The sequence below is a fragment of the Solibacillus daqui genome, assembly GCF_028747805.1.
GTDB classification, from domain to species: domain Bacteria; phylum Bacillota; class Bacilli; order Bacillales_A; family Planococcaceae; genus Solibacillus; species Solibacillus daqui.
Window position 1 is genome coordinate 1,443,944 of the sequence record NZ_CP114887.1, and the last position, 57,671, is coordinate 1,501,614.

Consider the following 57,671-nt stretch of genomic DNA (forward strand, 5'->3'; position numbering starts at 1 on the left):
GGGGTTCGAATGATATTAAACGAAATCGTCCCGGCGTTTAAAGGGATTGCTGATAAGTTAGTTCCGGGCGCTAAACCAGCATTAGATGTACCAATAGTATTCCCATATGCCCCAACAGCTGTATTAATAGGATTTTTATTCAGCTTTGCAGGAGGATTAGTTTCAATGGCGGTCCTTGGTGGATTGTCAATGGCATTAATCATTCCTGGTTTAGTACCGCATTTCTTTACAGGTGCAGGTGCAGGAGTATTTGGAAATGCAACGGGTGGTCGTGTAGGTGCGGCAGTAGGTGGGTTTGTAAATGGTATTTTAATTAGTTTCATCCCAGCATTTTTACTACCAGTATTAGGGGATTTAGGCTTTGCAAATACAACTTTCGGTGATACGGATTTTGGTATTATAGGAATTATTATTGGGTATATAGCTAGCCTATTTGGCTAATAGCAAAAAATTAACCTTCTTCTGAATAAAGAGGAAGGTTATTTTTTAAAGGGGATGAATGTGATGATCTCGATTCAACAACTTGAAAACCACGCAGTTAGCATCCGTCGCAAAATTATAGAAACAGCGCATTATAAAAAACAGGGTCATGTTGGAGGCTCATTGTCTGCGGTGGATATTTTGACAGTTTTATATTTTGATCAGCTGAATTTGAATGGAAATGAAATGCGTGATCGCTTTGTATTATCAAAAGGGCATGTAGCACTTGGGTTATATTGTACGTTAGCTGAACGTGGCTTAATTGAAATGGAGGAACTTAAAACATTTGATAGCTTTGATTCGCGTTTGCAGGCTCATCCGGATATGACGAGGCTTGAAAGTTTAGATATGTCGACGGGCTCATTAGGACAAGGGCTATCAACAGCTGTTGGAATGGCGATGGGAGCAAAATATTTATCACAATCATTTCATGTATTTGTACTCCTTGGTGATGGTGAGTCACAGGAAGGGCAAGTGTGGGAAGCCGCTTCTATAGCAGCACGCTACAAGTTAAACAATTTAACGGTTATTGTTGACTGCAATGGATTACAGCAATTTGGATGGTATGAAGGGAATCAAGTATTTCCGCCCGATCAACATTTACCCGAGAAATTTAAAAGTTTTGGCTTCCTTGTACAAGAGGTCGATGGTCATAGTATTGCATCGCTACAAAAAGTGCTTGAACAAAGTAAGCAAAACCGTACGAATCAACCAATAGCTATTATTGCTAAAACGGTAAAAGGTAAAGGTGTATCCTTTATGGAAAACAACTATTTATGGCATTCCAAAGCCCCAAATGACGAGGAGCTAGACCAGGCACTTCTACAGCTTGAAGTAGGTGGTGAGTGTAGATGAAAGGTGAAAGTCTTCGCAATACATTTGGCCAAGTTTTATCGCAGCTTGTACAACAAGACTCTAGAGTGGTTGCGCTGGATGGGGATTTAGGAAATTCGACTAAATTAGATCATGTGCTGATGGTTAAAGAATCTGCATTTTTCCAAATGGGAATTGCAGAACAAAATATGGTAGGTGTTGCAGTAGGGCTTGCACATGTTGGTGTTAAGCCATGGGTATGCAGTTTTGCAACCTTTTTAACGAAGAGAGCATTCGATCAAATTGTAGTCAGTGTTGCACAAACCAATGCAAATGTAAAACTAATTGGTAGCTATAGTGGCTTATTAACTAGTAATACAGGAAAATCGCACCACTCGTTGGAGGATTTAACCATGTTTTCTACAATTCCAAATATGAGTGTCATTGCACCGGCTGATGCACAAGAGTTAGCTAGTGCAATGAAAATAATGTACGAAACAGATGGACCCATGTATTTGCGTGTATCTCGTGACGAGACCATTCCGCCTTTTTTAGGTGGAGAGCCGTTTCAGTTAGGGAAAGGAAGAGTTTTGGCAGATGGCGGTCCTATACTTGTAGTGTCTACAGGGACCATGACCTATCAAGTGAAGCTTGCCTTGGAGCAACTTCAAACGAACATGGTGACACATCTACATATGCCATCGATTAAGCCCTTTGACACGAAGCTATTATTAGAGCATGCAGCTTTGTGTACACAAGTAGTAACCGTGGAAGAACATTATATTCGTGGTGGCTTAGGTGGTATTGTAGCAGAAATTTTAAGTGAACAAAATCCAAAGTATGTAACACGCATAGGTGTGAAGGATGCGTTTTCAGGATGTGGCACAGATGCTGAACTTTTAGAGGCTAATGGTTTAAGTGCAAACTGTATAGCTGAAACAATAAAAAAATTATTAGCGAAATGAGGGATCAGTATAAATAAAACGTATACAATTCCATTTTCAGAAGGGCTACATGCTCGTCCGGCTTCGCAGTTTGTGCAGTTAGTGAAAGATTTTTCAGGAGATGTGCAAATTGACAAAGAAGGTAAACGTGTCAATGGCAAAAGCATGATTTATATCATGACGTTAGGTGCAAAAAAAGGCGATAAATTAACGATTACTTTAACTGGAGAGGAAACAGCAGAAGTTGAACTTTTTACAAAGTTAGATGATTTTTTTCACGCTTAGATATTCTTAATAAGCATTTGTTTTGAAAATAGCGGACAACGGCAATGACAGAAACCCTAAGAATCTGTCATTGCGCGACTGCTCTAATATTGCTTTAGCAAAATATCCCCAACCTCAAATCTCGCTACCTCTTTTCTTTACCTGCTACATTATTCTGAACTCTCCCGCTCGATAAAAGCGATATCCATACTTCGCGCATTGCTGTATATCCTTTGTTTCTCTTCTGTACCGAATTTCATGGTTTCATGAATCGTGATTTCGTCATTAGCAGTTTGGAAGATGTATTTACCATAGGGAAGCTCGTAATTGTACTCGTAAATGACGGCCTGTATGTCGGTCCACATAACAATTTGCTCATTATTATAGGATTTCAAAATAATTTGTTCGTTTTGAATCGCGTTATAATTCGTTAGCGTCCAGCCACAAAAGCCGATGATTGCAATGATCATGAGTGTCGCTAGACTGTACGTAAGTTTTGTATGCTTTAATGCCAGTAAGATCAGTGTAGCAACGATCAAAACAAGCGAAGTAAGTGAAATGATTAAGTTGTTTTTCGGTGTCAGTAAGACGATGTTGTCTTTACTAAAATGCAATGTCTCGGTCATAACAGTCGGTAAGAAAAAAGCGAAAATAATGCCTATGAATCCAACTGCAATTGCGATAATACCAATTTTGGCACGTGTTGATTTTTTATTTAACATCAAAACTCCCCCTTAAGTCATTTCCTTATATACGTATTAAAATGATGAAAGTTTCAAATATATGGAATATTATGAAAAATAGAAATCATTATCGAAACATGGGGTTCATGTGCGTTTCGGAGCATTTGCGTGCGCTTTAAGACCCGAGCCCGCGCGATTCGTGGTAAACTAAGGAAGAGAACAGTACAAATGAAAATGGTGATGAAATGAACGAACAAATTACAAAATGTGAGACACTCGTAAAAGAAATTTATGAAAAAATGGACGCAAGCCATGATTTTCAGCACATCGAACGCGTATATGAAAATGCGTTAACAATTTTAAAAGCAGAGCCGCAAGCAAACGAAAAAATCGTGCGTTTAGCGGTGTTATTACATGATGTGAGCGATTCGAAATACGCAGAGACAAAAGAGGATGAAAATCGTATTTTACAGGCGCTTAACTTAACAGACAAAGAAATCCAGCACATTCAAACGGTCATTGCTGAAGTATCGTTTAACGGTGGCAATGAGCTGCCAGCAACAACCATCGAATCAAAAATTGTGCGTGATGCCGATCGATTGGATGCGATTGGTGCGGTGGGAATCGCACGTACATTCGCTTATGGCGGGGCAAAGGGACGTAAATTGTATGATGATGCGGAGGAAGCTCGTGAAGAAATGACGTTAGAAGAGTACCGTAAAAAATCAACGGCCAGCGTCACACATTTTTATGAAAAGCTCCTCTTATTAAAGGATTTAATGGTGACAGAAAGAGGGCGCGAAATGGCTGAAGGGCGTCATGCATTTATGGTACAATTTTTACAGCAGCTTAAAAAAGAAAGAGACGGGATTTCATGAGTCATTTAATCGTATCAAATTTAACAAAAACAGTTGGCGATAAAACGCTATTTCAAAATATTGAATTTACTATTTATGAAGGGGAGCGCGCAGGTCTAATCGGGATTAACGGCACAGGGAAATCGACACTATTATCCATTTTAGCTGGTATACAGGATGCGGATGCTATTGAGCTTGACCACCCAAATAAATACCGTATTGCTTATTTAGAGCAAGACCCACAGTTTGAAGCAAATGTAACGGTATTACAGGCAGTGTTCAGTGGGGATTCGCCAATTTTACAATTAAACCGTCAATATGAGGATATTGTAACGGCACTTGCGAATGATCCAACATCCGAAAAGCTACAAAATGAATTGTTCCGCCTACAGCAGCAAATGGACACGGACAATGCATGGGATGTAAACGCATTAGCAAAACAAGCGTTAACAAAGCTTGGCATTGATATGTTTGATAAGGAAGTAACTTCTTTATCTGGTGGTCAGCAAAAGCGTGTGGCCCTCGCAAAAGTATTAATTGAACCAGCAGATCTCTACTTATTAGACGAGCCTACCAACCATCTGGACGTCGCATCAACGGAGTGGCTACAAGAAATGGTATCGCGTTTAAAAGGCGCGGTGATTTTCATTACCCATGACCGATATTTTTTAGATGAAACGGCAACACATATATACGAATTAGCGGATCAAACATTATACCGCCATATTGGTTCATACGGAGATTACTTAGAAGCACGTGCGATTCGTGAGGAAATGCAAGCAGCAACACAAGCAAAATTACGCAATCGTTATCGTTCTGAATTACAGTGGATTCGCCGCGGTGCAAAGGCACGAACAACAAAACAAAAAGCTCGTATTCAGCGCTTTGAGGCATTGGATGATTCGATTGATCGTTCAGGTGAGCAAACAGATCTTGAAATGAACTTAGCTACATCACGTCTTGGCAAAAAGGTGTTGGAGTCAGATGGCATTACAAAAGCTTATGGCGACCGCACAATTATTAAAGATTTCAGCTTTTTACTACAGCAAGGGGACCGTTTTGGCATTATCGGTGCGAACGGTTACGGGAAGTCAACATTACTAAACATGCTTGCTGGCGAAATCGAGCCAGATCAAGGCGAAGTAGTTGTAGGTTCTACAGTTAAACGTTTACACTTTAAGCAGGCATTACCGGCGATGAACGAAAAAGCGCGTATGATTGACTATGTGCGTGAAGCATCGAATGATATTACCGATGCAAACGGTGAACGTTTTTCTGCATCACAAATGCTAGAACGCTTCTTATTCCCGTTAAATGTACATGGCACACCAATTAGTAAGCTTTCAGGTGGCGAGCGTAAACGTCTACATTTACTGCGCTTACTTATGGAGCAACCGAACGTGCTATTACTAGACGAGCCGACGAATGATTTAGATATCGAAACGCTAGGTGTATTAGAAGACTTTATCGAAAATTTCCCAGGCGTTGTTATTACAATTTCACATGACCGTTTCTTCTTAGATCGTATTGCGAAAAAGCTTTGGATTTTAGATGGGCAGGGCGGAGTGTCAGAAAGCCTGGATGTTTACACAGACTATCTAGCGAAAAAAGAAATTGAGCAGCAACAAGTCGCAAAAGAAGTGAAACAAGAAAAACCGAAAGCCGAAAAGCCAAAATCCGAAAAGAAAAAGCTATCATTCAAAGAGCAAAAGGAATGGGAGACAATTTCGGATGACATTGCCAAAATGGAAGAAAAAATCATGCAGACGGAAGAAGAAATTTCTACAGCTGGCTCAGATTTTACAAAGCTTCAGCAATTAACGGGAGATTTAGAAACTTACAATAGCGAATACGAGCAATTAATTGAGCGTTGGAGCTATTTGGACGAAATTGTAAATGGATAGGAGCGTTTACTATATGAAAATATTATCAATCGAACCAACACCAAGTCCAAATTCGATGAAGGTTATTATTGATCAAGACTTACCATTTGGCAAAAGTTTTAACTATACAAAAGACAATATTCACGAGGCTTCTTCTGAATTACAAGGGATTTTTGCAGTTGAAGGTGTGAAGGGTATTTATCACGTATCGAACTTTTTAGCAATTGAGCGTAATGCGAAATATGCATGGGAAAATATTTTAGCCGATATTCGTCGTGCCATTGGTGGCGAAGAGGCTGAAGGTAAGGAACAGCAAATTAACGAGCATTACGGAGAAGTAAATGTACACGTACAAATGTACAAGGCCATTCCACTGCAAATTAAAGCATTTGATGGTGAAGGAGAAATACGTATTAGCGCAGGCGACCGTTTTACGATTGCGTTTAAGCAGCTACAATTTAAAGTGGCAGAAGACAACTTCATTTTAGAGCGTAAATGGGTGGACTTCGGCGTGCGCTACGGTGAAAAAGAGCAAGTGGCACAGGAAGTATTAAAAGAAGTGGACGCGCTATACCCACAAGACCGTGTGGAATCGATTGTCGAAAACGTCAATACCGAAGTTGTAACAGCTGCACTAGAACGAAAAGAAGTAACGCTTGAAGCATACATGCAAGTAGAGGATTGGCAACAGCGCTTCCAACTGCTTGACCAACTACCTGACCCCGAAGTGAAGGATATTCCGCTATTAGAAAAAGCGTTAGAAGATGAGCAAATGTCAATTCGTCGTCTTGCTACGGTATATTTAGGAATGATTGAGGACGAGGCGGTCGTTCCAGCGTTGACGAAAGCACTGAATGATAAGAGTACGGCCGTGCGTCGAACAGCAGGGGATTGTATGAGTGATCTAGGTCTAGAAAGCTTTGAACCTGCAATGATTGCAGCACTAACGGATAAAAATAAGTTAGTGCGCTGGCGAGCGGCAATGTACTTATATGAAGTAGGAACAGAAGTAGCGGTAGAGGCTTTAAAAATTGCGAGTACCGATAAAGAGTTTGAAGTGAAATTGCAGGCGAAAATGGCGTTAGCGCGTATTGAGGGCGGCGAGGAAGCAAAAGGCTCTGTTTGGAAGCAAATGACGGAAAGCCGTAAATAATCTTTTGAAAATATTGAAACCTATTGAGCAGTTTAAATTTGCTTAATAGGTTTTTTGTGTTTGATAAAACTGAATTTAAAATGAGTTTTTAACCATAAAGCATAAGTAACGAAAGTGAATTATGTAGAAATTTGTCGAATGAATACTGTAGACTTCCCCGTGAAAAATATTCACTTATTGAGATATTTGTTATATATTTACAGAATGGACGTTAATGAAGGAGATGAAGGTTTAATGGAGTTGTTACAGAATGAGCGATTGTTGGAAAATCCAGTTAGTTTAGAAACTAAGCGGATGGAAAAGCTTTTATCACTTTTAGACTCTTTTAAAATGAATCATTCACAACTATTCACTAAAGAGGATGCTTGCTTAATTACATATGACATTTGGACATTGTTAGAACTTGGCGGAGATTACGAAGAGAAAATCAATAATGGAGATGTCAATAAAAAAAATTGGCGCTTATTTTTACTTAATTTTTTTGCAGCAAATGGATTGGACAAAGATTCCGTGTATACACAATATGATTGCACCGAGAAGCGATTTTTTACTGCGTTATTTATCGTAAAAAAGCTAATTTCAGGTCATTTATCTCAACTAGAGAAATTATGGAAAGTACAAGAGCACAGTGAAACTATTCAATTAATGAATAGTAATGATAGTAAATTGGAAATCCTGCAGCAAAGATTATTTACAGAAATACAAAATAAGTGGTATATTCATTTGTTCAAATACAAGACTGAATTCCAAAATATTCTTGTACAAGTTGAAAGGCAGCAAAACGCGGTTGAACAAATATTAGGTCCAGAAATTTGGAAAACAATTGATGAAAATCATTTTGCAATGCTTATGAAATCAATTGAATCGAACCACTTTGCAGAGCTTCACTTTTGGAAAGAAAAAATTGAGAAAACAGAATTTGTAACAAATCAATCCAACCAAAATTGTTCCTACATTCTTTGTGTGCAGCAAGATGTGTCTATGCGTGAATATATTAACATACAAACTGCAATTGTCCTCCAATTAATAAAATCAATCCAGAAAAACGAACAGAATTTCATATTTGTTCCCTTTGCTCAAACCATTGAACGCGAGATGGTTGCGTTAAAAGGGATGTTTAATATGGACCGTTATTATGATTTGAATCAGCAAATTCTAATTAAAAATGAGCCTATAAATTATAAAAATGCACTGAATTACGCGTTATTGATGTTGAAGCTGGAGTTATCGCAAAATGAGAATGGTAAAATCTATTTTTTATGCAATGAAATGATCTATAAGCATTTACCACAGGATGAAGAATGGAAAAATGCTGTTGAAAGCCATAAGAAAAATAATAGTATTCAAATTTGTGTGATTTATTTAGGTGGCAAAAATAACTTTAAACCTATTTGGTTTGCCGATGAAATACATTTGGCTGAACAATTTGTTGCGTCAGTAAAAGTATAATAAATAAACACAGAAGGGGGTGTCCGAGAAGTGATTCTGGGACACCCCCTTTGCGCCGAGGATGGAGGCTAGCACGAAGCTAGTCATGAATGCGTTGTCACAGGATGTGACGGTTTTAGCATTCGTTCTTTTATTCGACCACCGCAGAAGCACCGTCTGTAGCGGATAATTAACACACGAACGAAGCGCTGCGCGAAAAGTAAATACTTTTCGCGCAGCCTTTTCTGTGTTGGGTTAAGATTCAGGCTGTACTTTTTGAACTTTTTGGTCTGGATAAAACACGGTATATATAATACTCCCGAAAATGAGGACAATACCTAATATTTGTAGCAATGACGGTCTAAAGCTCAGTAAAATGGCATCAAGTAATATGGCTACAACCGGATCAACAAAAACGAGCACCGATACAATTACTGTTGGTAAATCGCGAATACTATCAAAAAATAAATAATAGACAAAGCCCGTATGGATGAAGCCTGTGCCAAGAATATACAGCCAATTTGTTGTAGTTAAGCCTTCAAATACCGTAAAATCACATAGGGGAAATAGCATGATAATTCCGACCATCGTTTGAATAAATGTTAAAGCATATGAAGATAGTCCGTGAATGGTTTTACTTGTAAACATAGTGAGCGCATAGCAAATTGCCGATAGTAACGCCCAAACAAAGCCCGAATTCATAAATTGAGAAATACTTGAAAAGCTATCAATACCAACGATTAAAATGCTACCTAAGAAGCACACAACTGTTGCTAAAATCGACCGTACCCCCATTTTTTCTGCTAGTAAAACCGAGCCAAGCATGAGGACGAAAATCGGTGCTAAATTGTAAATCGAAATTGCGATTGAAATAGACATCACTTCAAAAGCTTTAAATAAAAATACCCAATTCAGCACGATGAAAATCCCACAAATACACGTTTTAATCACTTCACGTTTGTCCCATTGTTCTGTTTTATGACCACCTGTCATCACCCATAATCCACCTAAAAACAACGTTGCGCAAATACAACGTACAAACACAAGCTCAATTGCAGGGAGTCCTGTATGAATTGTAAAAAATCCAATTGAACCAAAGATGGCCATAGAAAGGGTCAATTTAATCATGGAGCTGGTGTTCATTATTCAACCTACTTTCTGCCTGTTTAGTTGCGAATTTGGCCGTTACCAGTAATAAAAAATTTCGTTGATGTTAATGCAGGTAAGCCCATTGGTCCACGTGCATGTAGCTTTTGTGTAGAGATGCCAATTTCTGCACCGTAGCCAAATTCAAAGCCATCTGTAAAGCGTGTTGAAGCATTGTGATAGACCGCGGCAGCGTCAACTGAATTTAAAAATACCTCTGCATTTTGTACATCTTCTGTAATAATTGCTTCAGAATGATTTGTTCCAAATTTATTAATATGATGTACTGCTTCATAGACGTTTTCGACAACCTTAATGCTTAAAGTACATGCTAAAAATTCTTCCGCATAATGTTCATCTGTTGCTGGCAAGGCTGCATTCAATGCGCGGCATACTTGTTCGTCACCGTAAATTTTAATACCTAACTCCCCATGTAAATAATGTAGGAACGCTTTACCATGTAAATGGAAGAAGTCCTCGTGCATTAGTAAGCTTTCTGTTGTATTACATACGGAAAGACGCTGCGTTTTTGAATTTTTTATGATTGATTTAGCCATGTCAACATTAGCGAAATTGTCTAAATAGACATGGCAGTTACCTGCGCCGGTTTCAAGAACGGGTACTGTCGATTCACGTACTACTAAATCGATTAAGTTTTTTCCACCACGTGGAATAAGTACATCTAAATAGTCGGTCATTGTGAACAATGTTTTTGCTGTTTCACGGCTGGTGTCTTCGATTAATTGCACCGCATCAACTGGATAGTCTGCTTTTTCTAATGCGCGGTGAATCGAGGCAACAAGTGCCATATTCGAATTTTTTGCCGAAGAACTTCCACGCAAAATAACGGCATTACCTGTTTTTAACGAAAGGGTAGCAGCATCGACTGTTACATTTGGACGTGCCTCGTAAATCATGCCGACAACACCAAGTGGAACGCGCTTTTTCGTAATATGTAGGCCGTTTTCCTTTGTAATGTCTTCAAGTACTTCTCCAACTGGGTCTGGTAAATCAATCAGTTGTAAAATGGCGTCACTCATCGCTTGTACGCGTTCTTTATTTAATAATAGGCGGTCTAGTGTAGAGGCATCTAACTGGTTTTCTTGCCCTGCGATGATATCCAGTTCATTGGCAGCTAAAATTTCGTTTAAATCCATTAATAATTGAGAGGCGATGTGTTTTAATGCATCGTTTTTTTGTTGTGTTGAGCAAATATTTGTTTTATAGCTTGCGATTTTAGCGCGTTTTCCTTTTTCAATTACTTCGTTTGTCATTGCTGCTCCCCCTTAATTTTTCACCCAATGATTGCGGTGGATAACTTCGATTGGTGCGTTTGAAAGCTCATCAGTACGCTTGCCCATTGCCTGTTCGAGTTCTTTTGCTGAATATAAAACCTCCCCACGGCCAATACATGTATGACGGTCATATACTTCGACAACATCACCGCGATTGAATTGTCCTTCAAAGGCGTATATACCAGCAGGAAGTAGGCTTTTCCCCCCGTGTTGCAGGGCATTGACAGCACCTTCGTCGATAAATAGCTTGCCTGAAGCCTCTGTAAGTGTAACCCATTGTTTATTCGTGGGAATGGCTTTGTCACTTCGTTTGAAATACGTGCCATCACCATTGTTATCTAAAATTTCAATTAATTTAAGTGACCCGAAACCTGTTCCGATAAAGACGTCTACTCCGGCATTCATTGCAAATTTTGCGGCAGCAAGTTTTGACTGCATACCACCTGTACCAACTTTTGAACCAGAGCCTTTAGCATAGCCAAGCATTTCATCGGTAATTTCTTCAATGAGTGAAATACGTTGTGCGTCTGGGTTGGTTAGGGGATTGGCTGTGTAAAGTCCGTTGACATCCGTTAAAATAATGAGCTGGTCGGCATGGACTAAACCACTCACTAAAGCCGATAGCATATCATTATCGCCAAATGTTAATTCAGCTACAGATACTGTGTCATTTTCATTAATAATTGGAATGATTGAGCGCTCAAGTAGCTCAGATAATGTTTCGTATGCATTTTTATAACGCTTTTTATCGCTAAAGTCAGAGCGTGTCAATAAGATTTGCGCTGGGATATTGCCATAACGTGCGAATTCGTCTGAATAGGCTTGAATAAGTACGCTCTGTCCAACGGCGGCTGCTGCTTGCTTGCCCTTGATTGTTACGGGACGAGATGAGTAGCCTAATTTACGAAAGCCTGCAGCAACTGCTCCCGAAGAAACTAAGATGACTTCATGGCCAGCCCCTTTTAATTTTGCAAGCGCTGCGACGTGATCGGTGAATTTTTGTTCGTCAATTTCACCTTTTGTATTTGTTAATGAACTGCTACCAATTTTGACGACGACACGTTTTCGTTCCATAAAATTGCCTCCATTTCTATTCTTTACACATAAAAAAGCACTTTTCCTCCTAATGCATAGGACGAAAAGTGCTGTAACTTCCGTGGTACCACCTAAATTGAATGCTAAAAACATTCCACTTCATCTCATAACGCTGAGCCGGCGCCCAAATTTATTAGGAGCATGTCGAAGTAGGTTCGGTAGGTTTTGCTATGCCATTCTTTCAGCCGCTGGAATGTGCTCTCTTCTCTAGCCAATTGCTACGTACTATTCTTTGAGTAAGCTTTTTATTTTCTAATAGCATGCCCGATTGAATGGGATTTGTCAATATCATTTGAAAAATAGCAAAGTAAAGTAATTTTGCAATTTTCATGAAATATTGTCGTTTTGTCAATTTGGATGGGGAAAATTGTTCAAAATAGCGTTTTAATAGAAAATTTTACGAAAACTGCACTTTGTCAATGTAGCATGAAATTTTTATGGTGGAGTTACCTAGGAATAACAAGTTGTGCACAGCTCAAAGGAATGCAGCATAATGCAAGGAATCGATGAGCGCATTGGCGAGTTTGAGTATTTGATTTTACGTGTGATTGCGAAGTACAAACTATTTCAGGATAAAGAAAACTATATGCAGATAGGGCGGTTGGCCATTTGGAAGGCGGCCAAGGAGTTTGATGAAACAAAAGGAAATTTTGAAATGTATGCCTATATGCTGATTAAATTTGCGATTCTTCGCGAATTTAATGGCAATTTGAAGGTGACTGAACATGAAACAGCTACAGAGGATAACAAGTTGTCATATTTGTGCGATACAGCTTCAGACCAATTACCGTTTACTATGGAACGACCGGATTGGTATTATCACCTATTCCCAGATCATCAACATTTGATTGAGTTACTTTATTATGAAGGTTATTCAATACGTGATGCAGCAAAACTAGAAGGCATTTCGTACGAGGTGATGAAAAAACGTAGAAGTAAAATGCTGAAAAATGTTCGGACAATGATACAAAAAAAGGACGGGCAAGCACCCATCCTGTGAATTATTGATTAACGGTATTTAAAAATGCGCTTCGTTGTTCTTCCGTTTGTTGAATACCCGCTACTAGCATTGCACCTATACGATAATTAGCTTGGCCTTTCTCAACAACATATTGTAAATTCACGGATTGAACTTTGTCATTAACTTTGCAATCGCCTTTAAATTCAACGACGTGCTCCATCATTTTCGTTTGGAAATACTCCCATTTACTCTTTTCACAATAGTTTTTGAGGGCAACTTCAGTTGTGATGTTACTATTTTCGACAACTGGAGTCGCCTGTATGTATTGTACATATTCGTTATCTGTCACTGGCTTTTTTGGTCCAAAAAAGTAAATAAACACCCCTAAAATAGCAATTGGAATAATCCAAAAAATTGTACGTTTATATTTCCCCATATAAAAACTCCCCCTTTGTACATATGTAGTATAACATCTAGATGGTTATATTTTCTACATTAACATAATAAAGTTCTCGTTCGTGTTGAAAGTTAATAGATTTGTTGGTGGGTGTAGCGCCATACGTATGTTCGGTTTTTGTTTGCAAATTATGTGATTCAACTTATACTAAAGATAGATAAGGGGGAGGATTGCATGCCTAAAGCATTGCTCATTGCAGAGAAGCCTTCACTCATGCGAGATATTGAAAAAGTATATAAAAAAATGAATCTACCATACACGATGGATTTTGCGAGCTTTGTAGGACATGTCGTGGAGTTGAAAGAGCCTCATGAATATAAGCCGGAATGGAAGAAATGGGATTTAAATTTGCTACCGATGATGCCAGAGCGCTATGAATTCCGTGTAAAAAAAACAGCTGCGAGTGTTTACCGCAATATTGCTGACCAGTTAAAGCAAGGCCGATATGATTTCGTAATAAATGCGTGTGATGCAGGGATGGAAGGTGAAAATATCTTCTATTCATTTTACAAAAAAGCGAACTGCACTTTGCCAGTAAAGCGTTTTTGGACTTCGCAAACGACAGAGCCTGCGATTCGAGATGCACTTGAAAACTTAATTGATGAGCATGATGCCCTCATAAAAAATTTACGAAATGCAGCGATGTATCGCATGATTTTTGATTGGCTAGTTGGTTTGAATTTAACGCGTGCCGCCACAGTAAAAGGCGGACGTACAATTAAAGTGGGGCGTGTTATGACACCAACATTAGCCATTGTCGTTCAGCGTGAGTTAGAAATTCAAAATTTCATCCCGCAGCCATATTTTCAAATTGAACTTGATTTAGGGAACGTCAAGGCAACTTGGTTTGATCCGAAAACAAAGTCAAATAAAATCGCAACACTTGAACAGGCACAGGAGATTTTGCAGCGTTTGACAGCTGAGGCAGTGGTTGTAGACGTAAAGACCGAGCGAAAAACGATGTATGCGCCAAGCCTGCATTCGTTACTTGAGCTACAAAAAGAAGCCAATCGCTTATACGGTATGACATCTGCTGAAACGTTAAAGGCCGCACAAAGTTTATACGAAACGCGAAAGCTTGTGACGTACCCTCGTACCGAATCGCAGCATTTGCCTACAAATTTTGCGAAAACGATTGACCGTAATTTAACTGCGATTCAATCAATGCCTCCATATGCGGAGCTAACATCTTCTATATTAAATGACCGAGCGCGTATGCAAAAAGTCCAACATTCGAAAAAATATGTGGATGACAAGAAGTTAACGGATCACCATGCCATAACCGTTACTGAAGTCAAACTTGGTCAAAAGAAGCTAACGCCCCAAGAGGATAAAATTTATCAGCTCATCGTCAAACGTTTGCTTGCCATTTTTATGGACCCATATATAATTGATAAAACACAAGTGGTGTTCACTTGTGGTGGTGAGCATTTTAAAGCATCGGGTAATGTCATAGTTGATGAAGGTTACACAGTGTTATATAAAGCACATAAAAAGAAACAAACAGAAACACCATTACCAGCACTCCAAAGTGGAGAGCAACGAATGGTTAAGGATGCTAAAGTCCATTCTAAAGTAACTGAGCCGCCTGCACGTTATACCGATAGTACATTATTGGATGCGATGTTTCATGCGGGTCGCTTTGTAGAAGATAAGGCACTTCAAGAAATTTTAAAAGATGCAGAAGGAATTGGGACATCAGCTACGCGTGCTGAAATTTTAGAAAAGCTATTTGCGATTGGTATGCTAGTACGAGATGGGAAATCCATTGCAGCAACACAGTTTGGTATTGATGTTATTGAAAGCATGAAGCACCATGATATTGTGTCGCCTGTATTAACGGCTATTTGGAGCAAAAAACTGAAGGATATTGTGGATGGCACACTAAGTTCGCGCCAATTTTATGAGGAGATGCAGCGTTATATTGTTGCAACTACAGAAAGTTTTAAAGCCATTGACATGGAAGTGGCAGAGAAGGAAATTGTAGTCGTTGGTAAATGTCAAAAATGTGGTGGACAGGTTGTAGAAGGCTTTAAAGGCTACCAGTGTACGACAAAGGGCTGCAAGTTTTTCATTTCGAAAACGCTAATGAAAGCAAAAATTATGGTAAATGATGCGAAAAAGCTATTGGCAGGTAAAGAAACACGCGAAATCCGCTTCACATGGAAAAGTGGGAAAAAGGGAAAGGCAAAATTGAAGCTCGAAAATGACCAACTACAATTTGTCTTTTCACAGCCGAAGAAATAGTGCCTATAAAATTAGAAAGCAATCATTTCTCATATTGAGAGGTGGTTGTTTTCATTAATGAATTTATTTGTTAGTATTCCATCATTTCAATCGAAAAATCACACCAATTTGTAAAAATGCAATATAATATATTGACAAATGTAAAAAAAATTCGTATTTTGACTAAATAGATTATGAATTCCCAGAATAGTCTTGACTGCATTAGGATATGTTTGTACACTGTGTAAAGTCAAATGTTTTTTCGGTAAGTACAAATATCAATTTTGAGAGTAAGGATCTGATGAGATGATAGTATGTAAATTTGGAGGCACATCTGTAGCAAGTGCAGAACAAATTAAAAAAGTAGCAAACATTGTGAAATCTAATCCTGAAAGAAAGATTGTCGCTGTCTCCGCTCCTGGTAAGCGTTCAAGCGACGATATTAAGGTGACAGATTTATTAATCGATTTAGCACATACGGCTTTAGCTGGCGGTGATGTAGAGTCAAAAATTAACGGTGTAGTAAATCGATACCGAGATATTACTGACGGACTTGGTTTAGACAATACGATGATGAATGTAATCGCAGCGGATTTACGTGAGCGTGTTCAGGCAGATCGTTCAAATAAAGATTTATTCATCGATAGCATAAAAGCAAGTGGTGAAGACAATAACGCAAAATTAATCGCAAGCTACTTCAACTCAATTGGTGTGCCTGCAAAATATGTTAGCCCAAAAGAGGGGCTTGTTTTAAATGATTTACCTGAGCGCACTTATGCATTACCTGAAGCATATGTAAACTTAAGTAAATTAAAGGACACAAAAGAAATTATTATTTTCCCTGGCTTCTTTGGCTATACAAAAGAAGGAATTTTACGTACTTTTGACCGTGGTGGATCGGATATTACAGGCTCGATTTTAGCGTCTGCAGTTGGCGCAACTTTATATGAAAACTTTACGGATGTGGACTGTGTTTTTGCGGCGAACCCGAAAGTTGTCAATGATCCAGTAGATATTAAAGAAATTACGTACCGTGAAATGCGTGAATTATCGTATGCGGGCTTCTCGGTTTTCCATGACGAAGCATTAATGCCAGTATATAAGCAAGGTATTCCGGTAAATATTAAAAATACAAACAATCCTTCAGCACCAGGCACGCGAATTTTACCAACACGAAGTCAAACAAATCGCCCGGTTACAGGTATTTCGGCAGACGGAGGCTTTTCAATCCTTTACGTGTCAAAATATTTAATGAACCGAGAAGTTGGCTTCGGTCGCAAGCTTCTACAAATTATTGAAGAAGAAAATATTTCATATGAACACACGCCATCTGGTTTAGATGACATTTCGGTTATCATGCGTTCAAATCAGCTAACTCCAGAAAAAGAAGAGCGTATTGTGGCACGTGTAAAAACTGAATTATGTGCAGATGATGTCCATTTCAGTCATAATTTCTCAATGATTGTGATTGTAGGCGAAGGTATGCGTCATAATACAGGTCTTGCTGCGCGAGCGGCAACAGCGATTTCAAATACTGGGGCAAATATTGAAATGATTAATCAAGGTTCATCAGAGGTAAGCTTAGTATTTGGCGTCCGCTCTGAATTCGAGGACCGCATTTTAAAAGGTCTTTACGAAGAGTTTTTTGCAAAAATTCCAATTGCTTGAAAGCGTAAGGATAAGTCGAATCCGTAATGGGTTCGGCTTTTTTTCTTGTCTTTTAAACTAATGCATGTGAGAATAGACGCACGTACTATTATCGGAGGAAACGTATGAAAATCGAAATCTTCTCGGACTTTTCTTGTCCATTTTGCTATATAAGCAAGACAAAATTATTTAATGCAATCCAAGAGTTAGGTTTGCAACAGCAAGTTGAAATAGAATATAAGGCATATCAACTGAATCCAGATGCCTCAAAAACAGAAACGCGCAACTACAAAGAGGAAATGCTGCAACGCTTCCAAGGTCGTCAAATCAAAATGCAAGAAGCAATCGACGCAGTTCATGCGCATGCAAATGAGGTTGGACTTACGTACAATGTAGATGCAATCAAAATTGCTAATACTGAAAACGCGCACCGCCTTGCGAAATTAGCGGCTACATTTAACGTAGCTGATGCCTTTACAGAGCGTGTGATGAATGGTTATTTTTCAAATGGCTTTGATATGAATGACACCTCAGCGTTAATTGACATCATTGTCTCACAAGGTATCCCACGTGAACAGGCACAGCAAGTGATTGATGAGCAGCTATTTTCTGAAGAGCTTGCACAAGACCGCTATGATGCTCAGCAGTTACAAATTTCGAGTGTACCATTTATGGTTTTTGAAAATGCATATGGCATTAAGGGTGTGGAGCCACTTGAAATTTATATGAAAACATTAAAGCAAGCGCAGGGAATCGCTAAAAAGCGAATAACTGTCATTGAAAGCGATGCAGTCTGTGGTAATGATGGCTGTGAAATTTAGCAGCTGACGAACTGTCAACAAAATTAAAATTAGTTATTAAGGGGTCTTTCATGCAACAATTTACGTATAAAGCACTTGGCGATATTAAATCAACGAATCCGCAGCCTATTAGAAATGAGGCAGGTGAGCAAGTACAGTTACTAGAGCGCGTTTATGATAATGGCTTAAAAAGGTTACTAGACGGTTATTTTGACTACCGCTATTTTTTAAAGTATCGCGTGACGAACAATGACGGAGCGCCAATTTTTGAAGCAAAGAAAATTTTCCGTCGAGGTAAAGTATGGTTTGAAGGAAAAGATTTTGTTTCCAATGAAACTTATAGGATCAACTATGAAAATTGGCGAATTGGTCTCCCTGAATTGTTTGTAAGCGGCCCAAATTTAAAAATGAAAATCGATAAAGAGATGGAAGACTGGTCAAACTTCATTGTAGAAGATGAAATCATTGCACGGTGGAAGGCTAGCTATGATGAGGCAAGTGACGAATTTACAGTAATGCTTGAATTGGCAGAATCCGCACCGGTTCAAAATACGGCATTCTACATCGCGATTGCACAGGCAACATTATTTATCGGAGTATAGGAGAAATATATGAACGTTGTATTTGTATTAACTGAAACAGCAGAAGAAGTGCTACATATGGTATCTAATGATGTCGCAGGACTACTAGCGGCTGTCAAAGGGGACAGTGTGTCATTTCCATTTGGCACGTACCAATATGATAGCCACACATTAGATCACTATTTATTAGAAGATGGCTCATATCAACAAGAGCTCGTCGTGTATTTAAAGCCGGAACAAAAGAAAGGCGAGACAGTATTGCCATTACCACAAGTAGATCAACCGATTTATTAATGGATAGGAACATAAATATTATTTAATAAAGGAAATTCATATCACCTGCTCGAATGTATTGTACATACAAATCGGGTAGGTGATTTTTTGGAGCAGTTGAGTTTATTTCAAATTGTCGATGAGGTGCGAAAGCCGAAATTTTTAGTATTAGAACGGGTGATGGTGCGGTTAATTGATGAAGAAAGCGATAGCGAAACTCATCATTATCGTAAATACTACGAGCCGCATATAGTAAATAAAGTGGGCGAGGTGTTGCAAATTATTGTAACTATACAAAGTATTACATATGAAGTCGATATATATGGCACGAAATATTATTTACTAGAGGAGGAACTCGTTGGATTATAGGAGTTTGTATGTGGTTTATTTTGGGAATATTTTGAAACTTTATTGGTTCTTCGCTCGTAAATAAGGAGAATGGAGGGGGCTAGATGGTAAAAGGAAACATTTTTAAAATCGGGTTTGTCGCAATCTTGCTGGTGGTTTTCATCGGATTTGGAATTATGTTGACAAATGTAACGATTTACACAACAACCGACTTAGAATCACAGCAAATTATTGAAGAAAATGATAACTATTATTTATTATTAGATGGTAGAAAATTGAAAATAAGTGAAAACTCACTAAAGCACCTGGAGTTGGATAAATTTCCAACATACAAATTAACATATTCGTACAATAAATTAATTGAAAATAAAGGAAAAGTTTTGCGCCTTGAAGTATATGGAAAGCAAGTACCATAAATTTCGCACTGCTCGTTAGCATCAAGTGAAACTTAATTTCTTCACAATTGAAGTCACTTCCCACCAAAATGTAAATAAATTGTTAAATTATAAAGGATTAAATGTTAAGATAGATTTTTAAGTGGATAAGAAACTATTTTTAATATAGATACCCTCATTAGAACAAATACCATTTCGCGCTAGTTTGCGTCACATATGTTTTTCTAATGATAATTACATTTGGTGGTGAAATCAATGCTCACGATTTTTGGTGGGATTGGTCTGTTTTTACTTGGTATGACCATGCTAACAAACGGACTGAAAGAAATTGCTGGAGACGCATTAAAAAAATGGCTGAACAGATTTACGAAGGGTCGTATTAGTGCGGTTGTTTCCGGAGCTGTTATGACGATGCTTGTACAATCTTCAACAGCAACAACATTACTTACGATCGGCTTTGTGAGTGCAGGTTTGCTTACATTTATACAATCGATTGGGGTCATTATTGGTGCGAACATCGGTAGTACGAGTACGGGCTGGATTATTTCATTAATTGGCTTCAAAATTAGTTTACAAACGATGGCGTTACCGATTATTGGCGTTGGGGTATTTATGTCTCTGATTGCGCCAAATGATATTAAAAAATTCGGTAATGTGTTTGCAGGATTCGGTTTACTATTTTTGGGGATAGATATGTTACAGCAAGGAATGGGCTCGGCACAAGATTTAATTGCGTTCGACAAAATACCGGCTGACTCTATTATTTCGATTTTTCTATTAATAGTTATTGGAATTGTGATGACTGTGATTATGCAAGCTTCAAGTGCGGCAATGGCAGCTACTTTAGCAGCATTATTTGCAGGGGCCATTGATTTTGAACAGGCCGCTTACTTAGTCATTGGGCAAAATATTGGGACGACAGCTACGGCATTATTTGCGGCAATTGGTGCATCGGTTGCAGCAAGGCGTACAGCGATAACCCATTTAATGTTTAATGTAATTACAGCAATTATTGTTACGTCCATATTCTCATACTTTGTCTCAGCAACAAAATGGATTACGGTAGCGATTTCTGGTAGCTTTGATGAAACTATAGGCTTAGCGATTTTCCATACATTATTTAGTGTACTAGGAGCGTTTATTTTCATTCCGTTAATGCAGCCGTTTGCCAATTTACTAATGAAAATGGTACCAGAGCGTGAAAATGCATTGACGCGTAATTTAGATGAAAGCTTAGTGGAAATGCCTACTGTAGCGATCGATGTGTCATTTATAACGATGCGTGATATTATGATGGAATTAACGAAGGCACAACAGCTTTTATTACAGTCGAAAAAAGTGACTGTAGATTACGAAAAGAAAATGCTAGAAGTAGAAGAGGCACTTATCATTACACGCAGATTTTTAGATGGTATTTTAGTAAGTTCTTCGCGTGACCGTACAAAGCTGATTTCAATATTACATACACTCGATCATTTACATCGATTAATAAAAGTATTGCGCGAACAACAAAAGGTAGAGGCGCTTTATTTACAAGAAAAACTCATGCAAGATTGGCAGGAGTTATTGGAGACGATAGGTGACCGTCTGTCAGAGGATGAAAAAATGCTCGATATATCGATTATTTTAGAGCATACATCGCAAGAAATGGCACAGCAGCGTCGCAATAAGCGCGAACAATATTTTGAACGTTCTGTATCAAATGAAACACAGCTTGATTTAGCGGTTTCAAAGGTAGATGCACTATTATGGATAGACCGTTTAATCTATCATTATTGGCGTGCAACTGCGCGAATGGCAGAATATCAAACGATTAATGAAGATTAAAAAATGGGGCTGTCTAAAAAGTCGAAACTTTTTAGACAGATGCCTCCTCATGTATTAATTATCCGCTTTAGGCGGTGCTTCTGCGGTGGTCAGAATAAATTCTCACCATCCTCGGCGCAAAGGGTCTACCCCAGAATTACTTCTCGGGCAGACCCTTTTTTATTATTTTTGATATTTTTTTTCTAGCTTCATGCCGACGATACGGATGACAATACCGATTAAAATAAACACCCAACCAAGACCGATAAAAATATAGTTTAACGTTTGATTTGAATTTGGAATGACATCAAATAGCCCTAAACAAACGACGATTATGCCAGAAAATGATATTAAAAGGCCAGCTGTTACAATACTCACGTTCTTTCACCTCTAGCGAAAATTTTATCATGAATCGTGCATATATTACAACGGACACAAATAAAGTCATAGAGGTGTCACAAATATTGTAACTAATATTGAATATTTTGAAACTTTTTGCAATATTTTACGTATTAATTAGAAATAACCTATAAAAAGGGGGATGCACCATGAAAAAATGGGCAAGTTTAATAAGTGCGTCGGCAGTAGCGCTAAGTTTATTTACAGCGGGGACAGTGGCAAATGCCAATACGGCTATAACTTCAAAAGAAGATCGCCAACAAATTTATGTAGCAATTAATGATGAACAGGTCACAAAGGAAATGCTGATTAAGAAATTAAAATCAGTATTACCAGAGATGTTCGGTTCATATAGCAATAGCGATTTCACTATGTCGACAATGAGCCATCACTATTCGGATGATTTAACAACTCGCTATGAATTATCGTTTACGAAAACCGTTGATAAAAAGACACAATCAGGAAGTATTACGTTTAAAGAAGGGGATTTAGAAATTGAATCGCTTTCTATTTCACCAATTATTACTAAGGACTCGTTATTTCCTGGGAAAATAACAGAGCAAGAAGCGCAAAAGATTGCAACGGATTTAGTCAAGAAAGTAACGGGGAACACTAATTTTATTACAGCAAGCCAAGTTCCGAGCTATTTTTCAACACGCTTAATTACAGAGCCAATTTCATATACGTATTCATTTACGAAAACCGAAAATAACATTCCGATTCAAGATCAAGGTATGTATGTAAGTGTTCTTGGGGACGGAACAATTCAGCATTTTATGCAATATTCACAGACGCCTAAACGTTTAGCATTTGAAGAAGCGAATAGTATCCTTGCTAAAAGTGAAGCTATTGCCAAAATGAAAGATTCGCTAAAATTATCGCTCCAATATTCGTATAATTATAATTCATACAATTCGAAACCTACAGTAAGCTTAGTGTATGCTCCAACGGCAGAGTATACGGGCATTCATGCGAAATCAGGAAAGTGGCATACTTATACTGGTACAATAGAGCAAATTCAAGCAAAAGCACTTTCACCAATTGTGGAAAAGCCATTACAGGCAGCAAAGCCAATTACGCTTGAGGAAGCGAAACAAGTCGTCAAAAAGCTTGCAGAATCAAAAGCGAACGGTGAGAAATTTGAAATCGATTCCGCTTATGAGCATGAAAGTGAAGGGACAAGTATTATAAGTATTTCATATTCATACCGTACGAAAAACTCTTCGTATGGTACGTCGATTGAATTCAATAAAAACACCGGAGAGCTTTTAAATTACTATGATATGTCAGATTCAGTACCATATATAGACGCACCTGAAGATAAAACGCCACGTCTTGAAGAAGATAAAGTGCTGGCGATTGCGACGGATTATGTGAAACAATTTGCACCAGCCTCGGTCCATGAATATTCGAAGCCGATTCATAAAGTAAGTTATGATGAGGAAAATAAAATGCATATGGTTACTTTCCCACGTATGAAAAATGGACTTGTTGTAAATGGGGATAGTATTTCAGTATCCATTAATAACAAAGGTGAGCTTAAATCTTACTACCGTAGTAATCTAACAATTGATGAGTGGCCTGCTATTGATTCCGTAATTTCACTAGAAGAGGCTCAGAAGAAGTTTGATGCGGTGCTAGATGCTAAGCTTGTTTACCAGCCGGTTTACGATAAACCAGGAAATTACGAGCTTCTTTACATCCCAACGATTGGTGATGACTTTGTTTACCAAATGAATGCGTCGACAGGTGAATTTATGAATCTTTTCGGTATGGCAAAGAAGGAGCAAATTACACATCCAACTGCTGAAAAAGAGCTGAATTATTTAATTCAAGCAGGTGCAATTGAAGTGAAAGACGCAAAAACCTTCAATGCAGATAAGTCCATTTCACAAGGTGAGGCCTTAAAAACAATTATTAAATCGATTGGTTATTTCTATGAAGACTTTTCGTATAATTATGGTCGAAATGAAACGAATACAATCGACTTCGTATCAAAGGACAATCCGTACTATTCTACAGTGGAATCCGCTTACCGAATGGGGATTATAAAGGATGAAGATAAGCTAGCGATTGACCAAAACGTAACAAAAGAGCAGCTAGCAGTGTGGTTTGTCCGTGCATTAGGTCTAGAACAAGCCGCGAAAAATACAGGGATTTATAAGTTAGATGTGAAAGACTTGAATGAAATTACAGCAGCAAACATTGGTTATGTATCATTATCAAATGCGTTAAAGCTTCAGCCTATAACAGAAAATAAATTCCAGCCAAAAAAGGAAGTTTCATATGCGGAATTAGCCGTTTCGATTATTGATTTAGCCTATGCTATTGCAGAAAAACAGAATACCGGTTATTAATTTACTTTAGCAGAGGTTCAAGCCCCGACTAAAGCAAGCTACTGCCCCCGGAGGATGTCACAGATTTTTAGAGGATTTTTTTGAGCAGGATCGAAAAAAATCTGGATGAGAGTAAGCCGAGGCATAATTGATTTAAATTTCACCTCACTATGCATTCTGTGTAGTGAGGTGTCCTTGTTCGTGGAGCAGTAATGAGAACTGTTTTGAAGAACAGCATCGAAGCTTTTTCATTTCAGCATAAACGAAATGTGTTATTCTAATATTTGTTCTTATATAGTCACATAATTAAGAATGTATGTTCTAATTTTCTTGAATCGTAGTGGTTTATGAATATGATTTTATGTTAAAATAAGAAAAAGCACGAAAACCTAAAAAAAGAAGCGAAAAATTTTAGGAAACGATGTAATATAATTAAAGTAATTAATCAATGATGGAAGTTGGGAAAAACATGCAAAAAAATAAATATCGCATTCATAGTAATGCATTATTTGAAATTGCGCAAAGTCGTGCATTTACCGAAAAGGATAATATCGAAGAGCGCTTCGATGAAGATGGTAAAATTAAATTAGTAAGTGACCGTGCTGGTGCGGATCTTACATTATCATTAGTAAAAACGGAAGATGGCCTTGCTTACCTAGTAAAATGGGATGATTCTGAGGAAATATATAAAGGCTGGAACATGGCTTGGGAAGAATTCGTTTGGTGCTTAGGTGTGGTAAATAAGCCGATCGAGGAAGCTGCCAAAAAAGCGGCTGAAGAAGCAGCAGCTCGTCGTGCAGAAGAAGCGGCATTAGCTGCAGAAAACGCAGAAGCAGATGAAGTAACTGAAGATGATGCAGTTGAAGAAATTGTAGCTGTTGTAGCTGAAGAATTAGAGAAATAAAATACGGAAAACCGTCTGAAGCAGTGTGTTGCTTAGACGGTTTTTTGTTCGTTTTGGACATATTTTTATGTGGTAATTTTATGGGTATAAGTAGACGTTTATTGCTCACTAATAATTTTGTAATCCGGTGTGAAATCAATGCGGATCCAATAGCAGGAACAGAACAAATTATCGACGGTGCACTGTCGGTTCAATAAAAAACAAGTGACTAAGTTATAAAAAGAACATCTACGATTGAATAAAAATGTGATAGTAAAAATGCTTGAAGAACAGGGGGACTCCGCGCAAAGTAGCGAGGTATGTGGAAAGCCTTCTCAAAATCAAAAGCAATTATAAATAGCAAAAACCAACAATGTTCTTCTGAAGACACATTGTTGGTTTTCTTTGGTTGATAGGAAAGTATAAATCTTTCAATAAAAGCCACATGAGAAAAGAGTTGTCTTATGCTTGTTTATTTGGTCCAACAAGCGCAAATCGTTCCCACTTACGACTACGCCAGCGGAAAATGACTAAAATTGCACGAATCCATTCATCACATGAAATCGCAAGCCATACGCCGACTAAGCCTAAATCTAGGACAAATACAAATAAGTAACCTAGTGATAGTCCGATACAAATCATCGAGATAATTCCGATACGCACAGGGTAGGTCGCATCTCCAGCAGCACGTAGCGAGTTGATGATTGTAATATTAATGGTACGACCGGTTTCTAAGAAAATACTTAATAATAAAACGCTAGCACCGATTTGAATAATGTCATCATTGTCAGTAAATAAGCGCATAAGCGGTTCTCGGAATGTCGTAACGAGTGCCACCATCACAAGTGTAAAAACAAGTGCTGATTTTACGCTAAACCATACTGTTTTGTAGGCTAAGTCTTTATCACCTGCGCCAACATAACGCCCGATCAATATAGCCGTACCAGAACCAATTGCCATCGCAAATAAATATGTAAACATAGATATATTCGCCGCGTATTGACGTGCTGATAATGCTTCAGCACCTACATACGTTACATAGTAAAGTAATACAATTTGGCTCGCTTGATATAATACTTGCTCCAGTGCAGATGGAATGCCGATTTTTAAAATTTTTGAAATGTATTCTTTCGACATACGGTAATAGTCGGCAAATTGAATGCGTACTTCAAGTGCCTGATATAGTAACCAGAAAAATACCACTGATGCTACAATACGGCTAATGACTGAAGAAATGGCTGCCCCTTCAACACCAAGCTCTGGCGCACCAAATTTCCCGAAAATTAAAATATAGTTCAGAATAACGTGAAGTACGTTCATCCCAAGTGATACATACATCGTTTGCTTCGTCCATCCTTGCACGCGAATGATTGAAGATAGCGAGGTAATTAGTGCCTGAACAAAAATAAAGCCCCCAACAATTGCTAAATAGCTTTGCGCAGCTTCAAGGACAGCTCCTTGTAAATTCATCATTCGCATAATCGCGTCAGAGAATAATAGGAAAACGCCACTTAAAACAAAACCAGTAATTAAGTTTAATGTCACTGATAGCGCGGAGATTTTCGAGGCATCTTCTAGTAAGCGAGAGCCTAAATATTGTGAGACAACGATCGAAGCTCCTGTGCCAATAACACCTAATAACAGAATCGCAATTTGAATAAATTGGTTAGCTGTCCCGACACCAGCGACGGCATTGTCAGATACGGCACTTAACATGAACGTGTCTGCAAGCCCCATTAGCATAAATAAAAATAGCTCTAAAAATAAAGGCCATGTAAGTTTAAATAAGCTTAATTCCTTTGTTGTGTTTGCCAAATTACCTCACTCTTTCATTAATTTACTCTGTAGATTTTTTTATTTAGTTTGAAAACGTCTCAAAAAATCTGTAATATCCGCCGGGATTTAAGCCCCACTGAATAATGGTATGCTTGGCATCCATCTTCCATTTATAGAAATGTAGAAATTCTGTACCTGTCGCATTGCATATCGTACCAAGTTAAAACAAATCGTATCGTACCATAAAAAGGGAGTTGAAGATAGTACGAAAATCGAAATAACAGCATTTTTAAATAAAATAATACAAATTTGATTATTTTATGCTGGATAAAAATAATTATCAAAAATTTGTAATGTTAAAATGACAAAATCTCACCTTTTGATACTAAATTGTAATTTCTGTATCATCAAGTTGTAATATAACTGAAATATAAAGTAGGTATGCTAATACAAGTTGAATCAAAAAGATTTTTCACGAAAATTATTTTGGAGGGAAATATTCAAGTATGATCAAGAAGTTATTAGCATTTACCGTGGCAATTGCCGCAAGCGCATTTATTTTTGCAAGCCCGTCTTTTGCAGCAACACATACAGTTCAATCAGGTGAGACTTTATTTTCAATTGCTCCAAAATATAACATATCAGCAACAGAATTAAAAAAGAAAAATAAATTAACAAGTAATAATCTAACAATAAATCAAGTTCTTCAAATACCAGAGAAAACTGAAAAAGTATCAGCAACCCACCCGTCAAATGTAAAGAAGACATTTAAAATGACGGCTACAGCATATACAGCAAATTGTAAAGGCTGTTCAGGTATTACAACAACAGGATTAAACTTACGTAAAAATCCAGATTTAAAAGTAATCGCGGTTGATCCAAAAATCATTCCACTTGGTTCAAAAGTATGGGTTGAAGGCTATGGCATTGCGGTTGCAGGTGATACAGGCGGCTCAATTAAAGGAAACAAAATCGATATTTTCGTAAAAAGTAAATCAAAAGCCTATAACTGGGGACGTAAAAAAGTGACGGTTAAGCTGTTAAAATCATAATTTGAAGGTCATGCATAAGCTGCATGACCTTTTTTATGTGTATTTTTGAATTGTACAATGGTGTGAGATTATCATACTATAAATAAGAGGCTGCTATCCATGTGGCACAATAGAAGAAAAATAAAAGAGGCAGATAATGAAAAATTCCATCACTTAGATTCTTATACTAGTATAGCCACCAGTTGTCGTTTTTCCCGCACGACTGGTGGCTTTTTTTGAGGATAATCACATGTCTCAATTACGGAAATTATATATTCGTTTTTGTGTAAGCTGTTGAAAATTAAGTCCTCATTTATAAGCTTTTACTACGTTTTGAATAAGAGGAGTTCCGGTTTCTACTAAAGATTGATTATCATAGTTAAGTCCCCAATAATAAATAGTTCCCAGTAAAGTTTGGATAATTACTTGGAAAAATTGTTTTTTTGAATCAATTTTTTTTAATGATCCATCCTTATTTCCATCCTCTATAATTTCTAAAATAATTTTAAAAAGTTTTCGATCTTCGCTTGTAAAAAATGTATGCTTTTGGTCAATAATCGCTGCAGAATATATAACCCTCATTAATTCCTTTCCCATCTCTTTTTCAATGCTTGCATAAACGGATAAACAAAATGCTTCTAAACGATCAATTGCCAAATGGTGTTCTAATCTAATTTGAGAATATATATTTACATAGCTTTCATCCATTTCCATAAAGCGCATCATAAAAATACTAGACTTCGATGGGAAGTGTTGATAAAAGGAACCTTTAGAAGTCTCACTTTCTTTGACAATACGATCAACAGAAATTTTATCATAGCCATACTTTTCAAAAAGGGCTAGTGCAACAGTCATTATATGTTGTTGTTTCTGAATCCCGCTCTCAGTTTTATTATCGGTATTGTACATATTATCTCCTTTAAGTGTTTATCTTGTTAAAATATAAATTGACTTACTATAATTACCATTATATCATTAGACTACAGTCTGGTCTATGGAGGGGATGAGAATTATGAAAAAGCTTAGAAAGCCAGAAGAGTTATCTATACTTTTTGAAGACTCTATGCGTTTACTTGTTGGGGGCTTTGGTATTTCCGGCACACCACTAACAGTTTTAGACGCTCTTGCTAAATTTGAAGCAGGTAACTATGAAGTTGTTAGTAATAACCTAGGGGACAATGGAAAAGGATTACACAAAGTTTTTATGGCTGGGAAAATCGACAAAGCTATTGGATCTTTTTTCACTATTAATAAAGAAGCTATAGAAGCATGGTCAAAGGGAGAATTAGAAATTGAGCTTTTACCACAAGGTACTTTAGCAGAAGCAATTCGTTGTGGAGGCGCTGGCATTGGTGGTTTTTATACCCCAACAGCATTAGGTACTAAATTGGCCGAAGGTAAAGAAGTACGTGAAATTGACGGTGTCCGGTATTTATTTGAAAAAGCAATCAAAGGGGACATCGCATTAATAAAAGCGGATAAGGCGGATAAAGCAGGAAATCTAGTTTACCATTCAACAGCACGTAACTTTAATCCAATGATGGCAACAGCAGCTAAAATTGTTATTGCTGAAGTTGATGAAATTGTTGAAATTGGCGAATTTAGCCCAGAAGAAATTGTAACTCCACATATTTATGTAGATTATATAGTGGAAAGTAAATATGTAAAGCAAGGAGGGAGTTACATTGAAACTAGATAATAGAGAACTAATTGCTAAAAAAATAGCTGAAGAATTACAAGATGGAGAGGTTGTGAATTTAGGGGTAGGAATTCCAACTCTCGTAGCAAAATATATCGAAAATCATAATGTTTATTTGCAAACTGAAAATGGTTTAATTGGGATGGGACCACCGCCAGACGAAGAGAACATTGATATTGATCTAATTGATGCTGGTAAAACACCAGTAACAATTACACCTGAAGCGTCATTTTTTGATAGCGCATTTTCTTTTGGAATGATCCGTGGAGGACATGTAGATGTAGCAGTTTTAGGAACGTTAGAAGTAGATTGTTATGGGGAGATTGCCAACTGGGCTGTGCCAAATCAACCAATTTTAGGAGTTGGTGGAGCAATGGATTTAGTTGCAGGTGCAAAAAAAGTCATCGTTGCTAGTACCTTGTTTACAAAAGACGGTTCACCAAAATTAGTAAAAAAACTGACATTAGACTCCAGTGGAGAAAGAAAAGTTGATCAATTTGTAACAGAATATGCAAATTTCATGTTCCAAGATGGCGAAGTGATTGTAAAAGATATTTACGGATCACTCAGCTTTGAAGAACTTGAAGAAAAAATTGGTTTTCCTTTAAAATTTAAAATAACTAAATAAGTTGGGGAGGATTAGCTATGTGGAGTTTAATTACAATCGTTATCTCATTAATACTACTAATTGTATTAGCGCTTCGTGGTTATAGTATCATTATTATTGCTCCAGTTGTCAGTTTGTTTGTAATGGTAACAAATGGTTTCTCGATATTAGAAACATTTCAAGAAACTTATATGTCTGGATTTATAAATTATGTGAAAAATTACTTCCTCATATTCTTATTTGCCGCAATATTCGGTAAATTGATGGATGATAGTGGTGCTGCTCGTCAAATTGCTAACTTACTATTAAAAATTGTTGGTAAAGATAGCAAATATAAAGTACTAGTTGCAGTAATGATTATTTGTGCATTTTTAACGTATGGTGGCGTTAGTCTATTCGTAGTTATTTTTGCAGTATTACCGATTGCTAAGCCCCTATTTAAAGAATTGGAAATTCCTTGGCATTTGTTTATGGCTCCATTCTTTACTGGGATAGGAACATTTACAATGACGATGTTACCGGGTACACCATCTGTTCAAAACATCATTCCGACTAAATATTTAGGTACAACTGTAACAGCTGCCCCATTATTAGGGATTATCGCAGCGGTATTCGTTATTGCGATTAACTTATGGTATATGAAGTTTGCGCTAAAACGCTCTGAAGCAAGAGGCGAAACATATTCTGGTATGAAAAACCCTGATAACGATGAAAAAGGAAGTATTAAAGATATTTATGCAGGACGTAAATTACCGAATCAATTTATTAGTTTAATCCCACCTATTGCTTTATTAGTCACTTTAAATTTATTTGAAGTTCCAATTATCTATACATTAATGGGAGTTGTTGTATTAACTACAATTTTATTCTGGAAAAATATCGAAATCAAAAAAGATACAATTAATAATGGTACTACTTCAGCCATATTACCAATTATTAATACAAGTGCAGATGTTGGTTACGGTTCAGTAATTGCGATTACAGCAGGCTTCACATTATTTAATGATGCTATGGCAGATATTCCAGGAAGCCCATTAATTTCACTATTTATTGCGACTACTGCATTAGCTGGTATCACTGGTTCATCAAGTGGTGGGTTAGGGATTGCGATGGAAGCGCTCTCCCAAACATATTTAAACCTAGGATTAAATCCAGAAGCTATGCACCGAGTAGCTGCGGTCGCCTCTGGAGGATTAGATTCATTACCACATAATGGTGCAGTAATTACGATTTTAGTTGCTTCTAAATTAACTCATAAGGAAGCATATATGCATATTTTTGCAGTTTCAGTAATTGCACCACTACTTGCTGCGATTCCAATGTTAATTGCTGCAGTTTTATTATACTAATTTTTGGGAGGGATCGGCATGGTGGAAAATGTAGGTGTTATCGGTTCTGGAACAATGGGGTTCGGAATTGCGTTTCAATTCATTACAAACGGTACGCAAGTTACTATTCAAGACATTCGTAGTGAAGCGTTTGAACTTGCTAAAGAAAAGTTAAAGACGTACTTAACCATCTTCCGTGAAGAGGGCGTTTTATTTACTGATACTGAAGAAGTAATTATAGATCGCTTAAAATTTACTACAAAAATTGAAGATTTAAAGCATTGCGATTTAATAATTGAATCAGCGACTGAAAATTTAGAACTGAAACAGAAGATTTTCAAGCAACTGGATGAAATTTGTGATGAAAAAACAATTTTAGCGTCAAATACATCTAGTTTAAGATTATCGGAAATTACTAGAGATATTAGTGAATCAAGAAAGCAACGTGTTCTTTTAACTCACTTTTTTAATCCTGCTCATATTGTACCTTTAGTTGAATTATTAAAAGCACCTGAAACATCACAAGAAGTATATAACGAAGTAGATACTTTTATGAAAAAAGTAGGTAAGGTGACGATTGAAGTTAAAAAAGAAGTACCAGGTTTAGTTGCAAACCGTATTCAAACAGCACTTGCAAGAGAAGCTCTTGCGTTACTTGAAGATGGCATTGTATCAGAGCACGATTTAGAAAATGCAATTTTTGCTGGTCCAGGTTTTAGATTTTCAACTAGTGGATTATTAAAAATAATGGACTTTGGGGGTTTAGATGTTTGGAACATCGTTTTAGATCAGTTACAACCTGTTCTAGAATCTAATATCCGTTCATTTGAAATTTTAAAAGACAAAGTACAAGCTAATAAATTCGGAGTTAAAACGTCTCAGGGGTTCTTTGAATACCCAGGTAAAAGCTTGGATAGTTATGTAGTCGAAAGAGATCGTTCGCTAGTTCAGCAATTAAAAGTTTTCAATAAAATATTAAATACGAAGGAGCATGAGCATGCGTAATGTTTTAATTACAGGTGCAGCAGGTGGTTTAGGTCAAGCGATGGTAAAAAAATTCATAGATGAAGGGGATTATGTTTTCGCTGCTGATTTGGCTATCGATGAATTAAATAAAGTGGTAGAAGCATTTCCTGGAAAAGTAACTGCTGTTGAACTTGATGTAACAAGTGCCCAATCAGTACAAAATGTAATCGATTCCATTTGTAAGGAACAAGAGTTACATGTCGTTGTTAATAATGCCGGTTTACAACACAGAGATAAGATTGAAGACTTCCCAGAAGAAAAGTGGGATTTATTGCAAAATGTAATGTTAAAGGGTCCATTTTTAATTACTAAATACGTATTTCCATATATGAAAAAACAAAATTACGGAAGAATTGTAAATATTTCTTCTGTGCATGGTGAGATGGCTACACCTGAAAAAGTAGCTTATGTTGCTGCTAAACATGGGGTTATTGGGTTAACGCGCGTTGCAGCACTTGAAGGAGCTGCCTATGGTATTACGGTTAATGCAGTATTACCAGGACCTGTAAAAACACCATTACTCCAAAAGCAATTAAATGATTTAGCTCAAAATAAAGGTATGTCTGAAGCAGAAGCATTAAGTGAAATTATTTATCCTAAGCAAGCAATGGAACGCTTTATCACAGCAGAAGAAATTGCGGATGGAGTTTATTTTATTTCTTCAAAACATGCAACAGGTATTACGGGTGAAATGTTAAATGTCTCAGGTGGAATGTAAAGGAGGAATAATATGACAGCTTATATTATTAGTGGTAGTCGAACTGCATTTGGTACATTTGGTGGATCATTAGCGAATACAACCGATATAGATTTAGGTGTAGTTGCAACAACAGAAGCAATTAAACGCTCGAAAATTTCTACTGAAGATATAGGTGAAATTGTCTTCGGTAATATTATCCAAACAAATGAGTCTTCGGCATATTTAGCGAGACATATCGGCTTAAAGAGTGGATTAGCTCACGAAAGCTCAGCATTAACTGTTAATCGTTTATGTGGATCTGGTCTACAGGCTATTGTAACAGTTGCTAAAGAAATTAGTTTAGGAACATACGATGTTGGTGTGGCTGGGGGTACTGAAAATATGAGTCAAGCGCCTCATGTTTTACAGGGTACGCGCTTTGGGTCTCCTAATAAGTCACCAAACGTAGTCGATATGCTCTGGTCTACTTTACATGATACTGTAGCTGGTTGTGGCATGGGGATGACAGCTGAAAATTTGGCTGACAAATACTCAATTTCAAGAGAAGAACAGGATCAATTTGCACATGAATCACATAAACGAGCAGCAATAGCTCAGAATTCGGGTAGATTTGAAGAAGAAATTGTGCCAGTAATAGTTAAAAAGGGCAAGAAAAGTCTAGAGTTTAAAGAAGACGAACATATTCGAGCAGAAATCTCCGTTGAAAAATTAGCTACTTTAAAGCCAGCATTTAAGAATGATGGTACAGTTACTGCTGGTAATGCGAGTGGAATCAATGATGGTGCAGCCGCAGTTGTCATAGTTTCAGATGCGTATTTACAACAGCATCAGTTAAAACCATTAGCAAAAATTGTAGCATCTGCAACTGCAGGTGTTGATCCAACAATTATGGGAATTGGTCCAGTTCCCGCAATTCAAAAGCTATTAAAGCAAACAAATTTAACAACTGATGACATCGGGTTGTTTGAATTAAATGAGGCGTTTGCTGCACAGTCTTTAGCTGTAATAAAGGAGTTAGGGTTAAACAGTGAAATTGTGAATGTTAACGGTGGTGCAGTAGCTTTAGGTCACCCAGTAGGAGCAAGTGGTGCTAGAATTGCATACTCACTATCATTAGAGATGCAAAAACGAGGTGTAAAATATGGTGTCGCTAGTCTTTGCATTGGCGGTGGCCAGGGGATTGCAGTACTTTTAGAAAATCCTTCAGTCTAAAAATATGTGTTTTTCAACTAATTCCCTAAAATTATAAAAAACCATGCATTTTTCTATGAACCCCAAAATAAATAATGTACGGTTTTAATGATTAAAGTTAGCGCTTAGTCTAGTACTCAAAATCTCAAATCTAAGCGCTAACTTAATATTATAACACATGTGTTGATTAACCAAAATAATCCAGTATTGATTTGATTTAATTCATAATGAAACGCGAGGAATTCTTTGAGTCTAATACGCCATTCAATCGACAAGGTTGTTGCAAGTAACTTACATTTGACAAGGAATCTCTCTTTTTTTGTTTGTTTTTATGGGAAATAAATGGTCAATAAACAGACGTGATTGAATTTCGAAATATTCAATTACCTATCACGAAAACTTATGATTTTAGAAAATAATATTTCAATAAAAGCCTAGTCACAAAATGTTGATTTAACAGCATTGTGTGACTTTTTTTACATGTTCAGACTTTTGTTTGGAAACGTTATTTTGTTCGTTCGTGCATGACTATAAAAAATTTAAATTTCATTAAGATTGGACAACTATGTGAATTGAAGTAGGTTCTTTTGAAATAATATCACCTTCAAATTCCCCTATATTCTCAATTATAAGTCGATTATCAATATGTATAGGTGGATGATTTAAAAATAGTTCTATTAACTGAACATCTCTGAAATTTTTTTCAAACCTAGTACAAACAGGTTGTTCAATAAAATATTCTTTATTCATTACTTTTAGGCTTAAAAAATTGTGATGTAATGCTTGTGTAATTAATTGAGTAATATTCATTGGGTCGAAGCCTACTAATTTTATGGCACCTGAGATAGTTAGTTTTATGCCTTCAGATTTATTAAAGTTTTCGAATGCTATTAATTTAGTTGTTTTAGCATTGTTTATTATTTGAGAAACTTCTTCTGAATTATTAGGTACATTTACTTCAATAGGCATGTAGTTAGGGTAAGTATTTTTGAAAAAGTGATACAAGTTTAACTTTGATTTTGTAAATTCTACTTTCCAGTCATTTGAAATGTCATCTAATAATAGACAAATAAATAAACCCGAATTATAGCAACTACTTCGAATATTTATTTGTAGTAATTTGTTATCCAATAATTGTTCTGCATATTTGCTAATTACATCTTCTTCAACAGAACTAATATCGGCTAACGCTTGATATTCAACATAAAATGCAGTTCCTTCAATCGTTTCAACTGAATTTTCATATTCTACATAATCAGAAAATAGTTCCATCCTTTTATCTCTAAGTGTGATAAATTCGTTTATTTTTTGCTTTTTTTCAATTAAATCGGTTGATATAAAAGCTTCGAAAAGTCTTTTTCTTTCTAAAATACGTAGTTGAACATTATTAAAATCAATTGGATAGTTAAATCCTAATAGTTCATTTGGGTAACGGTTTTCTTCGGATAAATGTTGAAATACATGAAATGATTCATGTATAAGCAAAGAATAGATAATCTCAAATGAATCATAAAGTGTAGTGTCTACAATAGCTGTCGGTACTTCTTCAAATAGTATACAAGTACAAGCATGAAATTCTTCCGTTTTAGCCAATTTGATATACTGCTCTTCTTTGCATTTAGGATGATTAAATAAAAAGACATCTTTATCGTCAAAAATGGCAAAGGCAACGGGTATAAATCCGTCCCAATATTTCTCTTGTTCAAATGGTAAGCTATTTAAAATTCGTTCTATAATGTTTTGCATGAAATTCACCTTTCAATATTAGTAATAGATAAAAACTTACATTATCGATATGCACCATTTCTTAAACTCTCATTTAATTATACAGTTTTTACATTTAATTTAACTGAAAATTAAAATATTTAAATGACTATCTTTTAAAAAGGAAACGAAGATGTTCAATTCTTTATTATATTAGATATCACTGGGAATCGAGTAAGCGTGTTGCTGCATATGAGCATGACGATTAACTTGGTGTGGAAAGGTAATGAAGCAGTCCCTTTTCATATACGAAACTAGCTTGTCCAGAAGGGTTTAAAACGAAGCAACTGGCAAAAATACAGCTAGAGGAAAAAAATAATCAATTACAGAAAGAGCATGTACCACAGCAACTACTCGCTTAAGTAGCATGGTAGCTATGGCGAGAGCTGTTTGTTTATCGCCTCAGATAGGCAAATCCAAGCTTAGCTCACAAATGCAGCGAATGTCTTGAAGGGCATTTTAACTGCACTTGTCGCTTTAGTTGGTATTTGTGCAACTTTATTTATTATTATTAAGCGCATGCCATCAGCAAATGATCCGCATGAGAAGAATGAGAGCGCTAAGCTTGTTTGTACTTTAGCGGCATTAGCATAAAAGAAAAAAAGTCTATATCCCGAGAATATATAATTGGGTTAGTGTATTTTTCATCCAAAATGAAGCTTCTAATCTTGCATGACTCAGTTCCTCTAAAGGACGTGGGAAAAGGTGTTTTATAGTGGAAAAAGTTTTATAATAAGGATTTGGATACTGTTGAAAGGAATGTGAATCTTATGTTTACATATGAAACGATTTGCCGTTATTGCCGCAAGCCCTTTTTCTTGCGAGAAGGCACAAAAAAATACCAGCAATATAAAGTGAATCGTCATGCAAATATTTCGTGTGACACCTGTGAACGACGCATTGAGGACGATTCACGTAAATATCTGTTTGACCGCGATTAACGTTGCATCATTCTTTTGAGATTCTGCATTTCGCCAATAAGATCGTCCATTTGGCGTTGCATTTGCTCTACTTCAAAATTAAACAGATTACTATTAGTTGATTTTGAGTTAGAGGAAGTGGAAGATGCCTCCTCTAATAAACGTAATGTAATGCCAGCAGAAATAGTGGCTAAAATATTTCCAATAGTTATGACAGCGACGCTAGCATACTCAAATTGCGCAGCTAAAACTTCTAGTGATTGCTCATTATTCGACCGTGAGCGTTTACTCAATAAGCTTCCTCCTAGCATTAGGTTTAGCTAGTATATGCAAGGATATAATAAAATGAGCCTACAATTTACAACGAAGCTAAGGGGGGATGAACATTGGAAGCGAAAAAACAACAAATTGAATGTCACAACTGTCATGAAATGATGATCATTGATTTTGAAACAGCAACTTTTGCGACAGCAGTTCAAGTTATAAATGGTAAAAAATCTGAAACACGTACATATCTAGAAAAATGCCCAAACTGTGACGCTGTAAATAAAGTAACAAGTGACAACAAAGAGGAGTGGGGGAAACGTAAAGGACCAAATGTAAAATTCTTTATGTATTCAGGAATGTTTGGCTGTATAGCATTTTTGGGCCTAGGTATACTTGCGATTTATTTCGCATTTAAAGGGCTAGGTTTTGTAATGGACTGGCTAATCAAATAAATCAGTATTGTGATTGAAAAGAAATTGCTTCTTTTCAATCTTTTTTTTGAGAAATAATGGCCGAGGTTATTATGCGGGATGAAAAACGCATTATTCCAAGTGTGGCTTATTTACAGGGGCAATACGGCTATAATCATTTATGCTTAGGTGTACCGGCGATTTTAGGTGGCAATGGGATAGAAAATATTGTAGAACTGGATTTATTAATAGAAGAAAAAGAGGCGTTGCAAGTATCGGCTTCGGTTGTAAAGGAACTAATCGATATATGTGACTGAATGGATTAAGATGTGCCACATCACATGAATTCGTGCTATAATGAATGATTCGTGGAGGTGTAAACGACAATGAGTAAAAAATGGACAATCCATTCGATTCGTGAATACGTAGAAAAAAATACAGATACGAAATTACTTTCAACAGAATTTAAAGGTTTTTCACAAAAGCTTGATTTTCAATGTGCTTGTGGCAATACCTTTCAAAAACCGTGGAAGAAATTTAAAGAAAATAAGCAACAAAAATGTGAAGTTTGTCAGCCACCTAAGGAATCACGCTAATTAATTATAAGCATAAGCCTGTATTGAAGGGGCAGTGGTGGTTACATAAAACTACCAAATATAAAAGGGTCTATCCAGAAAGTGATTTCAGGATAGACCTTTTGCCATTTGACGAGCGATAATTGATTTTCCCATTAATATTGGTAAAGTGCAATTATTCAATTACTGGCTCAGCGTTTGCCTTTTTGAGTTCAGGGTGAGCCATTTCAATAATGGATGTGCGTAATAATAGAATTACAATCAGTATTAAAATTAAACCGCTAACAAGTAAAATGTATTGCGCTGGTACGAAGTCATATAAAAATCCGTAAGCAAGTGTTCCAATCGGCATCGCACTCATCGCCATCATTTCAACAATTCCAAAAACACGACCACGATATTCCTCATCAATAGTTGTTTGCATCATGACGCCAATTGGGGTATTAGTAATGACACCAAGTCCACCGAAAATAAACATAATGATAAAGTAATAAATGAAATTCATCATGCTTGAAAAATCAAAGAATAATGGTAAACCAACAAATATAACAAGTAATGCCATTAAAAATGTCGAGCGTTTTACGAGCAATAATGGAAATTTAACAGTCGAACGAGAAGCGAAATAAATGGATGTGATGAATACCCCGATAGCTCCTCCTGCTTCAATGATCCCAATTAATTTCGGATCAATCTGTAATAACGTTAGTAAAATGAAATTATGACCAACGTTAACGGAAGTGAAAAATAAATTTAACCATAGTGCAGTCCATAAGATGGCTTTGATTACTGGTTTTTTATTGACATAGCGGAATCCAGCTTTAAAGCTTTCGAACATTGTTTCTTTTTGGGAATCTGTCGTTGCTTGTTGTTTTTTATACAGCTGGAAATTCATAGTTGCTTCTAAAGTAAGTGTAATTATTGAAGCGATGATGAAAATTGATAAGAAAATTTCCATTGATACGAAGCCAAATAACATTCCGCCAAAAATCGGACCACCAATTCCAGATACTGAAAACGCTAGTTGGTTAAAGCTCATCGCCTTTTGGATTCTTGTTTCATCAACTAAATTGGCAATAGATGCAGAAAATGCAACACTTGTGAATGTGCTGAAAATGCTATTAAACACGGTAGCGGTATAAATTGCTGCCAATGATAAACCAAATTGTTGTGTATAAAGCAGAAGTGTCGCAACTGTTAAGATGACGCCTGCCTGCCCACCTAGCACCAGTTTTTTTCGAGACATGCGATCCCCTAATATTCCCGCAATTGGTGCCATAATTGTACGTGGCAAATAGCTTAAAATAATATTGAACGCAAAGCTTAACGATGAACCCGTTAACGATAAGATATACATACTAATACCAAAACTATAAACATGTGACCCAAGCGAACCGATCATTTTACTCACTAGAAATGTGTATAAATGGTAGGTCGCTTTTTTTAATTTTGCCTGTTCATTCATGTGCAATACCCCTTTTGTTTAATCTTATTAAACTTATCATAACGGATGATTTGAATAATAGCAACCACAAAGTTTAATTTAATTAAAAATATTTTAGTTTTAAAATTAAATTCTCTTACATATTGTTTAATTGTATTAAAATATTTCTTTCGTCATGTGGATTTGTTACACTGTTTGTAGTGAGGTGGCAACGTGATTAATATTGGTGAAAAAATTAAACAGCTACGTAAAGAACGAAAAATGACGCTTGCACAAGTAGCAGGGGACAGGCTATCAAAAGGGATGCTCAGTTTAATTGAAAACGGCAAAGCCCAGCCTTCAATGGAAAGCTTGCAACATATTGCAAAGCAGCTGGGTATTGATGTGTCAGAGTTGATGCAGTCGAAGAATTCTCAGGAACTGAAAGAGTTTTATTTAAGAGTAGAAGCATTAGCGACAGAATTGAAAAAAATATATGAAGATGATGAGCATCGTGCAAAATGTGAAGAAATTTATTCGCTAGTCGAGCCCTATATCAAAGAGGACAAGTTAAATGGCAATACATTTGAAGAAATTCGCTTGACGGATATGTATCATTTAATGCGTTACTACTTAGAAATGACACGTGAAACAGCGGGCTTTGAAAGCTGTATTGAGCGCTATAAGCAAATTTATGCACATTCAAAAGTAGTGAAACGCTATGGTGACCTCGGTGGTATAGAATTTAATTGGAAAAACTATGAAAACGCTATTAATTGGATGCTAAAGGGTGTTGAATACATTGAGCAGTTTGATGGATTTATAGGTGAAATCGAAAAATTGGATTTATACTATAATTTAACTGTTATCTACGCTGCACATAATAATGAGGCAGAATCAGAAAAATATTTGCAGCTGTCATTAAAAATTGCGCATGAGAAAAAAATATTGTATCGCATAAATGATTTTTATCGCTATTTATTTTTTATGCAGTTGAACAAGAGAGACGGGGAAAAGGCGCAAACTTATTTAGATAAAATTCGTGCGTTTTCAGTTATTTTGCAAGATCCGCTTGATTTGGTTATGGAGGACTTATTGCAATTGGCGTATTGGAATCAAATTGAAAATGATTATGAACGAGTAATTTCAACAGAATTTAATTATCGGAATTTTGCTACCAAAATTCGAACGCAATTAGATCAGTTTATAGTCGGAGAGCAGGCCTATGCGCATTATCATTTGCAACAAGTAGAAGAAGCCTATGCACTATTAAAGGATATTGCTGGTCCTGAAATTTTCCATCATCCATTGGACGCAGCGCGCATTTATCGCTCTTTTGCTATTCGTGCACTTTGTTATTTGGCGCAGGGTGATGTAGAAAATGCCAAGCGCGACATTTTATACGCGGCAAATGGTGTGAAAGACTTCGCCTCATCGCTTGATAAGACATTTATTGACGATGCATATACAAAAATTATGAAAAATTAATAACGTTCCATTGCTCAAATTTTTTGGGTAATGGGCGTTTTTTTATCTAAATTTATTTAGTAATATTTAGTGTAAATGTCGAAAAATGTTCGATAAAATTCTGAAAAATAATATAAATATGTGATATATTTGCTACATAAATTGACGGAACTTGTAAATTATATGGTTAATTTGTTGGTTTCGTATGAAAAATAAGAATGGAGATATTGTAATGAAGTTAAATGTAAAGGCAAAATTACAGTTATCATTTGGGGTAGTGTTAGCATTACTGATGCTTTTTGCCGCAGTAATTTTATACAGCTTAAATGAACATAACAAAACGCTAGATAGCATTGATCAAGATACAAAAATGGGTAATTTATATAATGATGTCGCGTTCCAAACAGTTCGTGCCAACGCAGCAATTCGAGGCTATATGCTATACAAGGAAGATAATATGCGTGCCAACCATTATGAAATCCGCGACACGCTTGCTGCTTCGGTTGAACAGCTAAAAAATATGGGGGCGGAAAGTGATAAATTTGCCGAATTCGAACAAAAGCTAGCTGCATGGGAAGGCTCAATTGATAATGAAATTTTACCGTTAATGGACGCCAACAAGATGGCTGAAGCTCAAAAAGTAGCAAAGCCAGTACTTGGCGCTGGGTCTCAAGAGCTTGTAGAATTTGGAAAGTCGATGGCGAATGAAGTAAATGAAGAAATAAATCAACTGATTGCTCATTCTAAGGAACAAATGCGTACAACGTTTATTGAAACGGTAGCTCTCGCGCTTATCTCGATTATTGTTAGCATAGCTATTTCGACTATTTTTGCACGTCGAATTGCACTGAACATGCAATCTGTTATGGCGGGTATGAATGAATTTGCACAAGGCAATTTACTAACGAAATTAAAAGTTACTTCCAAGGATGAATTTGGACAGCTTGCGAGCTCATTCAATGCAATGGCAGACCGCTTACGTGACACGATGCGTCAGGTGGGGAATTCGTCAGAGCAAGTTGCGGGCACATCGCAACAATTAACAGCGAGCAGTATGGAAGTTAGTAAGGCAACAGAGGTAGTAACGGAATCCATTCAAGAAATTTCACTTGGAATGGGTGATCAACAACAAATGACAAGTGATTCGAAAGCATTTTCGGACCATATAATGAAAAAAGTGTTTGATATTTCAGAGAGCATTGAACAAGTAAATAGTGCTTCTGCTTATACGAAGGAAAAAATTACGGCGGGTCGTCAATCGGTACGTAATGTTATTGGGCAAATGGATATTATTAGTGACAATACATCGGAATTAAATGTTCGTGTGAAAGAATTGGATGGTAATACAAGTGCTATTGCTTCAGCCGTACAAGTGATTAAAAATATTGCTGATCAAACGAATTTATTGGCGCTTAATGCGTCGATTGAAGCAGCACGAGCAGGGGAAGCAGGGAAAGGTTTTGCGGTCGTTGCGAGTGAAGTTCGAAAGCTGGCAGATGAATCCAATATTGCGGCAACGGAAATTGAACAAGTGGTACAAAATATAGTGGAAAGTACGCGTATCATTGAAGAGGATATTACGAATAATGATCAATCCGTAGATATTGGGAAGGAAAAAGTAGAAGAAACACGTGAAAACTTCCTGAAAATTGATGCGGCCATTGACCAAGTTGAAGAGGAAACAAAGGCTGTAACGCAAGCAATTAAAGAGGTACTGAGCGATGTCGAGAAGCTAGTTGGAGAAATCAATGATATTAATGAAGTAACCGTGAATTCTAGTGATAGTATTCAAAGTGTGGCAGCCGCTTCCGAGGAGCAAAATGCGGCGATGGAAGAAGTAGCAGCCGCGTCAACTTATTTAGCAGAAATGGCTGTAGAACTTCAAGAATCGATTCAATCGTTTAAATATTAAGCATAATTACGTTACGGCCTGTTACAAAACGGCATAAACAGTGTTCATAAAAAAAGACACAAAATGATGTTTTAACATTGTTTGTGTCTTTTTGTGTATTGCCAATATTAGTTGTTAGTAAACTAACTGAAAAGATTTCAAATAGTGAAAGTGTTCCCATTTCCAACATTTCTAAATTTATTTTTATATAATTAACCTATTATTCACAGACTTGTATGTGTTTTCTTGGGGTTCTAAAATGATTAAAAATAGAAGGGGAAGAGTGCTATGAATTTAGGGTTGAAAAAAGATGAAGTGAAATTGGTTCCGTATAATGAGAATTGGAAAAGTGCTTTTCTTATTGTCAAAAAGGAGTTAATAGAATGTGTAAAGCTGCAGGGCAGTCAAATCGAGCATATTGGAAGTACGTCCATTGAAGGGATTCAGGCAAAACCAATAATTGATATTTTAATCGGTGTAAAAAATCTAAATTTGTTAGATAAAGCATTTTTTTCGAATCTGCGAAAAGCGGGTTTTTATCGATTACAGGTACAGAGACCAAATGAAATTGTCTGTGCTAAGTTTACGGATGAATCCTTTGAAACGAAAACGCATTTTCTTCATATCGTGGAACTCAATAAAGAAAAGTGGAATCAAATGCTCTTTTTTAGAGATTACTTGAATGCAAATGAAGAGGTAAAGAATCAATATCAAGCCTTGAAAAATGATTTCTTTTCTACAAATTTGAATGGAATTAATGCATATACAGAATTTAAGGAGCAATTTATTCAATCGATATTTTCAAAAATGGAGGAGTAATAATGGAATTTTTTAGTTTTGCTAAAGAACACGGTCGAATAGTGACTCACGCAAGGTATTCAAACAGTAAATTCTTTGCGTCATAACCAAGCAGTGCGCTCTACGCTTTTCTTATTGCAACCTTTACTTGAAATATGCTCTATATGCTGCGATAAAAGCTTCTGGTGAAGATTTCACGATATACGTAAATACACCTTGTAGCGAATGTAAATAGAGAATACCACCTTGATTTGCAATTTCTCGATAAGAAAAATCCATCACATCCTTAATCGGAAACTCTCTATACTGTGTAACGACCTTATCATTGTATAAGTAAATGCTTCGGTTATGTTCAATTTCAAACTGTTCAATACTTGTCACTTTTCTTTCTATTTTTATATAAGGATGTTGCGCTATCAAGCTCATATGATCCTCCTAAAACAAAGACTTATTATTATTATTATATCACAAACAGATTATTTATTTGCCGACTTTCAGATCCTTCCATATCATCCTCCAAAAAACTTGATTTTAACTATGGGATCATCTCATTTCCTTAAATGGATCTTCAACAAACTGGCCCGTTTATTATATAACTTGAGATATTTTATTTTGAATGACTTTGTTACTTTTTAATGATTTAAACAACTTTATTATCACAAAACAAACACTTCTTCCAGAGCATCTTGTCGAAACAAGGCAATAGGAAGCGATGTAAAAAAACAACGGTGGATCTGCACTATATGCTAATCCACCGTTGTTTGTCTATTTACATACCATCTATTACATGATGCTTGCTTAGTTTAATCTACACAAGCCGCTTCCCATTTCTCCATAAAAGCCTGCATAGATTTATTAAATTCTTCTTCACTTGGAATACTTCTTAGAATTTCTTCTTCGTTGTATACTTTTCCACCTTTAACGATGAATTCGATATCCTGTGTATGTTTAATATTTTCTAGTGGATTGTTGCTTAGGATGACTAGATCTGCAATTTTTCCTTCTTGCAGTGTTCCAATATCATTTAAATTAATTGAATTAGCCGCATTCACAGTCGCTGCCTGTAGAGCCTCTAATTCGGTAAAACCAATCTCGACAAATATTTCAAGTTCGCGGTGTATAGCCATTCCTGGGTAAGTAAACAATAATGCTGGGGTATCGGTTCCAGCAACCACCGTTCCTCCCATATCATAATAGGTTTTAGCGATTGCTTTTGTTAAATTATTTATAATGGCAGTCCTTGATTTTATAGAATCAACATACTGTGTATTCTTATTCCACTCATCCATCATTAAATTTAACTTAACAAGAGATTCGATCACATTATTTTTAGGTGACCAAATGTTAGGATATTGCATAGATTGATCGAAAACTACCATTGTTGGGCATAGTTTTACATTGTAACTCAACATTTTCTCACAAAGTTCCTTTATTTTTTCTTGATCCGGGTTTTCCCAATCGATATGACTCCATTCCTCTTGGTCTACTAATGGATTCCAACCTTTATAAATTTCTTGTGCAAAACCAGATGCATGTTCAATCCAATTAACACCTAATTCAGCTGCATCTAAAGCTGTTAACTCTTTTGAATTCATTAAATCACAGGTAACTTCCAAGTTGTACTTCTTCGCCTCATCTACAGCCGCTGCCATAACCTCTTTTTTGATCCATCCATACAATTTAACAAACTTTGCTCCCACTTCTACTTGTCTACGGACTTCTTTCCGCGCTTCTTCTGGATCATCTGTAACGAAATTACCATAGCTAGTTGGTCCCCATTGTCCAGGGGTACCGTCAATCATTCGATCTGAAGCGTACACTCTTGGAGTCGGTGCATGATCCGGTTTTTCAATTAAATTTTGAAGTAAGATCACATTACCCGCTGCATTCCGTACTGTTGTTACCCCTGATGCAACAAAATGTGGTGCGTATCTTTCGTTAATATGACAATGCATATCGATTAGACCTGGAATGATATATTTTCCTTTTGCATCAAGTGTTGCTACGCCTTCAGGTAATGCATCAGACTGTTTTATCATTCTTTTAATCTTATTCCCTTCAATTTCAATTGCCCCGATAAAAGATCCCCCATTCTCCACATCAATAATCGTTCCATTTTTGATTAATAATTGTTCCATTTTTAATTCCTCCTTCGTGATATTCCATATATTTCTTCTTATGGTTTTATTGTATATTGATTAAAACAATAGGTTTTCAAAATTGTCATATAGTGGAATGTTTTGTTTCAGGGGGGATATACGTGTCGGTAGAATATGGAAAAACGCTAAGAATGATTCGACAACAAAAAGGAATAACCTTAAAGAAGCTAGCCGATAACATCTGTTCTGTTTCTTTTTTATCAAAGTTTGAACGTGGGGATTCCGATATCACGCTTAGTCTTATGACAAGGTTGTTAGAAAAGTTAATGATGAATTTTGATGAGTTCTTATTTATACATCACGATTATCAGCATGATCAACTAGAACAATTTTTTAATGCGGCTAGAACAGCGTATTTAAATAGAGATGTCAATCAACTAAAGCAGCTGAAAAACACAGCATTAAATAAATGGAAGCAATACGGTGTTGAAACATATCATTTTAATGCAATGTTACTTGAAGTTTATGAAAGTATCGTAGATAGTAAATATATGGATGAAGGAATAAAGGAATATGATATTTCCCTCCTTTCCGATTACTTATTTCGGGTAGAGGTTTGGGGATATTATGAATTATCACTTTATAATGGAACATTACTTTTACTCGAACCGGATATGGTTATTATGTTATCCAGAACCGCCTATGAGAAAAGTGCTCGCTTTCAAGACTTTAAAAAGGTGAATGAATCGATCACAGCTGTGCTTTTTAATACCATTATTTTTTTACTGGGTTCTGTGAATCGATTTCACGAAGAATTTACATACAAAAAGGAATTTATGGAGTTTATCTCGTATCTTGAGAAGATTGCCCTTCCAGAAAGCAACTTAATAGAAAGAAAACACTTATTAGAGTTGAAGGGTGCCTATGACATCAGAATAGGTAACAAAGAAGAAGGGATTGCAAAAATAAAAAAAGCGATTCGAATATTAAATGACCTAAATTCTACTAAGTTAGCTAACAATATCGAGCAATATCTTTTACGAATTATCCGAATTATCTAATAGGGTTGACTTTATTTATTTAGATCCGCACCGAGATAAGCACGGCGATATTGTGTGCGTATTACCGAAAAATACCTCTTTAATCTGATAATAAATCCATATTTTAATAAGAAGTGAACATCCCCAACTTATAGTCATGAGCTGTTTTTAAGGTATATAAAGGTGATAATTGGAAATAAATGAGGGGATCAAAATAAAAAATATGCCGTCATTTATTTAGACGACTATTTGCGCGATATGTGTTTTGATAAGAACGAAACGACTCCATAATTCGTTTCAGTAATATAGAATGGAATCAAAGAAATTCACATAAACTGCGCTAGTGTTTCGCAAGAATTTGCAGTAAGCTATGTTTTTCTAATAGGATATGTAGACGAAATGTTTGGGGGTGATAAAACGAAATGGAAAATGTAGTGATTTTTTCTATTCTATTTTTAATAGTGCTATGGCTATGGTGGAAATTGAATCGTGCTTATTTTTTGCAACGTTACATTCGGAAGCAATTAAAACGAGGGATTCGCAACAATAAGCAGGAGATTCGGTTGGCAAAAGGCGATAAAGAGCAGCAATTTGAGGTATATAAGCAAGTGTATAATCATGCTATTGTTACGTCAAAGAAGCGCCATAAAAGAAACCAGGTAAAGTATGAGCGCCAAGTAAATAACGAGCTCAATCGGATGATTCAAAATCCGCTAACACGCTTAATTTCATCGTTGCTTTTGTTAGTAAAAGGGATGACAGCGCTTGTTACGTTGTTTTTTACGATTGTCATTGGCTCAATTGTCGTTGATGAAGTAAAGGCGAGTGATTTAACGATGCCAACTATTAATCAAGAGGCGCAAATTAAACTAAAAAATGATGCAAGCGATGTCATAGATCAGTTATTAACGAATTTCATAGATCCAAACCGAGGCGTTGCTACCCTGTCCTATGACGAAGTAGCGAATTCAAATATTGTCCCCGTTTATTCAGATTCGGCTTATCCAGAAGGGGTGGAGACAGTCGAGCAGCTTGCACAGGCAACGGCCTATCATATGGCAAATTTTGAACAAAATTTTACGATTCCCTATTCGGGAGAAACGGCTGATTTTGGTGCAACAATTGATGAAGTTTATAAATGGCTAGAAGTAAATGAACCGTATTATTGGGGTGTATTTGCTGAAAGTTCATCAAGATACATCGATTATGGCTCAGTAATTGAATGGCAGGTAGAAATGGCCTATGACTTAACAGCCGAGGAAAATGCAAAGGTAAACGGAAAAATTAAACAGCTAACCGAATCGATACCTACTACAGCGACAGAAATTGAAAAAATAAAGTTTGTGAATGATTATTTAGTGAAGAATACTAAATATACTGCTGATAGTACGGCGAGTCCTCATACACCGTTTTCGATTTTAATGAATGGCGAGGGTGTTTGTGAGGGGTATGCCTTAGCAGCCTTACTTATGCTGGAGGCGTTGGATGTTGAAGTAAAATATGTCGTTGGTGATGCAGGCGGTCCCCATGCATGGAATTTAGTGAAGGTGGGAGAAGAATGGTACCATTTAGACACTACATGGAATGACCCTTTACCAGACCAAGGTGAAAAAGTACATTATAATTATTTTCTATTAAGTGATGAAACTATGGCACAGGATCACACCTGGAATCGTGACGACTATCCAGCAACAGCAACGAGCAATTATTGGTGATGAGATCTAAATGAAATGTCGTTTTTTTGCTAAGACAAGTACAAAAGGAATTTTGAATAGGGCAAAGGACTGTTCGAAATTCGTTATTTCATAATTTAACAATCTCCGTAAATTTTCAAAATGACAATTTACGGGGATTTTTTGTTTGGCTAAGTTAACAGGTTGATTTTTATGGCTAACATGCATTTTATTGTCAGTGAATTGCTTTATACTAAAAATAACGTTACACATCGCGATTATATAACGAAATATGGCAAGAAAGGTGGTTTACACATGGACGTAAAAGTATTGCTTGCTCCTGAATATACAAAGCCTATCGCCGAGATTAAAGCCCAGGAACTGACACCGCGAATCGAAAAGGTGGTGGCAATGCTTGAGCAGGAACAACAAAAAAAGATCATGATTTTAAAGGGCAAAGAAATCGCACTGATAGAAGAACAGGAAATCTTGTTAATTCGCACAGAGGTTAGGAAAGTGTGTGTCTATTTAACAGATGGCACTTGGCATGAAACGAATATGACGCTCGCACAATTTGAAGAGATTTTAAGCGAGCCTTTTGTTCGCATTTCTAAAAGTGCCATTGTCAATTTGGAAGCAGTGCAATCGGTAAAGGCGGCTTTTAGTGGCATGCTTCATGTGACACTCAAAAATGATTTGGACGAAAGTATTAGCCGTAATTACCGAAAATACTTTAAAGAAAAGTTAAAGGAGTGGTATTCATGAGAAAAGCTGTCCAATCAATCATGGGTTCGTTTGCAGTGGGGTGTATGATTTTCATGGTATCGATTTTAATTGCGTATTGGGATGGGCAAATGCAAATTTTTGAGCAGATGCAAAATCGTTATGATCAATACGTACTGGGCATTTTCATGGTTAGTATCGTTACTGGGGGTGGGGGTTATATCATTTACAGATTGAACATTTCCTATAATAAGCGTGTGCTGCTGCATTATGGCGCAAGTATTTTGACCATAATGGTTATTTCTATTTGGCTTGAAATTATTACAATTTCTGTTTCGCAAATATTAACATATGGAACATTTACATCTGCCATTTTCATTGTCAATTGGTACTACCACTATGTGAATGCGAAAAAAGATGCGGAAGAAATCAATGCGCTGTTAAAACAAAACGTGCACTGATTGGTATTTTATGGTATATTTATATATAGTTGGAATATAAGGAGGGTGGGGAGAACTAAATGTTGAAGCAATATTCACCGAGGCTATTATTTACATTAGCCGCAATTACTTGTCTTGTCATATCACCGCTTTTTGCCATTTTTGTACCAATGACCGTGCCTGATTTATTTTTAACGGATCGCTCATGGTTTTACATCTATTCCTTCAAGGGCAATGTCAAGCTTATAATGATGGGATTTGTCCTATTAGCAGCGGCCTTTGCATTACTGAGCTGGAAGCGACATGCAGCGACTTATGTTGGATGTTTGGCACTCATTATTTTTGGGCTCGTTACATTGTATAGCTCCACTGAAAATTACACAGCAATTAATGAAACGCAAGTACAGAAAAATTTGCTAATCGGCTCGCAGACGTTAAAATGGTCTGAAATAGATGAAGTGGTGCTTGAATATGTGCCGGGTTCATTAGGGCAATACATTTTTAAAGGCAAAAACGGGAAAGAAATAATTGTTGCAGAGGATAAAGAAATGGCAACTAGCTATATTTACCAAATGGCGAATAAGCAAGATGTACCTTTTAATGAGTATGAGAAGAAATAAAGAAAGGCTGCATTCGTGTTGGATTTTAATCCGACTTGATTCGCAGCCTTTCTTTATTTAAACGCCTCAACTAGTGCACGCCCATCTGTCTCACCAAGCGGTAAATCTAATATACGTGCAATTGTTGGACCAATATCAACAACGTTTACTTCACCTAAATCTAAGCCTTGCTGTACGGTCGGCCCTGCAATAATAAGGTTGCTCGTATAATCGGGCTTACCCGGCAAGTAGCCATGTGTTGCATAAACCTTGCCCTGTGCATGCAAGTCAATTACAGCCTCGCATTTATAGTCGTCATCAAAGCAGTAGCCTTGCTTAGCTTCAAGCATCATTTCAAAGCGTGGATCGACATGCATAGCATCAAGCTTCTGCTTATCAAAAATGGCTTCAATGCCGTATCGTTCATCATGCAACGCTTCTTGTAAAAGGGTAAGAGCTAATTCACGTGCATCATCATCTCCATGTTGCACATGTAAATACGCCGCACCACCTGCCGCCTGCACATAGGCACGCCACTTCGGAATACCTGCTTCTTCATAAATGAGCCCGTGATCTGCAAACAAGCGATTTAAATACACCTTATAACGTACATCGAGTTGACTATGGTCACCAACGATCATAAAGGTCGTTTCGTCATACGTACCCGCCACTTTTGTCGCGTCGATAATCGCGCCAATACGGCGATCCATTCGTGTTAATACTTCATCTATATGTGTACCCTTTGTACCTTTTATATGCTTGATGTCATCTAAATCAATTAAATGTAGCATAAAGAGTTCAGGCTTTTTGTTTTTAATTGTATCCACTGCGCACGCAGTAGTGAAATCATCTAAGTATGGTTGCTCAATCCCTTGACGAATTTTTCCGTACTTCAATTCTAAAACCAATGTATAAAGCTTACTGCCATTTTTTAAGATTTTTAGCGCTTGATTTTCCCCACGTACGGCACGAATTTCGGGGATGTTGTACGTAATCGGCGCTTTACCAGAAACAGGCCAAAGTAACGCAGCGGTTTTTAAGCCCTTTTTATGTGCCGCTTCAAAAATGGTCGGGCTTTTCATATCGCTTAAAAACCAATGCCAGTCTTGGTCGATTTCCGGTACGAATGGCTGGAACGGATTGTTGTGAAACACGCGGTGCTTATCAGGGTAATTGCCTGTTACATACGACGAATGAATGACATATGTTAATGTCGGATATACACTTTTGACGTTTGTCGTTGTTGCACCGCGCTTGATTAAGCTTTTTAAATGGGGTAGCTCTTTTGCCACTGCCCAATTATCTTGTGAAAAGGCATCGTACGAAATGACGATACAATATTTTTTAACCATTCGATTACCTCGCTGTCTGTGGGCGTGATGTTGCGTCCTTTGGTAGCATTAAAAATACAAGGAGCCCTAAAATAAATAACGGAATAATTGATAAAATACTGTATTTTGCCGCGCCTGTTAATGTCGTTGTTAGTGCCATTAAAAATGGACCGATAATCGCGGCGAACTTGCCAAAAATATTGTAGAAGCCGAAAAATTCATTCGAGCGTTCTTTCGGAATAATTTTGCCGTAATACGAACGGCTTAGCGCCTGGATACCACCTTGCGCGGAACCAATCATTACACCAAGAACGAAAATATGCCACATTTCTGAAATGAAAAAGGCTGCTATACAAGACACAAGATACGTTAATATGCCGACGATAATCATCGTACGTGTTGAATATTTTTTGGCTAACGACCCGTAAAGTAGAGCAAAAGGGAATGCTACAATTTGAATGACAAGTAAAATGCCAAGGAGCATAAATGTATCGAATGAATCGGCACCAAGAACACTTGTCGCATACGGTACAACCATTTTAATGATTGTATCCACACCATCAATGTATAAAAAGTATGCGATTAAAAAGGTAAAGACGATTTTATAATCTTTAATTTGCATAAAAGTTTGACCAAGTCGTTTAAAGCTATTTCCAACCGGATTTGGCTCTGGCTCGATATAGTGCCGCTGCTTCACATCTTTGATCATTGGAATTGTCAATAACCCCCACCAAAGCGCGGTAATCAAGAACCCAATTTGATAGCCGATTGCTTTGTCCATGCCCATTAGAAAAATAACGACTAAACTAATGCCGAATGGTATAACGCTAGAAATATAGCCGAAAGCAAAGCCGGATGAAGATACTTTATCCATCTTTTCATCGGTCGTAACATCGACTAAAAAAGAATCATAGAAAATGTTTGCGCCCGCAAAGCCGATGCACGATAAAATGTACATCACAATAAGGAGCTGCCACTGTCCACTATCTGGTGTGATAAACGCAAATGATAATGTAGAAAAAATACCTACAAGTGCGAAAAATGTAAAGAAGCGTTTTTTCTTGTCCTTATAATCGGCAAATGCACCGAGCATCGGGCTTAGTATGGCTACTAGAATACTTGCAAGGGAATTAAAATAGCCCAAATCCATGTTGTTGACACCGTTAAACATACCAAAGACAATTGGAAACAGTGCGGTTGTAATGGCCATTGAATAAGCAGAATTCCCGCAATCATACAGTATCCACGATTTTTCTTCTTTTGTTAACTTCAAATGCATTGAACTCCCTTCATATCTGTATTTGCCGCATGTGCGACTAGAAAAAAAGTCTACGTTATGATGAATATTATACCATCGGAATGGAAAGTAACGGAAATTGAAGCTGTTAATTTTACATTAAATTAATAACTTTAAAAATTGGATGGGTTTTCTAATATAATACGAGTAAAATATAGACTGGAGGTGCGTGATGCAAAAAATGGTTAATTATTTTCATCCGTTAGTATGGATTATTTTATGTGGTACGATTTTTGTTCGGACAGCTAGCTTTATGGCTATTCCATTTTTAGCGCTCTATTTACACAATGAGTTAGAGGCATCACCGCTAATAATAGGGATAACAATCGGGATTGCGCCACTATTTTCAACATTTGGTGGGTTAATTGGGGGCTATTTGACGGATCGTTTCGGACGAAAAAGCGTTATTATTACAACGGTTTTCATTTGGAGTCTAACCTTCGCTGGCTTTGCGTTTGCGCCATCAGCAATCTTTTTTGTCGTTTTGAATGCGTTGAATGGACTGTGCCGCTCGTTTTTTGAACCGGGTACGCAGGCGCTAATGATTGATTTTACCGAAAATGAAAAAAAGCGTAGACTGTTTTCAGTGCGTTATACAGCAATTAATATAGCAGCGGTCATTGGTCCATTATTAGGTGTTTGGATATCCGATCTTTCAAGCCCTGCCATACCATTTGCGATTACGGGTATTATGTATGCGATGTATGGGGTATTTTTACTCGTTGTGCTGAATCGTTATGAAATGAAACAAAACAAACTTTCAAATACACAGCATGTTTTTACGATTTTCAAAGCGGTGTTTCAAGATCAAAAGCTATTATTATTCATTGCGGGTGGCATATTAGTTGTACTAGGCTATTCGCAATTTGATTCGACATTGCCTCAGTTTATTAATATGAATGTGGAAGACGGTGTAAAACTGTTTTCGTATGTTATTATCGCCAATTCAATAACGGTACTGGCATTACAATTGCCACTGACAATGATGATAGAAAAAATGTCAATTTATACATCGTTAAAAATGGGGATTATTATCTTTTCGGTTGGTTTATTTTTATTTGGTTTGTCGGACAGTGCGTGGATGTTTATCGCGAGTATGATTGTGTTTTCGATTGGAGAAATTTTCTGTTTTCCAATGATGAATGCGGTAATTGAAGAAATCGCACCAGAAGATCAGAAGGGGACGTATTTAGGCGCTGCGCAACTCAAAAATATCGGAGGCTTTATTGGACCGATTTTTGGTGGGTGGCTTTTAACGTCTGCAATCGATTTTATGTTTGCGATTATTGCCGCTTTGATGTTCAGTAGCATTTTAATTTATCGTAAAGCACTTAGAACTTCATAGTGTGGTGAAATCTTACAATAAACCTTGCGTTAAAAATTTTGTTTTGTTACACTCATACTAATTAATTGCATTTGCAGGGGGACACATTGTGTTGAGAAGGTAAAACCTGACCCTTAGAACCTGACCGTTAATACGGACGTAGGGAGCAAAGTACATCATTTTTAAATTGTACTTACTAGGGCTCTGCGTATTTTTACGTGGAGCTTTTCGTTTGCAAATACTTTAATTGCGGGGGGACACATCGTGTTGAGAAGGTTAAAACCTGACCCTTAGAACCTGAACAGTTAATACTGGCGTAGGGAGCAAACACAGGGTGAATCTACTCTTTTTTGGCGTCTCTATATATAGAGACGCCTTTTTGCCTTTACGTCCACCAAAAGAGGAGTGAATATCGTTGAGTCTACAAAAAATTAATGAGAAAAAGCCTTTAATCCATTGTATTACAAACTATGTTGTTGCAAATTTTACTGCGAATGGCTTATTAACAATTGGGGCATCTCCCGTTATGGCAGATGCTTTTGAAGAAGTGGCAGAAATGACTCGTATAGCCAATGCGCTATTACTAAATATTGGCACACTAAATGACCGTACAGTTCAGTCCATGCTAGCTGCGGGAAAAAGCGCAAATGAACATCAAGTTCCGATCGTATTAGATCCTGTTGGTGCGGGTGCTACTGCGTTTCGCTCACAAACAACGCATACGCTATTACAGCAGTTAAAAATCACTTTAATACGCTGTAATATTGGAGAGCTTGCCGCTATTGCAGGCGCGAATTGGCAGGCAAAGGGTGTTGATAGTGGTTCGGGTGAGCTCGATGTTGTACAAACTGCAAAAATGATTGCCAAAAAATACAACTGCCTGGTGATTGTGACTGGTAAGGAAGATGTATTAACTGATGGACAGCAGGTAGAAATCATTGCTGGTGGTCATGAAAAGATTACGAAAATTACTGGAAGTGGCTGTTTATTGAGCGCAATTTGTGCTGCTCTTTTAGCAAGTAGCAATGAGCCTTTTGAGGATTTAGCTGCTCTATTGCGTGAATACAAGCAAATAAGTTTAAACGCTTATGCTCCCATGGGAACGTTCCATGAAAATTTCTTCAATCAATTAGAACAGTTTGCGGAGGTGCGCGGATGATTGCATGTACAATTGCAGGTTCAGATAGTAGTGGCGGTGCAGGGATTCAGGCCGATATCAAAACATTTCAGGAACTTGGCGTGTTTGGCACGTCTGTTATAACAGCTTTAACTGCACAAAATACATTAGGCGTGCATGGAATTTATCCGACAACTGTTGAATTTGTTCAAGCACAATTGAAGGCAGTACTTGAAGATTTAGAGGTCAAAGCTATAAAAACAGGTATGCTATTTAATGCTGAAATTATTGCTGGGGTCGTTTCATTACTGAAAGAACATCAAATTCCAATAATCGTAGATCCAGTTATGATTGCAAAGGGTGGTGCGAGCTTACTACAGCAGCAGGCGATCCAAGCAATGAAAGAGCAATTACTTCCAGTGGCTACGGTTTGTACACCGAATATCCCAGAGGCAGAGGTGCTGACAGGTCGGACAATTGAAACCGCGGAAGATATTGAGCTTGCGGGACGTGATTTATTGGCTTTAGGCGTCAAGTGTGTAGTCATGAAAGGTGGACATTTACAAGGAGAAAAGGCGATTGATACGGTATTCATCAGCGGCGGGCCTACCTTTATGATGGAAACCGAGCGCTACGAAACGAAGCATACGCATGGAACGGGCTGTACATTTTCAGCGGCAATAACGGCTGAAATCGCAAAAGGAAGCTCACTAAAGGACGCGATTATAGAAGCGAAAAAATTTGTTCAACTTGCAATAAGCCATCCGTTAAATATCGGTCATGGCTTTGGACCAACGAATCATTTTGCGTATCGACAGCAGCAAGGGACGTGTAAAGTCAATGTCTATTAAATTAGATAAATATTTCATTATGGGAACGAATAATTGCCAAAGTGAGCCACTAATTATTTTAGAGAAGGCACTGCAAGCCGGAATTACGATGTTTCAATGGCGGGAAAAGGGCAATGGTGCATTACAAGGAGAAGCGTATGAGCAATTCGCGCGTGCGTGCCAACAACTTTGTAAGCAATATAAGGTCCCGTTTATTGTCAATGATGATGTGAAACTGGCGTTGAAATTGGATGCAGATGGGATTCATGTTGGGCAGGACGATTTAGCGATTGAAGCCTTTCGTCAACTTGCAGCGCATAAAATCGTTGGGGTTTCGGTTCATAATATGGAAGAATTAGAGAAGGCAATGCGTGCGGGTGCGGATTATGTTGGCATTGGTCCTATTTTTGCAACTACATCAAAAGAAGATGCAAAGGCTCCAGCAGGTGTTACATTTTTAAAGGAAGCAAAAACATGCTATCCTGATTTTCCGATGGTGGCAATTGGAGGTATCACGCCTTTAAACAGCGCTTTTATACGTGAAGCGGGTGCGGACGGTGTGGCAGTCATTTCTGCCATAAGTTTAAGTGAAGATATTCATCAAACGGTACAATCGTTGTAATGGTGAAAGTGGATGAGGGACGTCTCATCCACTTTTTTTCATTGGGTAAGCCATTGTTAAAATGTGAAGTTTAGTTATAAATGATGTACAAGCGTGAATTTTTTTAATATTCTATTATTATTACAAATTCGAGGTGAGCATATTGAAAGCAATTGAAATGAAAAACTTTGGTACTTCGGAAAATTTACAGCTAGCGGAATTACCATTACCATCCATTTCGGCAACGGATGTAATCGTGAAGCTACATGCAGCAGGGGTAAATCCAAGTGATGTTTATACATCAACAGGTACATATGCCATCAAACCACAATTACCATACACACCGGGCTTAGATGGCGCGGGAATTGTGGAAGCAGTTGGAGAAGCGGTAACAAATGTACAAGTAGGCGACCGCGTATTTGTCGCAAGCTTACCAGGTGCAACGACGGGGACATTTGCAGAAGCGGTCGTATGTGATGCAAACTATGTGATGCAATTACCCGAGCACATAAGCTTTTTGCAAGGAGCGGCACTTGGCATACCAGCATTGACCGCGTTTCGTGCAGTTGTGCAA

General features: G+C 37.1%; 57 protein-coding genes, 1 pseudogene and 2 riboswitches (2 of these 60 running past the window's edge). Of the genes and pseudogenes, 43 read left to right on the top strand and 15 right to left on the bottom strand.

Going from position 1 to position 57,671, the window contains the following annotated elements; all coding sequences use genetic code 11:
- The 4 genes from O7776_RS06855 to O7776_RS06870 form a co-directional block, all read left to right on the top strand.
- A protein-coding gene (locus tag O7776_RS06855; protein WP_274309847.1) for a PTS ascorbate transporter subunit IIC crosses the window boundary here: on the top strand, positions 1–441 show its end. Its footprint begins 825 nt before the window's first position; only the last 441 of its 1,266 coding nucleotides appear in the window; its start codon lies off the left edge, out of view; the stop codon is at positions 439–441.
- Between the two features lie 63 nt (positions 442–504).
- Positions 505–1,335: a transketolase gene (locus O7776_RS06860; protein ID WP_274309848.1), complete on the top strand. Its 831-nt coding sequence runs from the start codon at positions 505–507 to the stop codon at positions 1,333–1,335.
- Entirely contained in the window at positions 1,332–2,258 is a 927-nt protein-coding gene (locus O7776_RS06865; protein WP_274309849.1) for a transketolase family protein, read from the top strand. Before O7776_RS06860 ends, O7776_RS06865 begins: the two co-directional genes overlap by 4 nt.
- Positions 2,259–2,267: 9 nt before the next feature.
- On the top strand, positions 2,268–2,522 hold the full coding sequence (locus tag O7776_RS06870; RefSeq protein WP_274310459.1) for an HPr family phosphocarrier protein: 255 nt from the start codon (positions 2,268–2,270) through the stop codon (positions 2,520–2,522).
- A 149-nt stretch (positions 2,523–2,671) separates the two neighbouring features.
- Here O7776_RS06870 and O7776_RS06875 read toward each other — a convergent pair whose 3' ends face one another.
- Positions 2,672–3,223 (bottom strand): hypothetical protein, encoded by a 552-nt coding sequence (locus O7776_RS06875; protein WP_274309850.1) that lies wholly within the window; start codon positions 3,221–3,223, stop codon positions 2,672–2,674.
- A gap of 206 nt (positions 3,224–3,429) precedes the next feature.
- Between O7776_RS06875 and O7776_RS06880 the strand changes: the two genes are divergently transcribed.
- From O7776_RS06880 to O7776_RS06895, 4 genes are all read left to right on the top strand, one after another.
- A complete protein-coding gene (locus tag O7776_RS06880) occupies positions 3,430–4,062 on the top strand; it encodes an HD domain-containing protein (RefSeq protein ID WP_274309851.1) in 633 nt (210 codons plus the stop codon).
- Positions 4,059–5,945, top strand: a complete 1,887-nt coding sequence (locus tag O7776_RS06885; RefSeq protein ID WP_274309852.1) for an ABC-F family ATP-binding cassette domain-containing protein — start codon at positions 4,059–4,061, stop codon at positions 5,943–5,945. Before O7776_RS06880 ends, O7776_RS06885 begins: the two co-directional genes overlap by 4 nt.
- A gap of 13 nt (positions 5,946–5,958) precedes the next feature.
- Complete coding sequence (locus O7776_RS06890) at positions 5,959–7,077, top strand: conserved virulence factor C family protein (protein ID WP_274309853.1); 1,119 nt, start codon at positions 5,959–5,961, stop codon at positions 7,075–7,077.
- A gap of 234 nt (positions 7,078–7,311) precedes the next feature.
- A complete protein-coding gene (locus O7776_RS06895; RefSeq protein WP_274309854.1) occupies positions 7,312–8,526 on the top strand; it encodes a hypothetical protein in 1,215 nt (404 codons plus the stop codon).
- A 234-nt stretch (positions 8,527–8,760) separates the two neighbouring features.
- On the opposite strand, the gene O7776_RS06900 is transcribed toward O7776_RS06895, so the two are convergent.
- The 3 genes from O7776_RS06900 to proB are packed head-to-tail and all read right to left on the bottom strand — an operon-like array spanning position 8,761 to position 12,020.
- Positions 8,761–9,648, bottom strand: coding sequence for a DMT family transporter (locus O7776_RS06900; RefSeq protein WP_274309855.1), 888 nt, complete (start codon positions 9,646–9,648; stop codon positions 8,761–8,763).
- 23 nt (positions 9,649–9,671) lie between these two features.
- Positions 9,672–10,925, bottom strand: a complete 1,254-nt coding sequence (locus O7776_RS06905; protein WP_274309856.1) for a glutamate-5-semialdehyde dehydrogenase — start codon at positions 10,923–10,925, stop codon at positions 9,672–9,674.
- A 12-nt stretch (positions 10,926–10,937) separates the two neighbouring features.
- Positions 10,938–12,020 carry a glutamate 5-kinase gene (gene proB, locus O7776_RS06910; protein ID WP_274309857.1) on the bottom strand — a complete coding sequence of 361 codons (1,083 nt, stop codon included), beginning with the start codon at positions 12,018–12,020 and terminating at the stop codon, positions 10,938–10,940.
- 514 nt (positions 12,021–12,534) lie between these two features.
- Here proB and O7776_RS06915 point away from each other — a divergent pair.
- On the top strand, positions 12,535–13,041 hold the full coding sequence (locus O7776_RS06915; protein ID WP_274309858.1) for a sigma factor: 507 nt from the start codon (positions 12,535–12,537) through the stop codon (positions 13,039–13,041).
- Position 13,042: 1 nt separating this feature from the next.
- Here the strand turns inward: O7776_RS06915 and O7776_RS06920 are convergent, their stop codons facing one another.
- Positions 13,043–13,438, bottom strand: a complete 396-nt coding sequence (locus tag O7776_RS06920; protein WP_274309859.1) for a glucosamine 6-phosphate synthetase — start codon at positions 13,436–13,438, stop codon at positions 13,043–13,045.
- 195 nt (positions 13,439–13,633) lie between these two features.
- Between O7776_RS06920 and O7776_RS06925 the strand changes: the two genes are divergently transcribed.
- From O7776_RS06925 to O7776_RS06960, 8 genes are all read left to right on the top strand, one after another.
- Positions 13,634–15,706, top strand: a complete 2,073-nt coding sequence (locus tag O7776_RS06925; RefSeq protein ID WP_274309860.1) for a DNA topoisomerase — start codon at positions 13,634–13,636, stop codon at positions 15,704–15,706.
- A 285-nt stretch (positions 15,707–15,991) separates the two neighbouring features.
- On the top strand, positions 15,992–17,353 hold the full coding sequence (locus O7776_RS06930; protein ID WP_274309861.1) for an aspartate kinase: 1,362 nt from the start codon (positions 15,992–15,994) through the stop codon (positions 17,351–17,353).
- 104 nt (positions 17,354–17,457) lie between these two features.
- Positions 17,458–18,153 carry a DsbA family oxidoreductase gene (locus O7776_RS06935; RefSeq protein WP_274309862.1) on the top strand — a complete coding sequence of 232 codons (696 nt, stop codon included), beginning with the start codon at positions 17,458–17,460 and terminating at the stop codon, positions 18,151–18,153.
- Between the two features lie 50 nt (positions 18,154–18,203).
- On the top strand, positions 18,204–18,734 hold the full coding sequence (locus O7776_RS06940; RefSeq protein WP_274309863.1) for a tubby C-terminal domain-like protein: 531 nt from the start codon (positions 18,204–18,206) through the stop codon (positions 18,732–18,734).
- 9 nt (positions 18,735–18,743) lie between these two features.
- A complete protein-coding gene (locus tag O7776_RS06945) occupies positions 18,744–19,007 on the top strand; it encodes a thymidylate synthase (protein WP_241368441.1) in 264 nt (87 codons plus the stop codon).
- Between the two features lie 87 nt (positions 19,008–19,094).
- The gene (locus O7776_RS06950) at positions 19,095–19,355 is read left to right on the top strand and encodes a hypothetical protein (protein WP_274309864.1); all 261 of its coding nucleotides are present in this window, start codon (positions 19,095–19,097) and stop codon (positions 19,353–19,355) included.
- An 83-nt stretch (positions 19,356–19,438) separates the two neighbouring features.
- Positions 19,439–19,750, top strand: coding sequence for a hypothetical protein (locus tag O7776_RS06955; RefSeq protein WP_274309865.1), 312 nt, complete (start codon positions 19,439–19,441; stop codon positions 19,748–19,750).
- Between the two features lie 234 nt (positions 19,751–19,984).
- Positions 19,985–21,556, top strand: a complete 1,572-nt coding sequence (locus O7776_RS06960; protein WP_274309866.1) for a Na/Pi cotransporter family protein — start codon at positions 19,985–19,987, stop codon at positions 21,554–21,556.
- 162 nt (positions 21,557–21,718) lie between these two features.
- Here O7776_RS06960 and O7776_RS06965 read toward each other — a convergent pair whose 3' ends face one another.
- A complete protein-coding gene (locus tag O7776_RS06965) occupies positions 21,719–21,913 on the bottom strand; it encodes a hypothetical protein (RefSeq protein ID WP_274309867.1) in 195 nt (64 codons plus the stop codon).
- Between the two features lie 170 nt (positions 21,914–22,083).
- On the opposite strand from O7776_RS06965, the gene O7776_RS06970 reads away from it, so the two are divergent.
- Both O7776_RS06970 and O7776_RS06975 read left to right on the top strand, forming a co-directional pair.
- A complete protein-coding gene (locus tag O7776_RS06970; RefSeq protein ID WP_274309868.1) occupies positions 22,084–24,291 on the top strand; it encodes a YcdB/YcdC domain-containing protein in 2,208 nt (735 codons plus the stop codon).
- Between the two features lie 448 nt (positions 24,292–24,739).
- Positions 24,740–25,174 (top strand): homoserine dehydrogenase, encoded by a 435-nt coding sequence (locus tag O7776_RS06975; protein WP_241368447.1) that lies wholly within the window; start codon positions 24,740–24,742, stop codon positions 25,172–25,174.
- A 441-nt stretch (positions 25,175–25,615) separates the two neighbouring features.
- Here O7776_RS06975 and O7776_RS06980 read toward each other — a convergent pair whose 3' ends face one another.
- Positions 25,616–26,968 carry an MATE family efflux transporter gene (locus O7776_RS06980; protein WP_274309869.1) on the bottom strand — a complete coding sequence of 451 codons (1,353 nt, stop codon included), beginning with the start codon at positions 26,966–26,968 and terminating at the stop codon, positions 25,616–25,618.
- A gap of 467 nt (positions 26,969–27,435) precedes the next feature.
- On the opposite strand from O7776_RS06980, the gene O7776_RS06985 reads away from it, so the two are divergent.
- On the top strand, positions 27,436–27,981 hold the full coding sequence (locus tag O7776_RS06985; protein ID WP_274309870.1) for a 3D domain-containing protein: 546 nt from the start codon (positions 27,436–27,438) through the stop codon (positions 27,979–27,981).
- 288 nt (positions 27,982–28,269) lie between these two features.
- Here O7776_RS06985 and O7776_RS06990 read toward each other — a convergent pair whose 3' ends face one another.
- Positions 28,270–28,869 (bottom strand): TetR/AcrR family transcriptional regulator, encoded by a 600-nt coding sequence (locus O7776_RS06990; protein WP_274309871.1) that lies wholly within the window; start codon positions 28,867–28,869, stop codon positions 28,270–28,272.
- A 103-nt stretch (positions 28,870–28,972) separates the two neighbouring features.
- Here O7776_RS06990 and O7776_RS06995 point away from each other — a divergent pair, with 103 nt between their 5' ends.
- From O7776_RS06995 to O7776_RS07020, 6 genes are read left to right on the top strand one after another with little or no spacing between them, the layout of a single operon-like run.
- Positions 28,973–29,659, top strand: a complete 687-nt coding sequence (locus tag O7776_RS06995) for a CoA transferase subunit A (RefSeq protein ID WP_241368451.1) — start codon at positions 28,973–28,975, stop codon at positions 29,657–29,659.
- Positions 29,646–30,287 carry a 3-oxoacid CoA-transferase subunit B gene (locus O7776_RS07000; protein ID WP_274309872.1) on the top strand — a complete coding sequence of 214 codons (642 nt, stop codon included), beginning with the start codon at positions 29,646–29,648 and terminating at the stop codon, positions 30,285–30,287. The genes O7776_RS06995 and O7776_RS07000 overlap by 14 nt, the downstream gene beginning before the upstream one ends.
- Positions 30,288–30,304: 17 nt before the next feature.
- Positions 30,305–31,615, top strand: coding sequence for a GntP family permease (locus tag O7776_RS07005; protein WP_274309873.1), 1,311 nt, complete (start codon positions 30,305–30,307; stop codon positions 31,613–31,615).
- 18 nt (positions 31,616–31,633) lie between these two features.
- Positions 31,634–32,599 carry a 3-hydroxyacyl-CoA dehydrogenase family protein gene (locus O7776_RS07010; RefSeq protein WP_274309874.1) on the top strand — a complete coding sequence of 322 codons (966 nt, stop codon included), beginning with the start codon at positions 31,634–31,636 and terminating at the stop codon, positions 32,597–32,599.
- Positions 32,592–33,338 (top strand): 3-hydroxybutyrate dehydrogenase, encoded by a 747-nt coding sequence (locus tag O7776_RS07015; RefSeq protein WP_274309875.1) that lies wholly within the window; start codon positions 32,592–32,594, stop codon positions 33,336–33,338. The genes O7776_RS07010 and O7776_RS07015 overlap by 8 nt, the downstream gene beginning before the upstream one ends.
- Positions 33,339–33,350: 12 nt before the next feature.
- On the top strand, positions 33,351–34,532 hold the full coding sequence (locus O7776_RS07020; protein WP_274309876.1) for a thiolase family protein: 1,182 nt from the start codon (positions 33,351–33,353) through the stop codon (positions 34,530–34,532).
- A gap of 528 nt (positions 34,533–35,060) precedes the next feature.
- Here the strand turns inward: O7776_RS07020 and O7776_RS07025 are convergent.
- The gene (locus tag O7776_RS07025) at positions 35,061–36,257 is read right to left on the bottom strand and encodes a hypothetical protein (protein ID WP_274309877.1); all 1,197 of its coding nucleotides are present in this window, start codon (positions 36,255–36,257) and stop codon (positions 35,061–35,063) included.
- 456 nt (positions 36,258–36,713) lie between these two features.
- On the opposite strand from O7776_RS07025, the pseudogene O7776_RS07030 reads away from it, so the two are divergent.
- Positions 36,714–36,869, top strand: a pseudogene (locus O7776_RS07030) (CagC family type IV secretion system protein); the annotation flags it as partial.
- Between the two features lie 343 nt (positions 36,870–37,212).
- Here O7776_RS07030 and O7776_RS07035 read toward each other — a convergent pair.
- On the bottom strand, positions 37,213–37,488 hold the full coding sequence (locus O7776_RS07035; protein WP_274309878.1) for a hypothetical protein: 276 nt from the start codon (positions 37,486–37,488) through the stop codon (positions 37,213–37,215).
- A gap of 93 nt (positions 37,489–37,581) precedes the next feature.
- Here O7776_RS07035 and O7776_RS07040 point away from each other — a divergent pair, with 93 nt between their 5' ends.
- The 3 genes from O7776_RS07040 to O7776_RS07050 all read left to right on the top strand — a co-directional run bounded on the left by O7776_RS07040 (position 37,582) and on the right by O7776_RS07050 (position 38,468).
- Positions 37,582–37,914, top strand: a complete 333-nt coding sequence (locus O7776_RS07040) for a redox protein (RefSeq protein ID WP_274309879.1) — start codon at positions 37,582–37,584, stop codon at positions 37,912–37,914.
- Positions 37,915–37,985: 71 nt separating this feature from the next.
- Complete coding sequence (locus O7776_RS07045) at positions 37,986–38,189, top strand: hypothetical protein (protein WP_274309880.1); 204 nt, start codon at positions 37,986–37,988, stop codon at positions 38,187–38,189.
- 69 nt (positions 38,190–38,258) lie between these two features.
- On the top strand, positions 38,259–38,468 hold the full coding sequence (locus O7776_RS07050) for a hypothetical protein (protein WP_241368462.1): 210 nt from the start codon (positions 38,259–38,261) through the stop codon (positions 38,466–38,468).
- A gap of 154 nt (positions 38,469–38,622) precedes the next feature.
- Here the strand turns inward: O7776_RS07050 and O7776_RS07055 are convergent, their stop codons facing one another.
- Positions 38,623–39,909 (bottom strand): MFS transporter, encoded by a 1,287-nt coding sequence (locus O7776_RS07055; protein WP_274309881.1) that lies wholly within the window; start codon positions 39,907–39,909, stop codon positions 38,623–38,625.
- A 192-nt stretch (positions 39,910–40,101) separates the two neighbouring features.
- On the opposite strand from O7776_RS07055, the gene O7776_RS07060 reads away from it, so the two are divergent.
- From O7776_RS07060 to O7776_RS07070, 3 genes are all read left to right on the top strand, one after another.
- A complete protein-coding gene (locus tag O7776_RS07060) occupies positions 40,102–41,355 on the top strand; it encodes a helix-turn-helix domain-containing protein (protein WP_274309882.1) in 1,254 nt (417 codons plus the stop codon).
- Positions 41,356–41,566: 211 nt separating this feature from the next.
- Positions 41,567–43,246: a methyl-accepting chemotaxis protein gene (locus O7776_RS07065; RefSeq protein ID WP_274309883.1), complete on the top strand. Its 1,680-nt coding sequence runs from the start codon at positions 41,567–41,569 to the stop codon at positions 43,244–43,246.
- Between the two features lie 267 nt (positions 43,247–43,513).
- The gene (locus tag O7776_RS07070) at positions 43,514–44,044 is read left to right on the top strand and encodes a GrpB family protein (RefSeq protein ID WP_274309884.1); all 531 of its coding nucleotides are present in this window, start codon (positions 43,514–43,516) and stop codon (positions 44,042–44,044) included.
- A gap of 123 nt (positions 44,045–44,167) precedes the next feature.
- On the opposite strand, the gene O7776_RS07075 is transcribed toward O7776_RS07070, so the two are convergent.
- Positions 44,168–44,449, bottom strand: a complete 282-nt coding sequence (locus tag O7776_RS07075; RefSeq protein ID WP_274309885.1) for a hypothetical protein — start codon at positions 44,447–44,449, stop codon at positions 44,168–44,170.
- A 377-nt stretch (positions 44,450–44,826) separates the two neighbouring features.
- Entirely contained in the window at positions 44,827–46,161 is a 1,335-nt protein-coding gene (locus O7776_RS07080) for an amidohydrolase family protein (protein ID WP_274309886.1), read from the bottom strand.
- A gap of 122 nt (positions 46,162–46,283) precedes the next feature.
- Here O7776_RS07080 and O7776_RS07085 point away from each other — a divergent pair, with 122 nt between their 5' ends.
- From O7776_RS07085 to O7776_RS07105, 5 genes are all read left to right on the top strand, one after another.
- Positions 46,284–47,183, top strand: a complete 900-nt coding sequence (locus O7776_RS07085) for a helix-turn-helix domain-containing protein (protein ID WP_274309887.1) — start codon at positions 46,284–46,286, stop codon at positions 47,181–47,183.
- A gap of 401 nt (positions 47,184–47,584) precedes the next feature.
- Positions 47,585–48,877, top strand: coding sequence for a transglutaminase domain-containing protein (locus tag O7776_RS07090; RefSeq protein WP_274309888.1), 1,293 nt, complete (start codon positions 47,585–47,587; stop codon positions 48,875–48,877).
- Positions 48,878–49,048: 171 nt separating this feature from the next.
- Positions 49,049–49,600 (top strand): LytTR family DNA-binding domain-containing protein, encoded by a 552-nt coding sequence (locus O7776_RS07095; protein ID WP_274309889.1) that lies wholly within the window; start codon positions 49,049–49,051, stop codon positions 49,598–49,600.
- Positions 49,597–50,019 carry a DUF3021 family protein gene (locus O7776_RS07100; protein ID WP_274309890.1) on the top strand — a complete coding sequence of 141 codons (423 nt, stop codon included), beginning with the start codon at positions 49,597–49,599 and terminating at the stop codon, positions 50,017–50,019. The genes O7776_RS07095 and O7776_RS07100 overlap by 4 nt, the downstream gene beginning before the upstream one ends.
- 59 nt (positions 50,020–50,078) lie before the next feature.
- Positions 50,079–50,618 (top strand): ATP-dependent exonuclease, encoded by a 540-nt coding sequence (locus tag O7776_RS07105; protein WP_274309891.1) that lies wholly within the window; start codon positions 50,079–50,081, stop codon positions 50,616–50,618.
- Positions 50,619–50,671: 53 nt separating this feature from the next.
- Here O7776_RS07105 and O7776_RS07110 read toward each other — a convergent pair whose 3' ends face one another.
- Together O7776_RS07110 and O7776_RS07115 are read right to left on the bottom strand one after the other, a co-directional pair.
- The gene (locus O7776_RS07110) at positions 50,672–51,949 is read right to left on the bottom strand and encodes an alkaline phosphatase family protein (protein ID WP_274309892.1); all 1,278 of its coding nucleotides are present in this window, start codon (positions 51,947–51,949) and stop codon (positions 50,672–50,674) included.
- A 4-nt stretch (positions 51,950–51,953) separates the two neighbouring features.
- On the bottom strand, positions 51,954–53,207 hold the full coding sequence (locus O7776_RS07115; RefSeq protein ID WP_274309893.1) for an MFS transporter: 1,254 nt from the start codon (positions 53,205–53,207) through the stop codon (positions 51,954–51,956).
- Between the two features lie 190 nt (positions 53,208–53,397).
- Here O7776_RS07115 and O7776_RS07120 point away from each other — a divergent pair, with 190 nt between their 5' ends.
- The 5 genes from O7776_RS07120 to O7776_RS07140 all read left to right on the top strand — a co-directional run.
- Entirely contained in the window at positions 53,398–54,570 is a 1,173-nt protein-coding gene (locus tag O7776_RS07120) for an MDR family MFS transporter (protein WP_274309894.1), read from the top strand.
- 65 nt (positions 54,571–54,635) lie between these two features.
- Positions 54,636–54,732: riboswitch (TPP riboswitch) on the top strand.
- A 58-nt stretch (positions 54,733–54,790) separates the two neighbouring features.
- A riboswitch (TPP riboswitch) is annotated at positions 54,791–54,889 on the top strand.
- A gap of 75 nt (positions 54,890–54,964) precedes the next feature.
- The gene (gene thiM / locus O7776_RS07125; RefSeq protein WP_274309895.1) at positions 54,965–55,708 is read left to right on the top strand and encodes a hydroxyethylthiazole kinase; all 744 of its coding nucleotides are present in this window, start codon (positions 54,965–54,967) and stop codon (positions 55,706–55,708) included.
- Positions 55,705–56,517: a bifunctional hydroxymethylpyrimidine kinase/phosphomethylpyrimidine kinase gene (gene thiD, locus O7776_RS07130; RefSeq protein ID WP_274309896.1), complete on the top strand. Its 813-nt coding sequence runs from the start codon at positions 55,705–55,707 to the stop codon at positions 56,515–56,517. The genes thiM and thiD overlap by 4 nt, the downstream gene beginning before the upstream one ends.
- On the top strand, positions 56,507–57,118 hold the full coding sequence (gene thiE, locus O7776_RS07135; protein WP_274309897.1) for a thiamine phosphate synthase: 612 nt from the start codon (positions 56,507–56,509) through the stop codon (positions 57,116–57,118). The genes thiD and thiE overlap by 11 nt, the downstream gene beginning before the upstream one ends.
- 142 nt (positions 57,119–57,260) lie before the next feature.
- A protein-coding gene (locus tag O7776_RS07140) for an NADPH:quinone reductase (RefSeq protein WP_274309898.1) crosses the window boundary here: on the top strand, positions 57,261–57,671 show its beginning. The gene runs 564 nt beyond the window's last position; the window shows 411 of its 975 coding nt (coding positions 1–411); its start codon is at positions 57,261–57,263; its stop codon lies beyond the right edge, outside the window.

Excerpts from the sequence above, each read along its gene's own strand:
- O7776_RS06860 (WP_274309848.1), top strand. The coding sequence starts at position 505 with ATGATCTCGATTCAACAACTTGAAAACCACGCAGTTAGCATCCGTCGC.
- O7776_RS06865 (WP_274309849.1), top strand. The coding sequence starts at position 1,332 with ATGAAAGGTGAAAGTCTTCGCAATACATTTGGCCAAGTTTTATCGCAG.
- O7776_RS06875 (WP_274309850.1), bottom strand. The coding sequence starts at position 3,223 with ATGTTAAATAAAAAATCAACACGTGCCAAAATTGGTATTATCGCAATT.
- O7776_RS06880 (WP_274309851.1), top strand. The coding sequence starts at position 3,430 with ATGAACGAACAAATTACAAAATGTGAGACACTCGTAAAAGAAATTTAT.
- O7776_RS06885 (WP_274309852.1), top strand. The coding sequence starts at position 4,059 with ATGAGTCATTTAATCGTATCAAATTTAACAAAAACAGTTGGCGATAAA.
- O7776_RS06890 (WP_274309853.1), top strand. The coding sequence starts at position 5,959 with ATGAAAATATTATCAATCGAACCAACACCAAGTCCAAATTCGATGAAG.
- O7776_RS06895 (WP_274309854.1), top strand. The coding sequence starts at position 7,312 with ATGGAGTTGTTACAGAATGAGCGATTGTTGGAAAATCCAGTTAGTTTA.
- O7776_RS06900 (WP_274309855.1), bottom strand. The coding sequence starts at position 9,648 with ATGAACACCAGCTCCATGATTAAATTGACCCTTTCTATGGCCATCTTT.
- O7776_RS06905 (WP_274309856.1), bottom strand. The coding sequence starts at position 10,925 with ATGACAAACGAAGTAATTGAAAAAGGAAAACGCGCTAAAATCGCAAGC.
- proB (WP_274309857.1), bottom strand. The coding sequence starts at position 12,020 with ATGGAACGAAAACGTGTCGTCGTCAAAATTGGTAGCAGTTCATTAACA.
- O7776_RS06915 (WP_274309858.1), top strand. The coding sequence starts at position 12,535 with ATGCAAGGAATCGATGAGCGCATTGGCGAGTTTGAGTATTTGATTTTA.
- O7776_RS06920 (WP_274309859.1), bottom strand. The coding sequence starts at position 13,438 with ATGGGGAAATATAAACGTACAATTTTTTGGATTATTCCAATTGCTATT.
- O7776_RS06925 (WP_274309860.1), top strand. The coding sequence starts at position 13,634 with ATGCCTAAAGCATTGCTCATTGCAGAGAAGCCTTCACTCATGCGAGAT.
- O7776_RS06930 (WP_274309861.1), top strand. The coding sequence starts at position 15,992 with ATGATAGTATGTAAATTTGGAGGCACATCTGTAGCAAGTGCAGAACAA.
- O7776_RS06935 (WP_274309862.1), top strand. The coding sequence starts at position 17,458 with ATGAAAATCGAAATCTTCTCGGACTTTTCTTGTCCATTTTGCTATATA.
- O7776_RS06940 (WP_274309863.1), top strand. The coding sequence starts at position 18,204 with ATGCAACAATTTACGTATAAAGCACTTGGCGATATTAAATCAACGAAT.
- O7776_RS06945 (WP_241368441.1), top strand. The coding sequence starts at position 18,744 with ATGAACGTTGTATTTGTATTAACTGAAACAGCAGAAGAAGTGCTACAT.
- O7776_RS06955 (WP_274309865.1), top strand. The coding sequence starts at position 19,439 with ATGGTAAAAGGAAACATTTTTAAAATCGGGTTTGTCGCAATCTTGCTG.
- O7776_RS06960 (WP_274309866.1), top strand. The coding sequence starts at position 19,985 with ATGCTCACGATTTTTGGTGGGATTGGTCTGTTTTTACTTGGTATGACC.
- O7776_RS06970 (WP_274309868.1), top strand. The coding sequence starts at position 22,084 with ATGAAAAAATGGGCAAGTTTAATAAGTGCGTCGGCAGTAGCGCTAAGT.
- O7776_RS06975 (WP_241368447.1), top strand. The coding sequence starts at position 24,740 with ATGCAAAAAAATAAATATCGCATTCATAGTAATGCATTATTTGAAATT.
- O7776_RS06985 (WP_274309870.1), top strand. The coding sequence starts at position 27,436 with ATGATCAAGAAGTTATTAGCATTTACCGTGGCAATTGCCGCAAGCGCA.
- O7776_RS06990 (WP_274309871.1), bottom strand. The coding sequence starts at position 28,869 with ATGTACAATACCGATAATAAAACTGAGAGCGGGATTCAGAAACAACAA.
- O7776_RS06995 (WP_241368451.1), top strand. The coding sequence starts at position 28,973 with ATGAAAAAGCTTAGAAAGCCAGAAGAGTTATCTATACTTTTTGAAGAC.
- O7776_RS07005 (WP_274309873.1), top strand. The coding sequence starts at position 30,305 with ATGTGGAGTTTAATTACAATCGTTATCTCATTAATACTACTAATTGTA.
- O7776_RS07010 (WP_274309874.1), top strand. The coding sequence starts at position 31,634 with ATGGTGGAAAATGTAGGTGTTATCGGTTCTGGAACAATGGGGTTCGGA.
- O7776_RS07015 (WP_274309875.1), top strand. The coding sequence starts at position 32,592 with ATGCGTAATGTTTTAATTACAGGTGCAGCAGGTGGTTTAGGTCAAGCG.
- O7776_RS07020 (WP_274309876.1), top strand. The coding sequence starts at position 33,351 with ATGACAGCTTATATTATTAGTGGTAGTCGAACTGCATTTGGTACATTT.
- O7776_RS07025 (WP_274309877.1), bottom strand. The coding sequence starts at position 36,257 with ATGCAAAACATTATAGAACGAATTTTAAATAGCTTACCATTTGAACAA.
- O7776_RS07045 (WP_274309880.1), top strand. The coding sequence starts at position 37,986 with ATGCGGGATGAAAAACGCATTATTCCAAGTGTGGCTTATTTACAGGGG.
- O7776_RS07050 (WP_241368462.1), top strand. The coding sequence starts at position 38,259 with ATGAGTAAAAAATGGACAATCCATTCGATTCGTGAATACGTAGAAAAA.
- O7776_RS07055 (WP_274309881.1), bottom strand. The coding sequence starts at position 39,909 with ATGAATGAACAGGCAAAATTAAAAAAAGCGACCTACCATTTATACACA.
- O7776_RS07065 (WP_274309883.1), top strand. The coding sequence starts at position 41,567 with ATGAAGTTAAATGTAAAGGCAAAATTACAGTTATCATTTGGGGTAGTG.
- O7776_RS07070 (WP_274309884.1), top strand. The coding sequence starts at position 43,514 with ATGAATTTAGGGTTGAAAAAAGATGAAGTGAAATTGGTTCCGTATAAT.
- O7776_RS07075 (WP_274309885.1), bottom strand. The coding sequence starts at position 44,449 with ATGAGCTTGATAGCGCAACATCCTTATATAAAAATAGAAAGAAAAGTG.
- O7776_RS07080 (WP_274309886.1), bottom strand. The coding sequence starts at position 46,161 with ATGGAACAATTATTAATCAAAAATGGAACGATTATTGATGTGGAGAAT.
- O7776_RS07090 (WP_274309888.1), top strand. The coding sequence starts at position 47,585 with ATGGAAAATGTAGTGATTTTTTCTATTCTATTTTTAATAGTGCTATGG.
- O7776_RS07095 (WP_274309889.1), top strand. The coding sequence starts at position 49,049 with ATGGCTAACATGCATTTTATTGTCAGTGAATTGCTTTATACTAAAAAT.
- O7776_RS07100 (WP_274309890.1), top strand. The coding sequence starts at position 49,597 with ATGAGAAAAGCTGTCCAATCAATCATGGGTTCGTTTGCAGTGGGGTGT.
- O7776_RS07105 (WP_274309891.1), top strand. The coding sequence starts at position 50,079 with ATGTTGAAGCAATATTCACCGAGGCTATTATTTACATTAGCCGCAATT.
- O7776_RS07110 (WP_274309892.1), bottom strand. The coding sequence starts at position 51,949 with ATGGTTAAAAAATATTGTATCGTCATTTCGTACGATGCCTTTTCACAA.
- O7776_RS07115 (WP_274309893.1), bottom strand. The coding sequence starts at position 53,207 with ATGCATTTGAAGTTAACAAAAGAAGAAAAATCGTGGATACTGTATGAT.
- O7776_RS07120 (WP_274309894.1), top strand. The coding sequence starts at position 53,398 with ATGCAAAAAATGGTTAATTATTTTCATCCGTTAGTATGGATTATTTTA.
- thiD (WP_274309896.1), top strand. The coding sequence starts at position 55,705 with ATGATTGCATGTACAATTGCAGGTTCAGATAGTAGTGGCGGTGCAGGG.
- thiE (WP_274309897.1), top strand. The coding sequence starts at position 56,507 with ATGTCTATTAAATTAGATAAATATTTCATTATGGGAACGAATAATTGC.